The 55513-nt window shown below is 72.2% G+C and carries 52 protein-coding genes and 2 pseudogenes (2 of these 54 only partly in view); 22 read left to right on the forward strand and 32 right to left on the reverse strand.

What is annotated here, in order from left to right:
• Both OHB04_RS05385 and OHB04_RS05390 read right to left on the reverse strand, forming a co-directional pair.
• Positions 1–976, reverse strand: the 5' portion of a protein-coding gene (locus OHB04_RS05385; protein ID WP_326806926.1) for a GlxA family transcriptional regulator. 119 nt of this gene lie to the left of the window's left edge; 976 of the gene's 1095 nt are visible here — the first part of the coding sequence; its start codon is at positions 974–976; its stop codon lies off the left edge, out of view.
• Between the two features lie 190 nt (positions 977–1166).
• The gene (locus tag OHB04_RS05390; RefSeq protein WP_326686529.1) at positions 1167–1382 is read right to left on the reverse strand and encodes a DUF5133 domain-containing protein; all 216 of its coding nucleotides are present in this window, start codon (positions 1380–1382) and stop codon (positions 1167–1169) included.
• 259 nt (positions 1383–1641) lie between these two features.
• Between OHB04_RS05390 and OHB04_RS05395 the strand changes: the two genes are divergently transcribed.
• Positions 1642–2403: a VOC family protein gene (locus OHB04_RS05395; protein ID WP_326686530.1), complete on the forward strand. Its 762-nt coding sequence runs from the start codon at positions 1642–1644 to the stop codon at positions 2401–2403.
• Positions 2404–2681: 278 nt separating this feature from the next.
• Here the strand turns inward: OHB04_RS05395 and OHB04_RS05400 are convergent, their stop codons facing one another.
• The 4 genes from OHB04_RS05400 to OHB04_RS05415 all read right to left on the reverse strand — a co-directional run bounded on the left by OHB04_RS05400 (position 2682) and on the right by OHB04_RS05415 (position 5079).
• Positions 2682–2897, reverse strand: coding sequence for a DUF2180 family protein (locus OHB04_RS05400; RefSeq protein ID WP_326686531.1), 216 nt, complete (start codon positions 2895–2897; stop codon positions 2682–2684).
• A 175-nt stretch (positions 2898–3072) separates the two neighbouring features.
• Positions 3073–3678: a hypothetical protein gene (locus tag OHB04_RS05405; protein ID WP_326806927.1), complete on the reverse strand. Its 606-nt coding sequence runs from the start codon at positions 3676–3678 to the stop codon at positions 3073–3075.
• A gap of 5 nt (positions 3679–3683) precedes the next feature.
• Entirely contained in the window at positions 3684–4814 is a 1131-nt protein-coding gene (locus OHB04_RS05410) for an NAD(P)-dependent oxidoreductase (RefSeq protein WP_326806928.1), read from the reverse strand.
• On the reverse strand, positions 4756–5079 hold the full coding sequence (locus OHB04_RS05415) for a hypothetical protein (protein ID WP_326806929.1): 324 nt from the start codon (positions 5077–5079) through the stop codon (positions 4756–4758). Before OHB04_RS05415 ends, OHB04_RS05410 begins: the two co-directional genes overlap by 59 nt.
• A 6-nt stretch (positions 5080–5085) precedes the next feature.
• Between OHB04_RS05415 and OHB04_RS05420 the strand changes: the two genes are divergently transcribed.
• The 3 genes from OHB04_RS05420 to OHB04_RS05430 all read left to right on the forward strand — a co-directional run bounded on the left by OHB04_RS05420 (position 5086) and on the right by OHB04_RS05430 (position 7530).
• Positions 5086–5562, forward strand: coding sequence for a hypothetical protein (locus OHB04_RS05420; protein WP_326686535.1), 477 nt, complete (start codon positions 5086–5088; stop codon positions 5560–5562).
• Between the two features lie 85 nt (positions 5563–5647).
• Positions 5648–6013, forward strand: a complete 366-nt coding sequence (locus OHB04_RS05425; RefSeq protein WP_326686536.1) for a DUF4180 domain-containing protein — start codon at positions 5648–5650, stop codon at positions 6011–6013.
• Positions 6014–6216: 203 nt separating this feature from the next.
• Complete coding sequence (locus OHB04_RS05430) at positions 6217–7530, forward strand: SUKH-4 family immunity protein (protein WP_326809404.1); 1314 nt, start codon at positions 6217–6219, stop codon at positions 7528–7530.
• 53 nt (positions 7531–7583) lie between these two features.
• On the opposite strand, the gene OHB04_RS05435 is transcribed toward OHB04_RS05430, so the two are convergent.
• Positions 7584–8024, reverse strand: coding sequence for an ester cyclase (locus OHB04_RS05435; RefSeq protein ID WP_326686537.1), 441 nt, complete (start codon positions 8022–8024; stop codon positions 7584–7586).
• An 89-nt stretch (positions 8025–8113) separates the two neighbouring features.
• Here OHB04_RS05435 and OHB04_RS05440 point away from each other — a divergent pair, with 89 nt between their 5' ends.
• Positions 8114–8734 carry a TetR/AcrR family transcriptional regulator gene (locus tag OHB04_RS05440; protein ID WP_326686538.1) on the forward strand — a complete coding sequence of 207 codons (621 nt, stop codon included), beginning with the start codon at positions 8114–8116 and terminating at the stop codon, positions 8732–8734.
• 178 nt (positions 8735–8912) lie between these two features.
• On the opposite strand, the gene OHB04_RS05445 is transcribed toward OHB04_RS05440, so the two are convergent.
• The 3 genes from OHB04_RS05445 to OHB04_RS05455 form a co-directional block, all read right to left on the reverse strand.
• On the reverse strand, positions 8913–10355 hold the full coding sequence (locus OHB04_RS05445; protein WP_326806930.1) for a CoA transferase: 1443 nt from the start codon (positions 10353–10355) through the stop codon (positions 8913–8915).
• A gap of 106 nt (positions 10356–10461) precedes the next feature.
• A complete protein-coding gene (locus OHB04_RS05450) occupies positions 10462–11475 on the reverse strand; it encodes an MDR family oxidoreductase (protein WP_326686540.1) in 1014 nt (337 codons plus the stop codon).
• A 283-nt stretch (positions 11476–11758) separates the two neighbouring features.
• Positions 11759–12610: a LysR family transcriptional regulator gene (locus OHB04_RS05455; protein ID WP_326686541.1), complete on the reverse strand. Its 852-nt coding sequence runs from the start codon at positions 12608–12610 to the stop codon at positions 11759–11761.
• Positions 12611–12862: 252 nt separating this feature from the next.
• Here OHB04_RS05455 and OHB04_RS05460 point away from each other — a divergent pair, with 252 nt between their 5' ends.
• From OHB04_RS05460 to OHB04_RS05470, 3 genes are all read left to right on the forward strand, one after another.
• Positions 12863–13969, forward strand: a complete 1107-nt coding sequence (locus OHB04_RS05460) for a YbfB/YjiJ family MFS transporter (RefSeq protein ID WP_326692597.1) — start codon at positions 12863–12865, stop codon at positions 13967–13969.
• A 22-nt stretch (positions 13970–13991) separates the two neighbouring features.
• Positions 13992–15023, forward strand: coding sequence for a nitronate monooxygenase (locus tag OHB04_RS05465; RefSeq protein ID WP_326686542.1), 1032 nt, complete (start codon positions 13992–13994; stop codon positions 15021–15023).
• A gap of 97 nt (positions 15024–15120) precedes the next feature.
• On the forward strand, positions 15121–15405 hold the full coding sequence (locus OHB04_RS05470; protein WP_326692598.1) for an acylphosphatase: 285 nt from the start codon (positions 15121–15123) through the stop codon (positions 15403–15405).
• 179 nt (positions 15406–15584) lie between these two features.
• Here the strand turns inward: OHB04_RS05470 and OHB04_RS05475 are convergent, their stop codons facing one another.
• Positions 15585–15770 (reverse strand): hypothetical protein, encoded by a 186-nt coding sequence (locus OHB04_RS05475; RefSeq protein ID WP_326686543.1) that lies wholly within the window; start codon positions 15768–15770, stop codon positions 15585–15587.
• Positions 15771–16081: 311 nt separating this feature from the next.
• Between OHB04_RS05475 and OHB04_RS05480 the strand changes: the two genes are divergently transcribed.
• Positions 16082–16756: an AIM24 family protein gene (locus OHB04_RS05480; protein WP_326686544.1), complete on the forward strand. Its 675-nt coding sequence runs from the start codon at positions 16082–16084 to the stop codon at positions 16754–16756.
• 390 nt (positions 16757–17146) lie between these two features.
• Here OHB04_RS05480 and OHB04_RS05485 read toward each other — a convergent pair whose 3' ends face one another.
• Together OHB04_RS05485 and OHB04_RS05490 are read right to left on the reverse strand one after the other, a co-directional pair.
• Positions 17147–18313, reverse strand: a complete 1167-nt coding sequence (locus OHB04_RS05485) for an NAD(P)/FAD-dependent oxidoreductase (RefSeq protein WP_326686545.1) — start codon at positions 18311–18313, stop codon at positions 17147–17149.
• Positions 18310–18657, reverse strand: a complete 348-nt coding sequence (locus OHB04_RS05490; RefSeq protein ID WP_326806931.1) for a bifunctional 3-phenylpropionate/cinnamic acid dioxygenase ferredoxin subunit — start codon at positions 18655–18657, stop codon at positions 18310–18312. Before OHB04_RS05490 ends, OHB04_RS05485 begins: the two co-directional genes overlap by 4 nt.
• Positions 18658–18911: 254 nt before the next feature.
• Here OHB04_RS05490 and OHB04_RS05495 point away from each other — a divergent pair, with 254 nt between their 5' ends.
• The 5 genes from OHB04_RS05495 to OHB04_RS05515 all read left to right on the forward strand — a co-directional run bounded on the left by OHB04_RS05495 (position 18912) and on the right by OHB04_RS05515 (position 26053).
• Entirely contained in the window at positions 18912–19715 is an 804-nt protein-coding gene (locus OHB04_RS05495; protein ID WP_326686547.1) for an IclR family transcriptional regulator, read from the forward strand.
• A gap of 211 nt (positions 19716–19926) precedes the next feature.
• The gene (locus OHB04_RS05500) at positions 19927–21012 is read left to right on the forward strand and encodes an S-(hydroxymethyl)mycothiol dehydrogenase (protein WP_326686548.1); all 1086 of its coding nucleotides are present in this window, start codon (positions 19927–19929) and stop codon (positions 21010–21012) included.
• Positions 21009–23537, forward strand: a complete 2529-nt coding sequence (locus tag OHB04_RS05505; RefSeq protein ID WP_442814783.1) for a GcvT family protein — start codon at positions 21009–21011, stop codon at positions 23535–23537. The genes OHB04_RS05500 and OHB04_RS05505 overlap by 4 nt, the downstream gene beginning before the upstream one ends.
• Positions 23538–23723: 186 nt before the next feature.
• Positions 23724–24935: an N-methyl-L-tryptophan oxidase gene (gene solA, locus OHB04_RS05510; RefSeq protein WP_326686549.1), complete on the forward strand. Its 1212-nt coding sequence runs from the start codon at positions 23724–23726 to the stop codon at positions 24933–24935.
• Positions 24932–26053 (forward strand): aromatic ring-hydroxylating oxygenase subunit alpha, encoded by a 1122-nt coding sequence (locus tag OHB04_RS05515; RefSeq protein WP_326806932.1) that lies wholly within the window; start codon positions 24932–24934, stop codon positions 26051–26053. The genes solA and OHB04_RS05515 overlap by 4 nt, the downstream gene beginning before the upstream one ends.
• Before the next feature lie 143 nt (positions 26054–26196).
• Here OHB04_RS05515 and OHB04_RS05520 read toward each other — a convergent pair whose 3' ends face one another.
• From OHB04_RS05520 to OHB04_RS05550, 6 genes and pseudogenes are all read right to left on the reverse strand, one after another.
• Positions 26197–27798: a beta-N-acetylhexosaminidase gene (locus OHB04_RS05520; RefSeq protein ID WP_326806933.1), complete on the reverse strand. Its 1602-nt coding sequence runs from the start codon at positions 27796–27798 to the stop codon at positions 26197–26199.
• 47 nt (positions 27799–27845) lie between these two features.
• A complete protein-coding gene (locus OHB04_RS05525) occupies positions 27846–28739 on the reverse strand; it encodes a carbohydrate ABC transporter permease (RefSeq protein ID WP_405806603.1) in 894 nt (297 codons plus the stop codon).
• Positions 28736–29617, reverse strand: coding sequence for a carbohydrate ABC transporter permease (locus OHB04_RS05530; protein WP_405807605.1), 882 nt, complete (start codon positions 29615–29617; stop codon positions 28736–28738). Before OHB04_RS05530 ends, OHB04_RS05525 begins: the two co-directional genes overlap by 4 nt.
• A gap of 99 nt (positions 29618–29716) precedes the next feature.
• Positions 29717–31027, reverse strand: a complete 1311-nt coding sequence (locus tag OHB04_RS05535; protein ID WP_326686552.1) for an extracellular solute-binding protein — start codon at positions 31025–31027, stop codon at positions 29717–29719.
• 432 nt (positions 31028–31459) lie between these two features.
• Positions 31460–31822: pseudogene (locus OHB04_RS05545) on the reverse strand (hypothetical protein); the annotation flags it as partial.
• A gap of 76 nt (positions 31823–31898) precedes the next feature.
• Entirely contained in the window at positions 31899–32573 is a 675-nt protein-coding gene (locus OHB04_RS05550) for a nucleoside/nucleotide kinase family protein (protein ID WP_326686553.1), read from the reverse strand.
• A gap of 162 nt (positions 32574–32735) precedes the next feature.
• Between OHB04_RS05550 and OHB04_RS05555 the strand changes: the two genes are divergently transcribed.
• Positions 32736–33419 carry an HAD family hydrolase gene (locus OHB04_RS05555; RefSeq protein ID WP_326806934.1) on the forward strand — a complete coding sequence of 228 codons (684 nt, stop codon included), beginning with the start codon at positions 32736–32738 and terminating at the stop codon, positions 33417–33419.
• A gap of 31 nt (positions 33420–33450) precedes the next feature.
• Here the strand turns inward: OHB04_RS05555 and OHB04_RS05560 are convergent, their stop codons facing one another.
• Positions 33451–34002, reverse strand: coding sequence for a MarR family winged helix-turn-helix transcriptional regulator (locus OHB04_RS05560; protein WP_326806935.1), 552 nt, complete (start codon positions 34000–34002; stop codon positions 33451–33453).
• A 68-nt stretch (positions 34003–34070) separates the two neighbouring features.
• On the opposite strand from OHB04_RS05560, the gene OHB04_RS05565 reads away from it, so the two are divergent.
• Positions 34071–34691, forward strand: coding sequence for a TIGR03086 family metal-binding protein (locus OHB04_RS05565; protein ID WP_326806936.1), 621 nt, complete (start codon positions 34071–34073; stop codon positions 34689–34691).
• A 105-nt stretch (positions 34692–34796) separates the two neighbouring features.
• Positions 34797–37148: a penicillin acylase family protein gene (locus OHB04_RS05570; RefSeq protein WP_326686557.1), complete on the forward strand. Its 2352-nt coding sequence runs from the start codon at positions 34797–34799 to the stop codon at positions 37146–37148.
• A gap of 56 nt (positions 37149–37204) precedes the next feature.
• Here OHB04_RS05570 and OHB04_RS05575 read toward each other — a convergent pair whose 3' ends face one another.
• The 5 genes from OHB04_RS05575 to OHB04_RS05595 form a co-directional block, all read right to left on the reverse strand.
• On the reverse strand, positions 37205–37849 hold the full coding sequence (locus OHB04_RS05575) for a DoxX family membrane protein (protein WP_326686558.1): 645 nt from the start codon (positions 37847–37849) through the stop codon (positions 37205–37207).
• 136 nt (positions 37850–37985) lie between these two features.
• A complete protein-coding gene (locus OHB04_RS05580) occupies positions 37986–39179 on the reverse strand; it encodes a damage-control phosphatase ARMT1 family protein (RefSeq protein ID WP_326806937.1) in 1194 nt (397 codons plus the stop codon).
• A gap of 137 nt (positions 39180–39316) precedes the next feature.
• Positions 39317–40810, reverse strand: a complete 1494-nt coding sequence (locus OHB04_RS05585; protein WP_326806938.1) for a M28 family metallopeptidase — start codon at positions 40808–40810, stop codon at positions 39317–39319.
• 102 nt (positions 40811–40912) lie between these two features.
• Positions 40913–41653, reverse strand: coding sequence for an ATP-binding cassette domain-containing protein (locus OHB04_RS05590; RefSeq protein WP_326806939.1), 741 nt, complete (start codon positions 41651–41653; stop codon positions 40913–40915).
• Positions 41654–41681: 28 nt separating this feature from the next.
• Entirely contained in the window at positions 41682–42323 is a 642-nt protein-coding gene (locus OHB04_RS05595; RefSeq protein ID WP_326686562.1) for a hypothetical protein, read from the reverse strand.
• A 233-nt stretch (positions 42324–42556) separates the two neighbouring features.
• On the opposite strand from OHB04_RS05595, the gene OHB04_RS05600 reads away from it, so the two are divergent.
• Positions 42557–43309 carry an SDR family NAD(P)-dependent oxidoreductase gene (locus OHB04_RS05600; RefSeq protein ID WP_326686563.1) on the forward strand — a complete coding sequence of 251 codons (753 nt, stop codon included), beginning with the start codon at positions 42557–42559 and terminating at the stop codon, positions 43307–43309.
• A gap of 22 nt (positions 43310–43331) precedes the next feature.
• Here the strand turns inward: OHB04_RS05600 and OHB04_RS05605 are convergent, their stop codons facing one another.
• Together OHB04_RS05605 and OHB04_RS05610 are read right to left on the reverse strand one after the other, a co-directional pair.
• On the reverse strand, positions 43332–44324 hold the full coding sequence (locus tag OHB04_RS05605; protein WP_326686564.1) for a dihydrodipicolinate synthase family protein: 993 nt from the start codon (positions 44322–44324) through the stop codon (positions 43332–43334).
• Between the two features lie 4 nt (positions 44325–44328).
• On the reverse strand, positions 44329–45879 hold the full coding sequence (locus tag OHB04_RS05610; RefSeq protein WP_326806940.1) for an MFS transporter: 1551 nt from the start codon (positions 45877–45879) through the stop codon (positions 44329–44331).
• 209 nt (positions 45880–46088) lie between these two features.
• On the opposite strand from OHB04_RS05610, the gene OHB04_RS05615 reads away from it, so the two are divergent.
• A complete protein-coding gene (locus OHB04_RS05615; protein ID WP_326686566.1) occupies positions 46089–46796 on the forward strand; it encodes a FadR/GntR family transcriptional regulator in 708 nt (235 codons plus the stop codon).
• 63 nt (positions 46797–46859) lie between these two features.
• On the opposite strand, the gene OHB04_RS05620 is transcribed toward OHB04_RS05615, so the two are convergent.
• The 3 genes from OHB04_RS05620 to OHB04_RS05630 all read right to left on the reverse strand — a co-directional run bounded on the left by OHB04_RS05620 (position 46860) and on the right by OHB04_RS05630 (position 50698).
• Complete coding sequence (locus OHB04_RS05620) at positions 46860–47993, reverse strand: MFS transporter (protein WP_326809406.1); 1134 nt, start codon at positions 47991–47993, stop codon at positions 46860–46862.
• Between the two features lie 498 nt (positions 47994–48491).
• Complete coding sequence (locus OHB04_RS05625) at positions 48492–49277, reverse strand: DUF4232 domain-containing protein (protein WP_326686567.1); 786 nt, start codon at positions 49275–49277, stop codon at positions 48492–48494.
• A gap of 422 nt (positions 49278–49699) precedes the next feature.
• Positions 49700–50698: a baeRF3 domain-containing protein gene (locus OHB04_RS05630; protein WP_326806941.1), complete on the reverse strand. Its 999-nt coding sequence runs from the start codon at positions 50696–50698 to the stop codon at positions 49700–49702.
• 370 nt (positions 50699–51068) lie between these two features.
• On the opposite strand from OHB04_RS05630, the pseudogene OHB04_RS05635 reads away from it, so the two are divergent.
• Positions 51069–51302: pseudogene (locus OHB04_RS05635) on the forward strand (type B 50S ribosomal protein L31); the annotation flags it as partial.
• Between the two features lie 292 nt (positions 51303–51594).
• Here OHB04_RS05635 and OHB04_RS05640 read toward each other — a convergent pair.
• The gene (locus OHB04_RS05640) at positions 51595–52251 is read right to left on the reverse strand and encodes an NAD(P)-dependent oxidoreductase (RefSeq protein WP_326686569.1); all 657 of its coding nucleotides are present in this window, start codon (positions 52249–52251) and stop codon (positions 51595–51597) included.
• A 146-nt stretch (positions 52252–52397) separates the two neighbouring features.
• Between OHB04_RS05640 and OHB04_RS05645 the strand changes: the two genes are divergently transcribed.
• Entirely contained in the window at positions 52398–53372 is a 975-nt protein-coding gene (locus OHB04_RS05645; RefSeq protein WP_326806942.1) for an AraC family transcriptional regulator, read from the forward strand.
• Positions 53373–53455: 83 nt separating this feature from the next.
• The gene (locus OHB04_RS05650; protein WP_326686571.1) at positions 53456–53941 is read left to right on the forward strand and encodes a hypothetical protein; all 486 of its coding nucleotides are present in this window, start codon (positions 53456–53458) and stop codon (positions 53939–53941) included.
• 19 nt (positions 53942–53960) lie between these two features.
• Here OHB04_RS05650 and OHB04_RS05655 read toward each other — a convergent pair whose 3' ends face one another.
• A protein-coding gene (locus OHB04_RS05655; RefSeq protein ID WP_326806943.1) for a beta-glucosidase family protein crosses the window boundary here: on the reverse strand, positions 53961–55513 show its 3' portion. 1090 nt of this gene lie beyond the right edge of the window; only the last 1553 of its 2643 coding nucleotides appear in the window; its start codon lies beyond the right edge, outside the window — the gene reads right to left on this strand; it ends in the stop codon at positions 53961–53963.

Raw genomic sequence — 55513 nt, forward strand, 5'->3', positions numbered from 1 at the left:
GCTCCTGGCGATCCTCCCCGCGCCCGAAGCGCAGGCGGTAGGCGGAGGGGCTCAGGCCCGTCTCGCGGCGCAGGCGGGAGCGGAGGTTGGCGGCCGTGCCGAGTCCGCTGCGGCGGGCCACCACCTCCAGGCGTTCCTCACCGCGTTCGATGAGACGGCACGCGAGGGCGACCCGCTCGCCGGAGAGCCAGGCCAGCGGGGTGGTGTCCAGCTGGGCGCGGAAGCGGCGGTGGAGCGTGGCGGAGCTGACTCCCGCGCGGGCGGCGAGGTCGCCGACCGTGAGGGGTTCGCCGAGCCGCTCCTGGGCCCAGGCTATGACGGGCGCCAGGGACTCGTCCGGGACGGCGGGCAGCGGGCGTTCGACGAACTGCCGCTGGCCGCCGTCCCGGTGCGCGGCGAAGACCAGCCGCCTGCTGACCGCGTTGGCGGCCTCGGCGCCGTGGTCACGGCGCACCAGGTGCAGACCGAGGTCGAGGGCCGCGGAACTGCCCGCGGCGGTGAGGATGTCCCCGTCGTCCACGAACAGCGCGTCGGGCTCCAGCTGCACCCGGGGGAAGCGCTCGCGGAACAGGTGGGCCCACTGCCAGTGGGCCGTCGCCCTGCGCCCGTCCAGCACTCCGGCCTCGGCGAGGGTGAACGCACCGCTGCAAAAGCCGACCAGGCGGGCCCCTCGGGCGTGCGCGCGGCGGACGGCCGCCAGCACCCCGGGGCGGTGCGGGACCTCGGTGTCGGGCCGGTTGGGGACGATGAGGGTGTCGGCGTGCTCGGCGGCGTGCAGTCCCGCGACGCCGGTGAGGGTGAAGAACCCGTCGCGCATCAGCGTGCGCGGCTCGGGGGAGCACAGCGCGAAGTCGTACAGCTCACGGCCGAGTTCGGGCCTGCGCAGGCCGAAAATCTCGGTCGCGCAGCCCAGCTCGAAGGGGTTGGAGTTCTCGTCCACGATCACGACGACCCGGTGCGAGGAATCTTGCGCCATATGCGCTTTCTAGCACCCACTCGCCCCACACGCCACAGTTGAGGATGCATGCATCAGCGGCACCTGAGAACCCCGTCGCCGCGCGACGACGGGGCACAGGACGACGGGACACAGGCTGACGCCGCAGCCGCCTCGGCACCCACTGGGGCACCGAGGCATCCGGGCTGGTCGCGCGTGAGGTACGTACAGCTCAGGCGGCTGTCCGCGCGCCGCCCGCCGGGGCCGCGTACGCCTCCTCCTCGATGTGCGCACGGGCCGCCACGAGGGCCTCCCCGATGTCACGCGTGGCGGTGGAGACACACAGCGTGTACGAGACGTCGTCCAGCTTCTGGCGCTCGGCCGGGCGGCCGTGCAGCTCCTCGTAGCGCGTGAGCAGCTCTCGCAGGGTGTCGGGGTGGGCCATCATGGCGACTCCTCGGTGGCGCACAGCGGCGCGCGACGTGGAACGGTCGGAGGCAACGGCGAGTACTGCGCCGGACTCGGTGCCACCCGGCAAGTACCCGCCCTGGATTCCCGCAAAACTCTTAAAACCGTACATTTCCGTCTTCGTTTCGCATCATCCGCCCCAGGGCACCCCGGCGCGCGGGACCGGAAACGGAAGCTCAGAAGCAGGCAAGGACGAAGACGAGAGAGAGCGTGAAACGCAGGAGGCTAGAGGTGAAGTGATGGATTCCGTACCCGGAATGCCCTGCTGGGTCAGTCTCACGATCCGCGACCGGCAGGTCACCGAGGAGTTCTACGGAGCCGTACTGGGCTGGTCCTTCGAGGACAGCACGCTGGGTCCCGGATTCCGCGTGGCGAAGCGGGAGGGCGAGCCGGTGGCGGGCTTCAACGAGGGCGCCGTCTCATGGCAGCTGCCCGTGCGCTGGACCGTCTTCTTCTCCGTCGAGGACGCTGGGCGGGCGGCTGAGCGCATCAGCGAGCGCGGGGCCACCGTCGCCGTCGGCCCGATCCGGCTGGGCATGGGCCGCGCCGCGATGGCCGCCGACCCCTATGGCGCCCCCTTCGGTGTGTGGCAGGGCGCACTGCCACGCGGCTGGGCCCTCGGCGCGGGTCACTCGCCCGCCTGGCTGGAACTGCACACGCAGGACGCCTTCGCCGCGGCGCTCTTCTACGGCGAGGTCCTCGAGTGGACCAAGAACCCCAGCCACGGCGTGAGCTACGAGGAGCAGGACGACGAGGTGCACATCCTGACCGACGGGGAGACGGTCGCGGGGCTGCGCGGCGGCGGCATCGAGGCCGCGCCCGACCCGCAGGCGCGCACCCGCTGGGAGGTGTACTTCCGGGCCCTCGACCTCGACGGGGCGCTCGCCGCCGCCGAGAAGGCGGGCGGCGAGATCCTCACATCCCCGGAGCGGGTGACACACGGCCACGTGGCCTCGCTCCGCGACCCGGACGGCGGCCTGTTCTCCCTGCTCGGGCCATGACAGCCGGCATGTGAGGGCGGGCGGGCACGTGAGGGCCGGCACGTGCCGCTCAGTTCCTGACACTCAGGTGGGACGGGCCACGGCCCGCGCCTTCAGAGCATGGGCCGTGGCCCGGCCGATCGCGTGCGGCGAGCGCGTGCGGCGAGGAGGGCCGAACGGGTGAGCGGAACGTGACGCCGGAGCGGAACCTGACCCCCGAGCGGAACCTGACGCCGGAGCGCCGGGAAGGGCCCGAGCGTGGGGAAGGGGCGGCGCGGGGCGCGGCAAGGGCCGGGGGTTCACCCTTTGCTTTCGCCCATGGCCGTGCGGTGGCACACGAGGCAGACCAGACGGCGCGAGTCGCGCTGCGACCACGTCCGCCCCGTGCCACCGCCGCTGCGCAGGGGTTCGGGGTCGTCGTGCAGATGGCGCGTGCACGCGCCCGCCCCGCAGTCGACGCAGGTGGCGACGGCCGGGGTGGTGGTGCCCTCGTTGTGGCAGTCGTAGCAGTTCATGCCGGCCCCATCTCCTCGTGTGCGCAGGTCGGGCCGTCCCCGGGTTCCCCCACGCCGGGCCCGGCACGCGTTCAGGCCACCTTCTCGCGTTCCGCCGCCGCCCGCCTTCCGGACCGAGCTGTCCGGCGCCACCGTGGCCGCCGTCGGCAGGCCGGGACCTCGGCAGGCCCGGCCCTCACCGCGCCCGGGAAAAGGGCGCGCTGAGGTGGAAGGCCTCGTCCAGCTTCTGCCGCAGCGCGGCGCCGGTGCCGGGTACCTGCCGCTCGCTCCACTCCCCCGCGAGCCACATGAAGCCGGTCAGGTCGCTTCGTACCTTCTCCAGCAGTCCGCGCAGCCGTGTGAAGGGGACGACGGCGGGCGCTGTCCGCCGTCCCTCGTCGGGCCAGAGGCTCACGGTCGTCGCGCCGAACTCCCCGTCGGGGTCCGGGTCGTGGCCCATCCAGGGCATCTCCCGTTCCCCGAGGCGCGCCCACTCGCGCCACTCCTCCAGACCGCAGCAGCAGCCGGGGACGATCGTGGTCCCGCTCCGCGCGTCGTGCAGCCGCAGCCCGCCGGGCGCGACCAGGCACTCTTCGGCGGCCAGCCGTGGCAGCAGCTCCGCCGCGCTGTGGGCCTCCACGCGGTTGTACTGGACGAGGACGGCGAGCGCGGTGCCGACCTGCGGAAGGGACAGCTCCCCCGAGAGCGCCAGCAGCCGGTCCGAGGGAGGCTCCTGGCCGACCTCCCACAGCGCGAACTCCCTGGCCCGGTACACCTCCAGTACGGCATCCATGGTCAGCATGCGCCTCAGTATCCGGCCCCCGGATCGACCGCCAGCGCCGGGGGTTCGCCCTGGGACAGGGAGCGCCAGGCCGCGCGGAAGTCGGTGAGGACGTCCTCGTCGGTGGTGACACCGGCCGAGTGCGAGGTGAGGACCGTACGGGGCAGGTCCCACAGCTCGGACGTGGCCGGGACGGGCTCGTCCGGGAGGACGTCGAGCACCGCGCCGCGCAGCCGGTCGGCCCTCAGTGCCTCGCCGAGCGCCACGGTGTCGACGGACTCTCCCCGTCCGACGTTCATGAAGAGCGCGCCCTCCATGGCGGCGAACAGCCGGGGGCCGAAGAGCCCGGTCGTGGCGGGGGTGAGCGGGAGGGCGTTGATCACGAAGCGGGCCCGCGCGAGGGCCTCGGCCACGGGTCCGTCGTCCGCCGCCTCGCCGTCCGCCGCCGCACCGTCCTCCGGAGCGTCCGCGGCTTTCATGCCGCCCATCCCGCCCGTTTCACCCATGGAGTCCATGGCGATCACGCGGTCGAAGCCGGGGCGCGTACGCGTGCTGCGGGCGACGCCGACCGTGTTCATGCCGCAGCACTGGAGCGCGGCGGCGACAGCGGCGCCGACGGCCCCGGTGCCGAAGATCACCGCCGTCGTCCCCTCGGCCGATTCGGTGGGGAGCCGGTGCCAGACGCGGCCCTGGTGCTGGCGGAGGAAGCCGGCGATGTTCTGGCAGTCGGCCAGGGCCCAGCCCAGGACGTACTGCCCGATCCGCTCCCCCATGCGCCCGACCGTCCGGGTCAGCAGCACCTCCCGGGGCCAGGGCGAACGGGATCCGAGCAGCCCGTCCACGCCCGCCCAGGTGCTGTGCATCCACAACAGCCTTTCGCCCTCGGCGAGTTCGGGAAGGCCGGGTCCGATGTGGACGCGTGCCCCGTCCCCCGTGCCCAGCGGGCGCCCGGTCACCTCCGCCAGGCCTCGCACGACCTCGTCGGACAGCGCGGGGTCGGCGGTGACGACGGCCCTCCCCAGCTCCCCGCCGACGTGCCGCGCGTCCGCTGCGGTGACCGCCTCCCGGCCGGCGCCGGGCAGCGCCTCCGTGCCCGCGTCAGCGTCCGGGGGCCCGCTCGCGTCCGCGCGGCGCCGCGCCCCTCGCCGCGTCGACATCCATGCCCTCCTCGTCGTCGGATTCCGCCCGCCGTCCGGCGGCCCGCTCCTCATCGGCGGGCCCGCTCGTCGGCCTCTCCGCGTAGTGGATCACAGCGCACCCGTCCCCCGCGCCCCCGCTTCCTCCGGGGGTCCACTGGTGCGCGACGCCGCTGACCGGCGAGACTTCCCCCATGCCGCCGCCGCCCACCGCCCCGCCGCCCACCGGGCCGCTGTGCCCGCCTGCCGACGCCGTCGCCCACACCGCGAGCCGGCTGAAGGGCATACGGCGATGAGGCGCGGCACCGAGTTGCGCCCCGAGCTGCTGCCCCCGCCCGTCGACGAGGAGCGCCTCGCCGAGCTCGGCCGGGAGATCGAGCGCGTCGCCGGGCTGGTGGCTCGGGACGGGCCGGCGGACGCGGCGGCCGAGGAGGCCGTCGCCGCCTTCAACGCGCGTACGGGGCACGCTTATTCGGCCGCCGACTTCGCCTCGTACGCCGGCTGGCGCAGCCTGGCGGACTTCGCCCGGGAGGCGGCACGCGCCCACCGGCCGCACGTGGAGGGGATCACCCGGTCCGAACTCGCGGAGATCATCCGCAGGATCCAGGCCGCGGATCCGGAGACGGACCACTACCTGCGCCTGCTGGATGCCTGCGTCCCCCATCCGAACCCGAGCGACCTGATCTTCCACCCGCCTCCCGAGCTGCGGGACGCCCCGCCCGAAGCGCTGGCCGACGCGGCACTCGCCCACCGCGCGATCGCACTGTGACAGCGCGGCGTCACCGCTCCGGCCCTCCCCGGCGGTCCCGGAAAACGCCGTCGCCCCCGGCGATTCGCGCGGCTAGCCTCCCCGCATGAGCTCCCCGCAGACGATCCATGACGTGCCCGTGCTGATGTGCGCCGCCGAGGGCGAGGCCATCGGGGGCGAACGTGAGGCCCTGGATCTCATCGGCAACGCGTCCTACCAGGGTGCCCAGTGGGTCGTCATCCCCGCCGGGCGGTTCGACGACGCGTTCTTCCAGCTGAGCACCCGCGTGGCCGGGGACATCATCCAGAAGTTCGTCCAATACCGCGTGGGACTCGTCGTGCTCGGCGACATATCCCGCCACACGGCGGTCAGTTCGGCGCTGCGGGACTTCGTCCGCGAGGCCAACCGCGGGCGGCAGACATGGTTCGTCTCCGACGACGAAGAGCTGCGGGAGCGGCTGAAGGGCCAGTAGGGAGGCTGCCACCGGCAGCAGGCCGGTGCCCGGGGCCCCGTGGTCCTGTCGGCACGCCGACGGTACTCTCACGTCGCACACCACCTGAAACATCTGTCCCAGGAGCCACACGCGTCCCGCAGCACCTCGCAGGCCACGGCAGCGCCCGGTCCGTGCTCGTACGCCCGCCCTGAAGACCTCCGAGGAGTTTCGTCTTGATCACCATGGCCCAGGCCGTCGCCACTGCCGACCGCTGGCTCAATCCCCAGGGCAACCAGGCACCACAACGGCAGGTGGCGACCCACGAGTTCGACCTGGGGTGGGTGGTGTGGGCCGTGCCGCCGCCGCCCGAGGTGGACCCGGTCACCGGGCAGCGGCGCCCTCCGGCCGAGTTCGGGAGCGCCTGCGGTGTCGTCGACCGCCGCACCGGAGAGCTGACCGCCTGGCCGTCCGTGCCCGTCGAGGAAGTCGTGCGGATGTACCAGCACAAGCACGGCGGCGGGGGCGCCGGGGCCGCCACGGAGCCCCCCGTCACCGGCCCGGGCAACACCACCGTCATCACGTATGTCGATCCGTCGAACGGTGAAGAGACCAACCTGTTCCGCAACTCGGCTCCGGGTCTGCCGCACTCCGAATACCAGGCGATGGCCGAGATCCAGCGCATCGGCGTCCCGCCGCGGAACGTGGTGGCCGTCCACACGGATCTCAGCTCAAGTGTGCTGCCCGGCGGCTACCCGGGCGAGATGCTGCGGGGCGCCTTCCCCAACGCGCAGTTCTCCTGCGCCCAGAACTACGGCATGAGCCCCGAGGAGCGGGCCGAGGGCATAGCCGGGCTCCTCCAGCACGTCGAGATGATGCATCAGATCGCCGGACAGCAGCCCCCGCCCCGGCCCCGTCGCCTCGCGGTGCCCTCGAACGTGGCGCCGGCCGAGCCGATGCGGGACATCGCGCTGGGCCGCCACCTCGCCGAGGAGTTCGGCCCGGACGGCGTACGGCGCTACGACGCGGACGACGTGGCACACACCCAGCTGCCGGAGGCGGCCAAGGCGACTCTCACCTGGGCCGGGCTCCCCGCCGACATCCCGTTCTTCTTCTCCGCCGACCGGGCCGACGCTCCCCCGCCGGGCGGGCTGTTCACGGACGCGACGACCTTCATGCGCGAGGTCGGGACCCAAGCCAACCAGCGGACCCTTCAGGTGCTCTCCGAGCATGTCCGGATCGGCTCGGACGGGGTGGCCGCCATGACCGTGCAGTGCACCCCGCAGCCGCACATGTCGACGCCGGTCGGCCAGGTCTGGGCGGTCCCGCCGCTGTACGCCATGGGTGTTCCCGTGAACGTCTCGGTGTCCGCGTTCGTCCGCTCACTGGCCCTGCTGTCCACGACGCGCCGGCGGATGCCCGGGATGGACCCGGTCGCCGCTGGCGCGGCGGTCGCCGCCTTCCAGGAGCAGTTGACGGCCATCGACGCGACGGCGCTGAGTGATCCGAAGAGCTGGTGGTCCTTGATCGTCGAGCAGATGTGGCACGGGCTGTTCTGAGACCGGGCCGCCCCGGCGCCCCCGGGTCCGTGGAGCCCGGGGGCTCCTGTCGATCAGGCTGCCGGGCCCTCGTCCTGGAGCTGCCGGAGCAGGCCGAGGCGGTCGATGACGGCGTGCCGTTCGCTGACGCGGTCGCCGGTGAACCGGAACAGCGCGAACGCCTCCATGCTGATCTGCCGCCCGGTGGGGGGTACTCCCATCAGCTCTCCGGTGTGGGTCGCCCGCATGCGCCAGCGGAGAGTCACCGCGTCGCCCTCGGCCACCATGTCCAGGATCTCGAACGTGGGGTCGGTGTAGGCGCTGTGCACCCCCCGGATGGCGTCCTTGAACCCCTGCGGACCCCGGACGTTCTGGTGCCGGCCCTCGCTGGTGACGAAGTCGTCGGTGAACAGCTCGTCGGCCACGTCGACGTCCCCGGCCTCAAGTGCCTTGTAGAGGCGCCGGATCGCGTCCTTGTGGGCCTCGGTCCTCGCGTGCGCGCCGGTGTCCGGCATGGGGGTCCCCTCTCCCTCTGATTTACTGAGCGAACAATCAGTAAGTTACCCTCTTCCTGAGTGTCCGCTCAATAAAACGAGGAGAAAAAGTGGCGGAGACGCGGCGCGGGCGCCCCTCGACGGGCGTACGGGAAGCGGTACTGAAGGCCACCGAAGAGGTGCTGGGCGAGGCGGGGCTGGCCCTGTCCACCAAGGAGATCGCCCGCCGGGCCGGGGTCGCGGAATCCAGCGTCTTCTACCACTTCGGCGACCGGCTCGGCCTGCTCCAGGCCGTCATCGGCCTGCACCTGCCGGTCTTCTCCGACGCCACCGCCGTCCTGGGCGACCGCACACCCAGCGGCGACCCGGCCGACGATCTCACGGCACTGGTCGCCGGACTGGAGAGGTTCTACCTCGGCATTCTGCCGATCCTCGGCGCCCTCCAGTCCGACAGCCAGCTGCGCGACCTGCTCGCGGAGCGGGACGGGGAGATCGGCCCCCACCTGGCCCTCGGCCCGGTGACGGACTGGCTGCGCACCGAGCGGGCGGCCGGGCGCATGCCCGAGGCGGCCGACCCGAGGGCGGGCGCCCTGCTGCTGATCGGCGCCGCACACCAACGGGCCCTGCACACCTATCTGCTCGGCCCGGCCGCCGCCCGCTTCCTGCCACCGGTGGAAGCCGTGGTCCGCACTCTGCTCCCGGCCTTCGTCGGCGGCGCGTCCGGCACGTAGCCGCCGGCGCCTGACCTCGCGCTTTCATGAAGCGTGGTGTCCGACGGGTGGTCGGACACTGATCCGGACCGACTCCGGCGGCGGCACCCACGAGTTCGTGGCCCGGGTGGCCGGACACGGCCGGTGGCTGTCGTACTCGGTCGGGCATGACCCGGCAAGCCGTCACGAAGGACCGAGGCTAACGCGGCAGCCACTCCGGCCGCGAACTGCCCAGCCGCGGCGTCGTCCCCGACCAGCGGGGAGCCGTCTCCGACATGCGGATGACGGGGCCGAGGCTCTTCAGATCGCCGTACGCGGTGGCGTCGTCGGCCACCGCGTAGCGCTCGAACTCCGCGGGCTCCAGCCGGCCCGCCGCGTCGTCGAAGCCGCCGATCAGCCCCTGCCGCTGGAGAAGCATCGCGGACTGGCAGAGAGAGACGCTGACGCGGTACGTACCGCCTTCGCGGGCGCGGCGCGCGAGGGCGAGCATCGCGCCGTAGCTGCCCAGGAAGCCCGTGAGGAAGTCGCAGAGGAAGACCGGCGTGAGCTGCGGGCGGCCCGCCCCCGTCGCGCGTCCCTGGATGTCGCAGACGCCGGTCACGGCCTGCGCCACTTGGTCCCATCCGGCGCGGCCCCCGAACGGGCCGCCCGAGCCGAAGCAGTTGACGCTGACGTACACCATTCCCGGCCGTACGGCCGCGAGGTCGGCGGGGCCGAAGCCGTGCGCCTCCAGCCGGTGCGGACGGTAGCCCTCGATGAACACGTCCGCTTCGGAGGCGAGTTCGCGCAGGCGGGCGGCCTGGTCGGGGCGGGTGAAGTCCAGGTAGGCGCTGCGCTTGCCATGGCTGGTGTCGCGGACGAACGGCGGCACCTGGGGGAGGTGCGGCGCGGTGGCCATGAGGACGTCGGCCCCGTGCTCGGCCATGCTGAGGGCGGCGGTGGGCCCCGCGAGAATGCGGGTGAGATCGAGTACGCGGAGGCCAGCGAGCGGTTCGGCGCCGGCGGGCAGGGGCTCGGGGGCGCTGTCACCGATCTTGGTGATCTCCACGACCGGGCGCCCGGCGAGATAGGCGCCCTGCGGGTGATCCAGCCACTCCCCCGCGGTACGGACGACTCCGCCGCACGCGTCGGCGGCGGCGATCGCTTCTTCCAGGTCGTCCGCCTTCCACTTGCGGACCGCGGCCTCCACCGAGGCGGGCGTGGCCTCGCAGCCCAGCACGTCCAGCACGCGCTGTTCGAGGTGCGGAAGGTTGAAGTGCGGTACGAACCAGCGGTCATCGGCGGTCCGCCAGGGCTGGGTGAGCGACGCCATGTGCTCGACGTCGGACGATACCGGGATGGGCCGGTACGTGCCCGCCGCGTCGCGGACGAGAGTCATGTCCTCGCCGCCGAGGGCCGTGGCGGCTGCGGCCCGTACGTCGACCTCGATCCGCTGCCGGCGGCCGGTCCGCATCTCCCACAGGTCGTTCGCGGCGACGGCACGGGCCGCGAGGGCGTCGGCGAGGGTCCGGCCGACGCGGAAGGGCGAGGCGAACAGCGGGTCGGACCCCGTCGTCCTCACCTCGCCGGGCGCCGGCCGCTCGCCGCCCCGGAGCGCCATGAGTTCGTCGAAGGCGCGCGGCCCTTCCTCTGTGGTGGCCATGATGTTCTCCTTTGTACGGTCCCTGCCTCGTCCGCCACGCGCGGTACCCCGTGGTGGTGTGCGGCAGGGGGCTGGTGCTTGAGTCGTCGGTTCCCGCGCGGCCGGGTCAGCGCGCGCGGACGTCGACGACGATGCGGCCCGTTCCCTGACCGGCGAGCATGTCGGCGGCGGCGTCCTGAACGGCCGCGAGGGGGATGGTCCGGGTCACGCTGTCGAGCAGGGCCGGGTCGAGGTGGTGTGCGAGGAGCTGCCAGGCGGCCTCGCGACGCCCGCGCGGGGTGCGCACGGAGTCGATGCCGATCAGGCCGACGCCGCGCAGGATGAACGGCAGGACGTTCCCCGGGAATTCGGCGCTCGCGGCGAGTCCGCAGGTGGTGGCGGTGCCGGAGTGCCGCAGCCCGGCCAGCGCGCCCGCCAGGACGGGGCCGCCGACCGCGTCGACCACGCCCGCCCAGCGCTGCTTGGCGAGCGGCCTCCCCTCGGGGTCGAGTTCCGCGCGGTCGACGATGTGGGCCGCGCCGATCGCGGTGAGCCGGTCGTGCAGGATCTCCGGACGGCCGGTCGCGGCGATCACCTCGTAGCCGGCGTGGGCCAGCAGCGCGACGGCGATCGAGCCGACGCCGCCGCCCGCCCCGGTGACCAGGACCGGCCCGTGTTCGGGGGCCAGCCCTTGCCGTTCGAGGGCGAGGAGGCTGAGCGCGGCGGTGAATCCGGCGGTGCCGATGGCCGCCGCCTGGGCCGGGGTGAAGGGGGCGGGCACGGGCACGAGGTCCCCGCCGTCGACGGCCGCGAGCCCGGCGAGGCCGCCGTGCCGGTCCTCACCGAGCCCGGCGCCGTTCAGCGTGACCAGGTCGCCCTGGCGCCAGCGGTGGTGCCTGCTGGTGAGGACCTCGCCGGTGACGTCGATGCCCGGCACCAGGGGATGGCGGCGGACCACGCCGGGACGGCCCTGGAGGGCGAGGGCGTCTTTGTAGTTGACGCTCGAACAGTGCACACGCAGGGTGGTGTCGCGGTCCTCCAGCACGCCGCTGTCGAGCTCTTCGAGCGTGGCGCGGTGCCCGTCCGGGAGTTCGCGGGTGATCCAGCCGGTGAATCCGGTGAATCCGGTGAATGCAGTCATGGGGCGGCTCTTCTGTCGCGGGTGCGGCGGGTGGCGGCCGGCCGGCCCCGGCCTCGTACGAGACCGGCCCGACGTACGGCAGCCCCGGCGCGGAGCCTCCGGCAGCCCTGTGGAGAACTCCCGGCAGCCCTACGGAGAGTGGGCCCAGCCGTCGTCAGGGGCCGGTGCCGCGCTGACCGCCAGTTGCACCCTCGACGCTAAAGACGGGCCGGGCCGGGGGGAAATGCCTGCCGCGACACATCCATGCGCGGCGGGCATGGCCGCTGGTGACCGGCCGGGCACGTCACTCGGACGCGCTCCGCAGGGCGGCGTCCAGGAAACGCCGGATCAGCGTCCGCTGGGCGTCGGGCAGATGGACGAGACGCACCGGGCTCGGGGGCGCGTTGGTGAGAGGGATGAAGCGCAGGGCCGGATGCTGCGTACGGCGCTCCGCGACCTCGGGGACGATGCCGATGCCCCGGCCCGCGGCCACCGTCTCCAGCCATTCGTCGTAGTTCGCCGTCTCGATGACCTGGGCCGGGCGCCGGCCGTCGGGCCACGACCCGGGGCCGGTGGTCCCACTGACGGTGTTGACGACCAGGGCCCAGTGCGGGACGTCGGCCCACTCCAGATGGGTGAAACGGGTCAGGTCGCTCTCGCGCGAGCAGACGGCGACCCGCGGCTCGTCGTACAGGCGCACCGTCCGCATCCCCGCGGGCACCTCGGCGTCCCCCCGGACGAGGGCGATGTCGACGGTGCGCTGCCGCAGGGCCTGGACCGGGTCGTCGGTGCGGCTCAGGCTGACCGAGGCGCCGGTGTCCTCCTCGAAGCGGCTGAACGTCCGCTGCGCCCAGGGGTCGGGCAGCAGCCAGCTGAAGCCGAACCGGAGGGCGCCGCGGTGCTGGACCACCTCCAGGGCGTCGTCCAGGGCGGCGAGGACCCGCTCGGCGTGGTCCAGGAACCGCGCGCCGGTCTCGGTCAGCTCGACGTGCCGGGAGGACCGGTCCAGGAGCAGGACGCTCAGTCTGTTCTCCAGCTGCGCGATCGTGCGGCTGAGCGCCGGCTGCGTGATCAGGAGTTCCTCGGCGGCCCGTGAGAAGGAGCGGTGGCGGGCGACGGAGCTGAAGGCCCGCAGATGGCGCAGTTCGATGTCCATGCCCGTAGCGGCCCTCACCGGCGTCCATGCGCGTCATGCATAGCGGCAGCCTAACGGGCATTTCTCAGGCGCGTACGGGCTGCCTAGCGTCGAAGGCGGCCACTGAACACCACCAGGAAGGTGACCACAGCCGTGCACGCGTCAGCCACGCCCCCGCCGCGTACGACATCTCCGAGGCCGATCACGCCCCCGCCGCGTACGACATCTCCGTGGCCGATCGTCGTCCACGGAGCGGCGGCGCTCGCCGCGAGCATGGGGGTCGGCAGGTTCGTCTACACCCCCATCCTGCCGCTGATGCGCGATCAGGCCGGGCTCTCCTCGGCGCTCGGGGCGAACCTGGCCACGGCCAACTTCATCGGCTACCTCCTCGGCGCCCTCATCGGGATCGCCGCCCCCGCCGTCGTACGGTCGGCGGCGGCGCTGCGCGGATCGCTCCTCGTGCTGGTCGGCACGCTGGCGCTGATGCCGGCCACGCACGACGGCGCCCTGTGGTTCGCACTGCGCCTCGTGGCGGGCGCGGCCAGCGCGCTGACCTTCGTGATCGCCGTCAGCGCCATGCTCACCGGCCTACGGGCACACGCCCACCACCTGGTCGGCTGGGCCTTCGGCGGGGTCGGCGCCGGCATCGCCCTGTCCGGCCTGCTGGTCGTCGCCGTGCAGGCGGCGTACACCTGGCAGGCGGCCTGGCTGACGTGCGCCGCCCTCGCCGCGGTGCTCGCCGCCCTCGCCTGGCCGATGGCCCCGCACCGGCATGCGAGCGAACACTCCGAAACGGACCGGCCGACCGACCGGCCGCGCACCCACCGCTGGTTCATCGCCCTGCTGGCCAGCTACACCTTCGAGGGGATCGGCTACATCATCGCCGGCACCTTCCTCGTCGCGGCCATCCAGGAAGGCGTTCCGGGCCGGCTCGGCGGCGGGGCGTGGATCGTCGTCGGCCTCGCCGCCCTGCCCTCCTGCGCCGTATGGACCCGACTGGCCCGCCGCTGGTCCCGGCCCGCCCTCCTGTTGACCGCGCTGAGCATCCAGGCCGTCGGCATCGCGCTGCCGGCCGTCGTCGGCGGCGCGATGCCCGCACTCGTCTCCGCTGTGCTGTTCGGCGCCACCTTCATGGGCGTCAGCACGATCGCCCTGTCGATCGGCACCCACCTGCGCGTGCCGCGCGCCGTGGCCCTGCTGACGGCCGGGTACAGCGCGGGCCAGATCCTCGGCCCGCTGCTCGCCGCGCCGCTGCTGAACCATGGCTACAACCAGGCCCTGCTGCTGGGCAGCGTCATGGTCGCCCTGGCCGGGGCCGCGGCGGCGGCCGTCTGCGTCCGCTTCCCGCACCACCTCGCCCCGGCGGCCCCGGCCGCCTGACCTCGCACCTCAAGGAGCGCTCATGAGCACACTGCTGACCGGTCTCGGCATCGACCGTCCGATCCTCGCCGCGCCGATGGCCGGCGGACCGAGCACGCCCGCCCTGGTCGCCGCCGCAGCCCGCGCGGGCGGACTGGGCTTCCTGGCCGGAGGGTACAAAAGCGCGCAGGCGCTGGCCGGGCAGATCCACGCCGTCGAAGCCGAGGGAGCCTCGTTCGGCGTCAATCTCTTCGTACGCAACCCCGTGCCCATCTCTCCCGAGGAGTACGGCCGTTACGCGCGTGAGCTGGGGGAAGAGGCCGGCCGCTACGGGCTGACCCTGCCCGACGCCGCACCGCTGGACGACGACGACCACTGGTCGGAGAAGATCGAACTGCTGAAGGCCCACCCCGTCCCCTGGGTGTCCTTCACCTTCGGCATCCCCGACGGCGACGTCATCACGAGCCTGCGCCGAGCCGGAACCACGGTCCTACAGTGCGTCACCACGGCGGACGAGGCACGGCGGGCCGCCGATGCCGGGGCCGACGCGCTGATCGTGCAGGCGCCGGCCGCCGGGGGCCACTCGGCCACGCTCACCCCCGACCGGCCGCTCGCCCCCGCCGCCCTGCCCGACCTAATCGCCGCGGTACGCCGCGCCACCGCCCTGCCGACCGTCGCCACCGGCGGGATCGCGGCCCCCACCGACGTGGCCGACGTCCTACGGGCCGGGGCGGACGCCGCCATGGTCGGCACCGCGCTGCTGCGCACCGACGAGAGCGGGGCCTCCGCACCCCACAAGGCGGCGCTGGCGGACCCCGCCTTCGACTCCACCGTCCTCACCCGCGCCTTCACGGGACGGCCGGCCCGTGCCTTGCGCAACCACTTCACCGACCGGTACTCCGATCGCGCCCCGGCCGGCTACCCGGCGCTGCACCACCTCACCAGCGGGCTCCGCAAGGCCGCCACCGCGGCGGGCGACACGCGCCTGATCCACCTGTGGGCCGGAACCGGCTACCGAGAGGCCAGGATCGAACCCGTATTCCGCACCGTCGAGCGGCTGACCAGCCGACTCTGACAAGCACGGTCCATACGGCCCACCCGGCGTGTCCGCCCCGCCGGGTGCGTCCTACGGGCCTGCTCCACCACCGTTCTCCTTCGAAGGGCTCCCCGTGCTGATCCGACGAAACGTCCACGTCCGCGGCCTCGTACAGGGCGTGTACTACCGCGACACCTGCCGCCGGCTGGCCCGCGAGGCGGGCGTGAACGGATGGGTCCGCAACCTTGACAACGGCGACGTGGAAGCCGTCTTCGAGGGCTCACCGGACGGCGTACAGCGCCTGGTGAGCTGGGCCGCCGAGGGGCCGGGCGCCGCCGAGGTGACCGAGTGCGCCGTGGCCGCCGAGGACCCCGAAGGCGATCGCGATTTCCGCGTCCTGGACGACGCTCCGGCCGCGTAGCGCGCATTGCTCGCTCGGCGCGAACCGGCACCGTCAGGACGTGTAGCGCCGTTCCAGCTCCTCGTACTCGGCGCGGCGGACCGGCCCACTGGTCAGCTCATCGCGCGGCAGCAGCGGCGGGGCTTCGTCGAGCCGAACGGCCCGCCGGACAACCGGCGGACCGTCACGGGAGATCGAGGCTAGGAAGCGATCTTCCAGTTGCCGACCTCGCGGTGGGCGGAGTCGTGGACGGCGGAGCCGTCGCCGGGCTTCAGGTCGTAGTGGTGGAGGTTGCCGCCCCAGTAGCGCAGGATGCGGCCGAGTTCGGTGACGGTCCGGTCTTTGTCCTGCGGGGTCTCGATGTCGACTTCGAGTACGAACTTCACTTCGGTCGCCTCCGGCGTGCGCGGGAAAGGGGATCGGTACACGGGAAAGGAGCGGCTGGTGGCGCTCCCCCCGACCAGTACCTTCTATCGTTTCATTGAACTTGCTGTGGAGACTTCGACGCCGACTTTGCGAGCACGGCGGGCAGTTGTGCGGTGAAAGCCTCAAACAGCTCTGCCGTCAACCGCGAGGCTCGACCGGGGTGGGGCAGGGCGGGGGCGGAGTGGGGGTGTGTCCGGAAGGCGGGCTGGATAGGGTGCCGTGAAGGCAGGTTTGGCCTTGTTGACGACCGAAGAAGACCGGGGGAGCACACATGCAGAGTGAACTTTTCGCCTCGAAGAACATGGCTCAGCCCAGCACCGCGCCGGGGATGGTGCTGCAGAACGACAAGTGCGTGAAGTACGCGGTGAACGGAGAGTGTTACGCGCGGCAGGGCGCGATGGTCGCCTTCCGCGGCGACCTGCGGTTCGAGAAGAAGGGCCAGGGGGTCGGCAACTTCCTCAAGCGGCAGGTGACCGGCGAGGGGCTCTCCCTCATGACGGTCAGCGGCCAGGGCGAGGCGTGGTTCGCGCACGAGGCGGCCAACTGCTTCATCGTGGACATCGCCCCTGGAGACTCCCTGACCATCAACGGCCGCAACGTCCTGTGCTTCGACGCGGGCCTCCACTACGACATCGGCGTCGTCAAGGGCGCGGGAATGAGCGGCGGCGGGCTGTTCAACAGCGTCTTCACCGGCCAGGGCCGGCTCGCGGTGATCTGCGAGGGCACGCCCATCGTCATCCCCGTCTCGGCGCAGGCCCCGGTGTTCGTGGACACGGACGCGGTGGTGGGCTGGAGCGCGCAGTTGCAGACCTCGCTGCACCGCTCCCAGAGCATCGGCTCGATGATCCGGGGCGGCTCCGGCGAGGCCGTGCAGCTGCGGCTGGACGGGGAGGGCTTCGTGATCATCCGCCCGAGCGAGGCCCAGCCGACGCCCGTCAGCAACTAGTGCCGTGACCGGCAATGTTTGCCCGGAAGGAGCGTCGTCCGGTGCGTGCGATCGCAAGGCGGCCGGAAGTCCTTGATTGGGGTCTCCCCTGCTCGAACGAAGTTGAGAGCTTGGGGAAGGAGCTACCAGGGCTTTTGGCCAACGCGGCTGGGGGCACCCCCTGCTCGGAGAGCTTGGGGGAGTGCGTGCCGGGCGGCGCGACGGGGCAAAGCTTGCCGGGAGGGGCACTAGCGAACAGACAGCGACCGGCAGGCAGGGGGCGGGCCCGGGGAGCCCGCCTCCTCATGGTGTCGTCACTCCCAACCCGGCCTGCCGCGCCAGGCCCCACACCCGGTACGGCTTCGGCGGGGTGCGGGGGGCGGCGGGGGCGGTGTCGCGGGGCCCGGTACGTCAGACCGTGGCCAGACCTCCGGTGCGGGACAGTTCGCGGCGCAGGCGCATGAAGGGGCGGGGGCGGTTGGCGGCGAGAACGGCGGTGGTGACGCCGTCGCGCTCGTAGACGGCGAGGAAGCTGCGGTCCTCGGGCGCGCCCTCGACCAGCCGTACGGTGTCGTCCGGCTCCCGGTGTCCGGCGAGCTGAAGGCGGATGCCGTACTGGTCGGACCAGAAGTACGGCAGGGCCGTGTAGGTCTCCACGGTGGACCCGGCCAGCAGGTTTCTCGCGGCGACGGCGGGCTGTTCCATGGCGCTGGTCCAGTGCTCGGCGCGGCGTCCCGCGCTGCGGGCGACGTCGCCGACGGCCACGACGCCGGGCACCGAGGTCATACCGCCCGCGTCGCAGACCACGCCGTCGTCCAGCGGGATGCCGGAGCCTTCCAGCCAGCCGGTGGCGGGGCGTACGCCGATTCCCACGACGACCACGTCGGCGGGCAGATGTCTGCCGTCGGCGAGTTCGACCCAGGCGACCCTGCCCTGTCCGTCGCCGTGCAGCCCGCGCACCCCGGTGCCGGTGAGCAGGGTGACGCCGTGGTCGGTGTGCAGGTCGGCGCAGAACGCGGCCATCCGGTCGCCGAGTTGGGGCAGCAGCGGTTGTTCGGCGGCCTCGACGACGGTGACGTGGTGACCGAGCGTGGCGCAGGAAGAGGCCACTTCGGCGCCGATGAAGCCGGCGCCGATGACCACGACCCGCACCTGTCCCCGGCTCAGCTCCTCGCGGAGCGCGGCGGCGTCGTCGAGGGTGCGCAGGGTGTGCACCCCGTCGAGCGGCTCGCCCGGCAGCGTGCGGGGCACCGCGCCGGTGGCCAGGACCACGCCGTCCGCGGACAGCCTGCGGCCGTCCGAGAGCAGCACGGTGCGCTCGGGTGGGTCGAGCCCCTCGGCCCGGGTGCCCAGCAGCCAGTCGGCGTCCAGCTCGCCGATCTCCTCCGCGTCGGCGAGCGCGAGCCGTTCGGCGGTGAGGGCGCCGGTGAGGAATTCCTTGGACAGGGGCGGGCGGTCGTAGGGGCGATGGTGCTCCTCCCCTACGATCACCAGCCTGCCGTCGTATCCCTGCGAGCGCAGCGACATGGCGGCGTACAGTCCGGCGAGGGAGGCGCCGATCACGGTGATGGTCCTCATGCGGCTGTCCCCTGTCCGGCCTCGGCGGCCTGTGCGGTTTCTTCGGAGGCGACGTGTACCCACACGGTGCCGTCGAGCACGCTCACCGGGTGGGTACGAAGTGCGCGGCGGGCCGGGAGGCAGGTGGGGCTGCCGTTGCGCAGGTCGAATGAAGCCGCGTGCAGCGGGCATTCGATCAAACAGCCTTCGAGCCAGCCCTCGGAGAGCGAAGCGTCCTGGTGGGTGCAGGTGTCATCGACGGCGTACAGCTCACCGTCGGCGTTGAAGATTGCGATGGGAGGGTCGAGGTCGAGACGGACGGACTCACCAGCGGGCAGGTCCTCAAGGCGGCAGACGGGTATCACTGTGAATCACCTCGCGAGCGGGTTCTGCTGGAACCCCGGCCCGTCGTGGCCGGAGTATGCCGGGAAGCACTTCGCTACCATCCGAGTTCCGTATCGCGCACGATGGAGCGTGATGCGCAACAGAATCCAAGCGGGGAGGCTTCACGTCAAGCACTCGCCGATGACCTCCATCGATACTCCGGGGAGGGCGACGCACAGCCGCGCACCACGAACCGGGAACCACGACCAGGCCAGCAGGCGGTGACGTTGAGCAGATGAGCGAAAAGACGGAGGACACGGGATCGGTAAAGCAGCCGAGAGCCGCGGCCGGATCGGTCCAATCGGTGGACAGGGCCGTCAGCGTGCTGGAGATTCTCGCCCGGCACGGCGAGGCCGGAGTGACCGACATCGCCGAGGAGTTGGGCGTCCACAAGTCGACGGCGTTCCGCCTGCTGGGCGTGCTGGAGTCCAGGGGGCTGGTCTCCCAGGAGCAGGACCGCGGGAAGTACTACCTGGGTCCCGGCGTGCTGCGGCTGGCGGGCGCCGCGGCCTCGCGGCTGGACATCTCACAGGAGGGCGCGCCCGTCTGCCGTGAGCTGGCCGAGGACGTGGGCGAGACGGCGAACATCGCCATCCTCGACGACGACGCGGCCGTCAACATCATGCAGGCGCGCGGCGCCTCGTCGGTGACGGCGCAGAACTGGCTGGGCCGGCGTACCCCGCTGCACGCCACCTCCAGCGGCAAGACGCTGCTGGCGCACCAGCCCAAGTCGTTGCAGGAGAGCGTGCTGTCGCGCAAGCTGCCGCGGCTGACCGACCACACCGTCACCTCACCCGCCGAGCTGCGCGAGGAGCTGAAGGGCGTGGCCAGGACCGGGTTCGCGGTGGCCAGGGACGAGCTGGAGATCGGGCTGCACGCGGTCGCGGCTCCGGTGCGCGCCCACGACGGCAAGGTGATCGGGGCGATCAGCGTCTCGGGGCCGTCCTACCGGCTGGAGGAGGAGCGCCTCCAGGAGGTCGCCAAGCGCACGATGGCGGCTGCGCAGGACCTCTCGCGCCGCATGGGCTACGCCTATTGACACCTGCGGCATCACTTCCTGACGGGGCGTCAATCGTGCTCCGACCACCGACAAGTGCGGGTCCGGCCACGGCCGGACCCGCACTTCGCATTTCTGACGCCCCGTCATGAATCGCTGATCCACAACTCTTGACGCGGCCCGTCCGGCATTCTCAATATGTTCCTCATAGCGCAACCAGTCGTGCACTACGCAACAACTGCGAGGTCTGGGAATGCCACACGAGGTCCGCGCTGTCGTCACGATGAAGAAGGACGCCCCCGCTGAGGTGCAGACGGTCCTGGTACCGGACCCCGGCCCCGGCGAAGTCCTCGTATCCGTCCAGGCATGCGGCGTATGCCATACCGATCTGCACTACCGGGAAGGCGCTGTCAGCGACGAATTCCCGTTCCTGCTCGGCCACGAGGCCGCGGGCACCGTGGAGTCCACGGGCCCCGGCGTCACGGATCTGCGTCCCGGCGACCTCGTCGTGCTCGCCTGGCGCTCCCCCTGCGGCAGGTGCCGCGCCTGCCGCAAGGGCCGGCCGTGGTACTGCTTCGACTCCCGCAACGCCCGCCAGCCCATGACCCTGCTGGACGGCACCCCGCTGACCCCCGCGCTCGGCATCGGCGCCTTCGCCGAGAAGACGCTGGTCGACGCGGGCCAGGCCATCAAGATCGATCCCGCGGCGCGGCCCGAGGCCGCCGGGCTCATCGGCTGCGGCGTCATGGCCGGGTGGGGGGCCGCCGTGCACACCGGCGGCGTCTCCAACGGCGACACCGTCGCGGTCATCGGCTGCGGGGGTGTCGGCAACGCCGCCATCGCCGCCGCGTCACTCGCCGGAGCCCGCCGGGTGATCGCCGTGGACATCGACGACTCCAAGCTCGACACCGCAAGCCGCTTCGGCGCCACGCACAGCGTCAACTCGCGCGGCACCGACCCCGTCGAGGCCGTACGCCAGCTCACCGGCGGCCACGGCGCCGACCTGGTCATCGAGGCGGTCGGCCGCCCCGAGACCTACCTCCAGGGCTTCGCCATGCGCGACCTGGCGGGCGTCCTCGTGCAGGCCGGCGTGCCCGCACCCGGCGTCCGGATCGAGCTTCCGCTCCAGGAGCTGTTCTCCCGGGGCGGAGCCCTCAAGTCCTCCTGGTACGGGGACTGTCTGCCCAGCCGTGACTTCCCCGTACTGATCGACCTGTATCTCAGCGGCAAGCTCGACCTGGGCGCCTTCGTCACCGAGACGATCGCGCTGGACGAGGTCGAGATCGCCTTCGAGCGGATGCTGCGCGGCAAGGTCCTGCGATCGGTGGTGGTCCTGTGAACACTGTCCCTGCCGGTTCCGCGACCGGGGAGATCCCGTCCGCGGAACGGCGTACCGAGCGCGTCGTGATCATCGGCGCGGGAATCGTCGGCTGTGCGCTGGCCGACGAACTCACAGCGCGTGGCTGGAGCGACGTCACCGTCCTCGAACAGGGCCCGCTCGCCTCCCCCGGCGGGTCCACCTCCCACGCGCCGGGGCTGGTCTTCCGCACCAGCCCCTCCAAGACACTGACGGCCTACGCGGCCTACACCGTCGAGAAGTTCAGCTCGCTGCGGGTCGACGGGCGCTCCTGCTTCCTGCCGGTGGGCGGCCTGGAGGTCGCCGCGAGCGAGGAGCGCTGGCTGGACCTGCACCGCAAGGCCGGACTCGCCGCCTCCTGGGGCGTCCAGGGTGAACTGGTCGGCCCTGCTCGGTGCGCGGAGCTGTTCCCGATGCTCGACCCCGAGCGGGTGCTGGGCGGCTTCCACACCCCCGGCGACGGGCTGGCCCGTGCCGTACTGGCCTGCCACGCGCAGACAGCCCGCGCCCAGCGGCGCGGCGCCCGCTTCCTGGACCGGCACACCGTCACCGGCATCGAACGCGACGGCGGCCGGGTCACCGGCGTCGTCACCGACCGGGGCACCTTCCCCGCCGACCACGTCGTCTCGGCGGCCGGTTTCTGGGGCCCGGTCATCGGTGCCATGGCGGGCGTGGACGTCCCCCTGCTGCCCCTGGCCCACCAGTACGCGAAGACCGCACCGCTGCCGTCCCTGGCCGGATCCGGTGCGCGGGGCGGCGGCGGCCCGCACGGCGCCGAGGCCGTCCGGCCCATACTCCGCCACCAGGACCACGACCTCTACTACCGCGAACACCTCGACCCCTCGGGCGGCGCGGGCCGTATCGGCATCGGCACCTACGCGCACCGTCCCCTGCCGGTGGACCCCTACGCCGTGCCCGCCTACGACGAGGCACCCGTGATGCCCTCCTCGCTGCCCTTCACCGAGGAGGACTTCGCCCCCAGCTGGGCGGAGACCGGCCGCATGCTGCCCCAGCTGGCCGCCTCCCGGGTGGGCGAGGGCTTCAACGGCGTCTTCTCCTTCACCCCCGACGGCATGCCGCTGCTGGGTGAGTCCCGTGCGCTGCGGGGCTTCTGGCTCGCAGAGGCCGTGTGGGTCACCCACTCCGCCGGTGCCGCGCGCGCCGTGGCGGAGTGGATGACCGACGGCCGCACCAGCGTCGACGCGCACGAGTGCGACCTGCACCGCTTCGAGAAGGCCCAGCGCTCCCCCGCGTATGTGCGCGACCGCGGCGAGCGCGGCTTCGTCGAGGTCTACGACGTCATCCACCCCCTCCAGCCCCCCGAGCGGCCCCGGCCGCTGCGCACCAGCCCCTTCTACCCGCGCGAGCGCGAACTGGGCGCCTACTTCCTGGAGTCCGGCGGCTGGGAGCGCCCGCACTGGTACGAGGCGAACGCGCCCCTCGTACGGGACCTGGGCATTCAGGTGCCCGAGCGGGACGCCTGGACCGCACAGCACTGGTCGCCGATCGCCGCCGCCGAGGCGAAGGTCACCCGCGAGAAGGTCGCGCTCTACGACATGACACCGCTGCGCAGGCTGGAGGTCACCGGCCCCGGGTCGCTCGACTTCCTCCAGCGCATGACCAGCAACAACCTCAACAAGCGGGTCGGCGCCGTCACCTACACCCTGCTCCTGGACGAGACCGGCGGCATCCGCAGCGATCTGACGGCTGCCCGGCTCGGCCCCGACCGCTGGCAGCTCGGCGCCAACACCCCCGCCGACCTCGACTGGCTCATCCGCCGCGCTCCCGAGGGCGTACAGGTACGGGACATCACCTCCGGCACCTGCTGCGTCGGCGTCTGGGGCCCGCTCGCCCGCGAGCTCGTCCAGCCGCTGACACCCGCCGACTTCTCCCACGGGGCCTTCGGCTACTTCAAGGCCCGCGAGACCTACATCGGCCACGTCCCCGTCACCGCGCTGCGCCTGAGCTATGTGGGCGAGCTGGGCTGGGAGCTGTACGCCGACGCCGATGTGGGGCTGCGGCTGTGGGACACCCTGTGGGAGGCCGGGCAGCGGCTCGGGGTCATCGCGGCCGGGCGCTCCGCCTTCAACAGCCTCCGGCTGGAGAAGGGGTATCGCGCCTGGGGTACCGACATGAGCGCCGAACACACCCCGGAAGAGGCGGGAGTCGGCTTCGCCGTACGGCCCGCCAAGGGCGACTTCACCGGGCGCGAAGCGCTCGCCGCGCTCGACGCTCCCGCGCGGCGGCTGGTGTGCCTCACCCTCGACGACCCGGCGGCGGTCGTCATGGGCAGCGAACCCGTCCATGTCGACGGCGTCCCCGCCGGGTATGTGACCAGTGCGTCCTACGGGTACAGCGTGGGGCGGTGTGTGGCCTACGCGTGGGTCCCCGCGGGGGCGGCTTCCCCCGGGACACCGGTGCATGTGGAGTACTTCGGCGAGAAGGTCTCCGCGACGGTTGCGGCTGAGCCGCTTTTTGATCCTGAGATGGCCCGGATCCGCTGCTGAGCGCTCCGCGGGAAGTGCTGGGCGCTCCGCGGGAAGTGCCGGGCGCTCCGCGGGAAGTGCCGGGGGTCGTCGTTCGGCTGCGACCGGGTCGAGGCTGGTCGCTCCCACGCGGCGGAGCCGCATATGGCACAGCCCCGCGCCCCTTCGGGGCACGAAGGGTCCGGGGCCGGAAACAGGGAGGCTCGCATGAAGACGAACCGCGACATCATCGTCATCGGCCTCGGCGGCATGGGAAGTGCCGCCGCCTACCACCTCGCGGCCCGCGGCCACCGCGTGCTCGGCCTGGAGCGCTTCGGGCCCGCCCACAACCGGGGTTCGAGCCACGGCGGCTCCCGCATCACCCGCCAGTCCTACTTCGAAGATCCCGCCTACGTTCCTCTCCTCCTGCGTTCCTACGAGCTGTTCGAGAAGCTGGAGCGCGACACCGGCCGCGACATCGCCACCCTGTGCGGCGGCGTCATGCTGGGCCGCCCCGACAGCCGTACCGTCGCGGGCAGCCTGCGCTCGGCCCGGCAGTGGGGGCTCCCCCACGAACTGCTGGATGCCAAGGAGGTGCGCCGCCGCTTCCCGACGCTGACGCCGGGCGACGACGAGGTCGCGCTGTATGAGGAGCGGGCCGGCTTCGTACGGCCCGAGGCGACGGTCACGGCGCATGTGCGGCTCGCGCTCCAGGCGGGCGCCGAGCTGCGGTTCGAGGAGCCGGTGACCCGATGGGAGGTGCTGCCCGGCGGCAAGGGCGTACGCGTACACACGGCCGACGACGTCTACACGGCCGGGCATCTGGTGGTGTGCCCGGGTGCCTGGGCACCGCGGCTGCTGGCGGATCTCGGCGTCAGCTTCACCATCGAGCGGCAGATCATGTACTGGTTCCATCCGCGCGGCGGCACCGTGCCGTTCGAGCCGGGGCGGCATCCCATCTACATCTGGGAGGACGCCGAGGGCGTCCAGATCTACGGCTTTCCCGCCATCGAGGGCCCGGACGGCGGCGCGAAGGCCGCCTTCTTCCGCAAGGCCGGCGACTGCGATCCCGAGACCATCGACCGCACCGTCCACGACGAGGAGACCGCCGCGATGGCCGCGCAGTTGGCACCCCGGCTGCCCCAGCTTCCCGGCAGCCTGCGCAAGGCTGTGACCTGCATGTATACGACGACACCCGACGAACACTTCGTGCTGGCCCGGCACCCGGGGCACCCGGAGGCGGTGACCGTGGCGTGCGGGTTCTCCGGGCACGGCTTCAAGTTCGTCCCCGTGATCGGCGAGATCGTCGCCGACCTGGCGCTCAACGGCACCACCGAGCACCCCATCGCCCTGTTCGACCCGCTCAGGCGGTTCGGCACACCCGGTCAGTCCGACCCGCTCAGCCAGTCCGCGACTCCCGAGGGAGATACCACGACATGACGACCGCCGTCGGCAGTCTGCTGGCGACCCTGCCAGGACACCGCTACACCGATCCGGAGACCTTCCGGCGAGAGCAGGAGCGCATCTTCGAGACCGACTGGTACTGCGCCGTCCGCGCGGCCGACCTGGACAAGCCGGGCGCCTACCGCACCGTCCAGGTGGGCCGGGAGAGCGTGCTGGTGACCCGCAACCGGCGAGGCGAGCTGCGGGCCTTCTTGAACGTGTGCCGGCACCGGGGCGCCCGGCTGTGCACGGCGGAGTCGGGCGAGGTGCGGCGCAGCCTCCAGTGTCCGTACCACGCCTGGACGTACGACCTGGACGGCAAGCTGACGGCAGCGCCGAACCTGACGCGGATGCCGGATGTGGACCGCGCCCAGTACGGGCTGCACACCGTGCACCTGCGCGAGTGGCTGGGCTACGCCTGGGTGTGCCTGGCCGGTGAGCCGCCCTCGTTCGAGGAGACGGTGATGGGCGACGTGGCCGACCGGCTGGGCGGCACGGACGTCATCGGGCACTACGGCATCGAGGCGCTGGCGCTGGGCAAGCGGCACGTCTACGACGTCGCGGCCAACTGGAAGCTGATCATCGAGAACTTCATGGAGTGCTATCACTGCGCCACCATCCATCCCGAACTGACCGAGGTGCTGCCGGAGTTCGCCGACGGGTTCGCCGCCCAGTACTACGTCGGGCACGGGCCGGAGTTCGCCACCGAGGCGGAGGGCTTCACCGTCGACGGCAGCGCGGGCTTCGAGCGGCTGCCGGGCGTGCCCGACACACACGACCGCCGCTACTACGCCATCACCATCCGCCCGCAGGTCTTCGTCAATCTGGTGCCCGACCATGTGATCGTGCACCGGATGTTCCCGATGGCCGAGGACCGTACGGTCGTGGAGTGCGACTGGCTCTACGCGCCGGAGGTCGTCGCGGCGGGCGCCGATGTCTCACATTCGGTGGAGCTGTTCCACCGCGTCAACCTCCAGGACTTCGACGCCTGTGAGCGCACCCAGCCGGCCATGGCCTCCCGCGCCTACCGGGACGGCGGGGTGCTGGTGCCCAGCGAGCACCACATCGGCGAGTTCCACGAGTGGGTCACGGCCCGGCTCACCGAGGAGAGCTGAGCCGGGCCCGATGCCGGCCCCCGGCAACAGCCACCACCTGGCTCCCGCCTTTCCCGGCCGTGCCCCCTGGGGCACGGCCGGCATGTCGCGGGCCTGGCAGCGGGGTCGAGCGCGACCACGTCCCCGGCTACTTGCGCTACGGGTCAGCGCGGGCGGCCGGGGATGCCGGGGCGGCGCTGCCAGGGGCGAGGGCCGGAGGGTGGGCGGTAGTCGACGCCCATGGCATCCAGGCGGGCGTAGTGGGCCTCTTCGAGACGGCGCTCGAAGTCGGCGAAGTCCCGCTCCGCGGCGGGTTCCAGCTGCGACCACGCCACCTCGGCGACCGCGGCCAGCCGGGGAAAGACCTGGTAGTCCACGCGCTGCGGGCTCTCGGTGCACTCGCTCCACAGGTTGGCCTGGATACCGAGGACGTGCCGCGCCTGGGGCGTGTCCGCCAACTCGGGCGGCAGCGGCTCGAAGTGGTAGACGTCCCGCAGGGTCTGGACGTACCCGAGCGGCATCGGCTCGTCCTCGCCCCCGTCCTGACGGCGGTCCAGATACAGCTCGTGTTCGGGACACATCACCACGTCGTGGCCGGCGCGAGCCGCGGTGACCCCACCGTCGTAGCCGCGCCAGGACGAGACGGCGGCGCCCTCGGTGAGGCTGCCGCCCGGAAAGCCGTCCTCCAGTACACCGCCCTCCAGGATCTCGTCCCAGCCGATGAGCCGCCGCCCGCGCGCGGCGAGCCAGCGGTCGAAGTGCCGTGTGAACCAGCCCTGTAGGGCGTCCTCACCGGACAGCCCCTCGGCGGTGATACGGGCCTGCGCCGTGGCCGATTCGCGCCACTGGTCCTTCTTGCACTCGTCCCCGCCGACGTGGATGAACGGTGCGGGGAACAGGTCGAGGACTTCCTCCAGCACCTCCTCGTAGAAGCGGAGGGTGGCATCGGACGGCGACAGCAGATGGAGGTTCATTCCCCAGTGGCCCGGCACCTCCAGCTCTGTCGTATCCGCCACATCGGTGCAGCCCAGCTCGGGGTAGGCGGCGAGAGCGGCCGACGAATGGCCCGGGACATCGATCTCGGGTACGACGGTGATGTGCCGCTCGGCGGCGTAGTCGACGATCTCGCGGATGTCGTCGTGGGTGTAGTAGCCCCCGTGCGGACGGGCGTCCCAGAGCGTGGAGGCACGGTGTCCGATCTGTGTACCGGTGCGCCACGCGCCGACCTCGGTCAGCCGGGGGTGACGCGCGATCTCCAGACGCCAGCCCTGGTCGTCCGTCAGGTGGAAGTGCAGCACGTTCAGCTTGTGCGCGGCGAGCTGGTCGATGACGCGCAGCACGCCGTCCTTGGGCATGAAGTGCCGGGCGACATCCAGCATGAAGCCCCGCCAGGCGAAGCGGGGTTCATCGCCGATGTGGGTGGGGGCGAGGCGCCAGGGGCCCCAGGCTCCGGCCCGCCGGTAGGCGCGGGGCGGCAGCAGTTGGCGCAGGGTCTGGGCTGCCCAGAAGACCCCGGCCGCGCTGCCGCCCGTGAGGTGAATACGGTCGGCGGTGACGTCGAGCCGGTACGCCTCGGGGGCCAGGCCGTCGTCAAGGCTCAGCTCAACGGCGCCCCCGCCGCCTTCTTCCCGTGGCGCCCAGCCCTGGAGCCAGTCGGCGACTCCTTCGGTGCCGGGAGCGGCCCGCAGCACAGTGCCGCTCCCCCATACGAACTCCTCGCCGTCCTCGCTCACTTCGCTGACGACACGCGGAATCACCGCACTCATACCCCGCCCCTGCCTTCCGTTTCCACCGGCACTCGCCCTTCGGCCCTTCAGTCCTTGACCGCTCCGCCGAGCCCCGACACCAGCCTGCGGTGCACGGCGATGAAGAAGATCAGCACCGGCAGCGTCATCACCGTCGAGGCCGCCATCACGCCGCCCCAGTCGGGGGTTTCCTCGTCGAAGAAGACCAGGAGTGCCATCGGCAGCGTCTGGTTCTCGGTCGCGCTGATGATGAAGGTCTGCGCGAACAGGAAGTCGTTCCAGGTCGCGATGAACGAGAAGACGCTCGTGGCGACGAGCCCAGGCAGTACCAGGGGGAAGAGGATCTGCCACAGGAAGCGCTTCCTGCTCGCGCCGTCGAGGTACGCCTGCTCCTCCAGCGAGTCCGGCACCGCGCGTACGAACCCCCGCAGCATCCAGATGGCGAAGGGCAGCGAGAAGGCGATGTGCGGCAGGATCAGCGAGCCCAGGGAATTGAGCGTGCCGAAGTCCCGCATCAGGAAGAACATCGGGATGGTCAGCGCCTCGATCGGCACCATCTGGGCGGCCAGGAAGAGGATCAGCAGCGTCGTGCGCAGGCGGAAGCGGAACCGCGTCACAGCTGTCGCGGCGAGAAAGGCGATCAGCGCGGAGGCGACGACCACGCACAGCGCCACGATCACACTGTTGGCGAAGTACCGCCCCAGCTCCTCCTGTTCGAAGACCCGCCGGAAGGAGTCCAGCGTGGGCTTCAGCGTCCACGGCATCGGCCGTTCGGACTGCACCTCGTCCGAGGGCTTGAAGGCGGACAAGATCATCCAATACAGCGGAAAGGCCACCAGCAGCCCGATCAGTACGGCTGCGCACTCCGCCACCAGTCGCCAGGGCTTCCGCACCCGGCGCCGCCGAGCGGGTGCGGCCCGCCGCGCGCCCCGCTGTTCCACACTGCTCACGACGGTGCTCACAGCTCCTCTCCCTTCCGGCGCAGCAGCCACAGATAAACAAGTGTGAACACGAAGAGGAGCAGCAGCATCACCACTCCGATCGCGGATCCGAGGCTGTACTCGGAAGAAGCAAAGGCCTTTTGATATGCGTACACGTTCAGCACCATGTTCTGGCCCGCGATGCCGCCGCCGCCCGTCATCACATAGATCTGGGTGAAGACCTTGAAGTCCCAGATGATCGACTGAATGGTGACCACGATGAGAATCGGCCGCAGCAGCGGAGCCATCACGCTGCGCCAGATCCGCCAGGTGCCGGCGCCGTCCAGCGAGGCGGCCTCCAGCAGCTCCTGCGGAATGGCTCGGATTCCCGCGTAGACGGTCACCATCACCAGCGGGAAGGAGCACCAGACCACTTCGAAGAGGACGAGTGCGAACGAGCTGTAGCGGCCATAGGTCCAGGCGAAGTCACCCAGCCCCAGCACCTTGTTGACGGGCCCGAAGTCGGGATCGAAGAGGAAGACCCACACCGTGGACCCGGTGATTCCCGGGGTGGCCCAGGCGCCGATCGCGGCCACCATCAGCACCAGCCGGGGGAAGGCCCGTATCCGGCTGAGCAGTACGGCCAGGGAGCAGCCCATCAGCACCGTGCCCAGCACGCAGGCCGCGGCGAAGAGGACGGTGGCCACCAGGACATCCCAGAACTCGCCGTCGGCGAACAGCTCGGCGTAATTCGCGAATCCCTGCCAGGTGGCGGGCTCGCCGCCGCTCACCTGGGCCTGCCTGTACTCCATCATGGAGATCAGGCCGAGCTGGTAAATGGGATAGACGAGCAGCCCCGCCAGCACCACCAGGGCCGGGGCGAGGTAGATCCAGGGCGTCCTGCGGGGGTAGCGGCGCAGCGGTGGCCGCCGCCGGTTCGCCCGTTTCCCGGGCGGAACCCCGGGCTGGTGGTCCACGGCCGGAACGGCGGCGGTCACTTGACTCACTTGCGCTTTACCTCACTGGTTCTTGCTGAATATCTTGTTCATCTTTTTCTCTGCGTCGCCCGCGGCTGCCCCCACCTTCTTCTTGTTGGTGATGACTTCCTGGAACATCGTGGGAAGCACCAGCGAGGCGTCGATCTCATTCCAGCCGGGGCTGACGGGAACAAAGCGCGTCTTGGCATCCAGAGTCTTCGCGAAGGGCTCGAAGAAGGGCTTTCCCCTGGTGGCCTTGTCCCGGACATCGGAGAAGGTCGGCAGGAAGCCCATGGCCTTGTGCATCTCTCCCTGGGTGCGCTTCCCCGCAAATTCCTTCATCAGGCCGACGGACAGAGTCCGGTGCGAACTGGACTTCATCACACCGATGTTGTTGCCCCCGGCGAAGGCGGGCGCGATCGATCCCTTTTTCTTGCCGGGCAGCGGAACGACCCCGTACTTGCCCTTTACCTTGCCGTCGTCCATCACCTGACGGCTGAAGTCACCGCCGACGACCATCCCGGCCTTGCCGTTCGCGAACGCGTCGGTGGCCTCGGTCCCGTCCCACTTGGCGCACTTACGGGCGGGGCAGTTGTCGTCCTTGAAGAGGGAGCTGTACTCCTCGATTCCCTTGCGCGCCGCCTCGCTGTTGATGGTCGAGTCGTAGGTCTTCGCGCCCACTCTCGCCATATCGCCGCCGTTCGCCCAGACATACGGCATCGCGACGAACGTATTGGCACCACCCACGGCCATCCCGTACATGTCGGGCTTGGCGGACCTGACCTTCTTCGCGGTCTCGCGGACCTCTGCGAGTGTCTTGGGCGGCTTGAGGCCCAGCTCCTTGAAGACGTCGGTGCGGTAGTAGAGCGCCCTGACACCGACGTAGAACGGGGCGCCGTACAGCTTGTCGTCCACCGTCACGGACTCCTTGGCCGTGGCGTCGGTGTCGACGATGGAGGTCCAGCGCTCAACCTCCCAACTCACGTCCTCAAGCGCGCCGTCCTTGACATATCCGGCCGTGTCCGTATTGCCGTACTCGATCACATCGGGCGCCGACTCGGGGTCGTTGAGAGCGCCTTTCAGCTTCGCGGCGCGGGTCTCCGCCGCGATATACCGCACGTCGACCTTGACGTCGTCGTGCTTCTTCTCGAAGCGGTCGACGGCGCGGGCGATGACCTTTTGCTTGGGTTTGTTGTTGAGCTCCTTGAAGAGCCAGACACGCACCGTACCGGTCTTCTCGTCCTTCCCCGACCCACCGTCCGAGGACTTCGGGGCGCAGCCGACAGCCAGCAGACTCGCCAGCCCCAATGCCGCAGTTAAGGCAGACAGCCGCCGCCACACAGGCGCGTTCATGATGTGACCTCCTGCCTCGTATGCCGCGAAGTGCGCAACATAAGTATCGTGTTGAACAAGGTGTGCAGGAGGCTACGAGAGCAACTCCGCCGCCCACAATAGCCGTTGACCATTCCGTGACCCCACTCCCCGAGGTCCTGTGCCAAAACTCCGGGGAGCGTCACGTTCGCCCGATCGGATCGCGTAGGACGTGGGCGGATGCCGGAATTGGGGGGCTGTGCGGGGCCGACTGCCTGCCGAGCAGCCCTTATTCGCCCTCGGCCGTGAATCGGCGTATCCATTTGTGCGCCGTGGTGTGCGATATGCCTATCTCGGCCGGAACCTGTGCGACTGTCCGGCCGGAACAGAGAGTGGTCGGCCAGTGGCTGTCCGCCTTGATCGGCCAGTCGGGCATTACGGGTGCCTCTATGGCTTTCATCAAGACGGAGTGGGTCATGCCGAGGCGGGTTCGAAAGCCCGGATCTTGTGGAAAGTGCCGTCGCGGAACATCGCGAACAGCACGCTGCCGCGGTGGCGGGCAAGGCGGCGGAGAGCTTGCGTATGAATCTTTCTGTGGTCTCTACCTTTGTCGTAATAGGTACGGGAGGAAGAATCGTGCAGGGCGGCGAACGCGGACAGGATCACGGCCCGTTAATCTGTCTGTTTCCGCCTCGGGGCGCGGTGTTCACCATGGATCAAGGTGCCGGGGATTTCGTCGTCGAGGATGCCCGTGCCCGGGGCCGCGACGGTCTGTTCTTCGAGCGCGCCGAAGACGTCGCCGGCCAGCCGCGCCGCCATGCGCGGGGCGGAGTGTCTTGGGGAGTGTCTTGACTTGGGCCCCGGGCCCCGCTGACCCGTCCGCAGCCCGCGCGGATGCGGGAGCGGGCTCGGGTCAGCGGTCGGTCTCGTGCGGCCGGACGAGCAGGTCGGCTTGGGCACGAGTGCGGGCGATGCGGACGGCGTTGGCCTGGTCGGGACCGTGGGCCCAGGCGCGGGCGCGCTCCGGCGGCTTGCCGTAGGCGATGTGGCGCTCGACCAGGCGGCTGAGCCGCACGTCCTCCCCGGGCTCGACGTACCAGACCTCGTCCAGGAGCGGACGCACCCGCGACCAGGGCCCCTCGTCCAGCAGCAGGTAGTTGCCCTCGGTGATCACCAGGGAGGTGTCCGGGCCGAGGGCGATCTCGGCGGCCAGCGACTCCTCGAACTCGCGGTGGAAGCGCGGCGCGTACACCGTCTCGCCGGTGGCCGCCGCCTCGTGGAGGCGGGCCAGCAGCGCCGCGTAGCCCGCGGCGTCGAAGGTGTCGGGGGCACCCTTGCGGTCGCGGCGGCCCAGCGCGGTCAATACCTCGTTGGACAGGTGGAAGCCGTCCATGGGCAGCAGGCCCGTACCGGGGCCCAGCTCGCTCACCAGTGCGTGGGCCAGCGTGCTCTTGCCGGCGCCGGGGGCTCCCGTGATGCCGAGGACCGCGCGGCCCGGCCGGTCCCGCAGGGCGCGGGCCCGGCCGAGGAGCGCGCCCGGCGCGGCCTCGGCGGGTGGTTCGGGTGGTTCAGGTGCGTGGTCGGGCATCGGTGCAGGTTAGCCGTCCTGCCGCTCGCGCACTTCGCTGCGGAGGTTCGCGGTCGAGTGGGACCGGGGGCTCGTGGCCGGCCGGTGCGGGGGCGTGGTTGAGTGGCGGGCGTCAGCACGCCAACGGCGGCAGCACGCCCCGCACCATCCGGAGTCACCCCCATGAGCAGCACACCTCGCCCGGCCCCGGCCCAGGCCCTCGCCGAGGCGAAGCTGGTGGTCTTCGACTGTGACGGGGTGCTGGTCGACACCGAGCGGATCGGACCCGAGGTGGTCGCGGCGATGACGACCGAGGTGGGCTGGCCCCTCACCCCGGACGACGTACGCGAGCTGTTCCTCGGCACCCCCGAGCCGTATCTGCTCGCGGAGGTACGGGCGCACTCCACGGTGCCCGTCGACGAGAGCTGGCTGGCCGACTACCGCGCGCGGGTCGCCGCCGCGTTCGACGCCGCGCCGCACACGATGCCCGGTGTCCCCGCGCTGCTGGACGCGCTCGACGCACGCGGCCTGCCGTACTGCGTCGCCTCCAGCGGCAGCCACAGCCGCATCCGCCACTCCTTGACGGCCACCGGCTTGTGGGAGCGCTTCGCGGGGCGGGTCTTCAGTGCCGAGGACGTGGCGCACGGGAAGCCCGCTCCCGATCTGTTCCTGTACGCGGCGGCCGAGTGCGGCACCGCACCGTCGCGCTGCCTGGTCATCGAGGACAGCCCGGCCGGGGTGCGGGCCGCGCTGGCAGCCGGCATGCCCGCTCTCGGCTACACGGGCGGGCCCACCCCCGCCGACTGGCTGGCCGACGCCACCCACGGCGTCACCGACGATCTGCGCGCCCTGATTCCGCAGGGCTGACCCTCCGGCCCGCTCCTTCGGGCGCCCCGGCTCAGGAGGACGCTTCGGATTCCTCGGCCCCGGCCCCGGCCCCGCTCTCGGCCCCGGCCCCCGCCTCGCTCTCGGTCTCGGGGACCAGCACGTCGCGGGGCAGGGCGTGCAGCGTGCGCAGTGCGCGGAGGAAGCCCTCCCGGTCCGCCGGGGTCAGCCGCTCCAGCAGGCGCTCCTCGCGCTGCTGGATGTCGCGCCGGGCCGCGTCGCGCAGCCGCCGTCCGGCAGGGGTCATGGAGAGCAGCCGTACCCTGCGGTCGTCCGGGTCGGCGCGGCGTTCGATCAGTCCGCGCTCCTGGAGGCCGTCGAGCACACCGATGATGCGGGTCTTGTCCGCGCCGACGGCCCGTGCCAACGCGTTCTGGCTGCGCACCGGGTCCTCGTCCAGCCGGGAGAGCACCACATACGCCCACATCGTCAACCCGTGCTCGCGCAGCACCGGTTGTTCGGCCGCCATCAGGGCGCGCCCCAACGGCACCATCATCGCCGCGAGGTCCGGCCGCCGCTCACCGTCGTGTGCCGCGCCCTCCCGCGCGATCCTCTCCTCCGTCATGGCCTCAAGGTACGCCGGATCAGAAAATACGCGTGGACTTACGATAGGCACACGCTTACTGTTTCGTCATGACGCTACCCCGGTCCACCGACCCTGTGGACTCCGAAATCGTGGAACTCGACAGACGCGCGGTGACCGCCGCCGCCCGGCTCGTCGCCCGGGTCTCCAGTGCCGACCTCGGGCGGGCCACGCCCTGCGCCGGGTGGACGCTGGATGACCTGCTCGCCCATATGACCGCCCAGCACCACGGGTTCGCCGCCGCCGCGCGGGGCGAGGGCCGGGATCCGGCGGTGTGGCGGCCCGTACCCACCGACGATCCCGTGGGGGCGCACGCCGCCGCCACCGACGCCGTTTTGGAGGCGTTCGCGGCGGAGGGGGTGCTCACCCGGTCCTTCGACCTTCCCGAATTCGGCCCCGGCGCACGCTTTCCCGGCGCGCGGGCGGTCGGCTTCCACCTCGTCGACTACGTGGTGCACGGCTGGGACGTCGCGCGCGCCCTCGCTCTCCCCGACGAAGTCGATGCCGAGGTCGCCGCCGCCGCGCTGCGGGTGGCCGAAGCCGTGCCCGACGGGCCCGCACGCCTCGAAGAGGGCGCCGCCTTCCGGCCGGGGCTGCCCGTCACCGGCGAAATGGGCCCGCTGGACCGGACGCTGGCCCTCCTCGGACGCTCACCCGGCTGGCCCGGATGAAGTTGGCGGCGATCAGGTCTTGACCGAGGTCGGCCACCCCCGACCGGTACTGATGTTGTGGGGTAGCACAATGACCCGTACTACGACGTCGGGGGAAGGAGATTGATGACCACGCGCTTCGAGGTGCCCGGCCTCAGAGAGCCCGTCGAGATACTCGTCGACCGCTGGGGCGTGCCCCATCTGTACGCCGGCTCGCGCGCCGACCTCTTCCTGGCGCAGGGCTTCAACGCGGCCCGCGACCGCCTCTTCCAGCTGGACCTGTGGCGCCGCCGGGGCCTGGGGCTGCTCGCCGAGGTGCTGGGCGAGCGCTACGTCGAACACGACCGCGCCGCACGGCTGTTCCTCTACCGGGGCGACATGGCGCTGGAGTGGTCCGCGTACGGACCGGGCACCGAGGAGATGGCCCGCTCGTTCGTCGCGGGCATCAACGCGTATGTGACCCTGTGCCGCGACACCTCCGGCGCTGGGGCGGATCTCACGCCCCCCGAGTTCGCGCTGCTGGGGTACGGGCCCGCCCTGTGGGACCCGGCGGACGTGGCCCGGATCCGCAGCCACGGCCTCTTCTACAACCTGCACGACGAGGTGCGGCGCGCCCTGACGCTCCGCGACTTCGGGCCCGGGGCCGAGGAACTGCGCAAGGTCCGCGAGCCCCACCGCCCGCTCAACGTCCCCGAGGGGCTGGACCTGGACGTCATCCCGGACGACGTGCTGCGCGTGTACGACATGGCGACGACAGCGCCCTGGTCGCCGAACGCGCCCCGCCAGGGCCTGGACGGCAGCAACAACTGGGTGCTCGGCCCCTCCCGCACCGCGACCGGCCGCCCGCTGCTGGCCAACGACCCGCACCGGCCGGTCACCCTGCCCTCGCTGCGCTACCTCGCGCATCTGTCGGCGCCGGACCTGGAGGTGATCGGCGCGGGCGAACCGGCGCTGCCCGGCGTCTCGATCGGCCACAACGGGCACATCGCGTTCGGCTTCACGATCTTTCCCGTCGACCAGGAGGACCTGTACGTCTACCGCACCCATCCCGACGACCCGCGCTCCTACGCGTACGGGGACGGCTGGGAGCGGATGACCCGGGTGACCGAGCCGATCCCCGTACGGGGCCAGGAACCGGTGGAGGCCGAGCTGTGGTTCACCCGGCACGGGCCCGTCATCCGCGAAAGCCCCGAGCGGCAGGCCGCGTTCGCGGTGCGGGCCGCCTGGCTGGGGCCCGGCATGGCGCCGTACCTGGGCAGCGCGGGCTACATGGACGCGCGGACCCCGGACGCCTTCACCGAGGCGATGCGCGACTGGGGCGCCCCCGGTGAGAACCAGGTGTACGCGGCCCCCGACGGCACCATCGGCTGGCGCCCGGCGGCCCGGGTGCCGGCCCGGCGCGGCTGGGACGGGACGCTGCCGGTGCCGGGCGACGGGCGGTACGAGTGGGACGGCTTCCTCGCCCCGGAGGACCTGCCGCAGGTGCGTGACCCGGAGGACGGCTGGTTCGCCACGGCCAACCAGCTGAACCTGCCGCCGGATTACCCCCACGAGAAGCGCCCGGTCACCTTCGACTGGTACGCGCCGACCCGCTACGAGCGCTGCGCCGAGGTTCTCGCGGAGGGCCGGGAGTGGACGGCACGGGACTGCGTACGGCTCCAGACCGACCACGTCAGCCTCCCGGCCCGCAGGATCCTGCCGCTGCTGGCGGACCTGGAGAGTGCGGAGCCGCGGGTGCGCGTGGGCTTGGGACTGCTGCGCGGCTGGGATGCCACCCTCTCGGCGGACTCGGGGGCCGCGGCCCTGTTCGAGGTGTGGTTCCGCCGTCATCTGCGTCCCGCACTGCTGCGGCGCGCGCTGCGCCCGCTCGTCGGGGCCGATCGGCTGGAGGAGGCGCTGGAGCGGGTGCTGCCCTCTGAGGGCTCGTCGGCCGATCCCCGGGTGGATCTGCTGCTGCTGTCCGCGCCGGATCCGCACGGTGAGCTGGGCCCGCTGCTGCTGGAGAGCCTCGGCGAGGCGGTGGACGCCGTGACCGGGCTGCTGGGTGACGACCCGTCGGACTGGGAGTGGGGCACGCTGCACCGCGCCGAGCTGCGGCATCCGGTGGCCGCGCTGCTGCGCGAGGCCGGTGCCGGAGACGGGGCTCAGGCCGGTGCCGGTGCCGGTGCCGCCGAGGTTCCCGGCTGGTGCGGCCTTGGGCCGCTGGCGCGTGGCGGCAGCGGGGACACGGTGGGCGCCGCGGCGTACCTGCCGGACTTCCGGCAGAACGGAGGTGCGAGCTTCCGGATGGTCGTCGACGTCGGGGAGTGGGACGCCTCGCTGGTGATGAACTCCCCCGGTCAGTCCGGCGATCCGCGCAGCGCGCACTACGCGGACCTTTTCCCGGCCTGGGCGGCCGACGAGGCGTTCCCGCTCGTCTACACCCGCTCCCGGGTACGCGAGGAGACAGCGACGACCATCTGGCTGACGCCGCCCTGACCGGACCGGAGCTGCCCTGACCGGCCCCGGGGCGAACGGGCCGGTCACGGGCGCCGTTACTTCCCGTGGCCGCCACGGGCGAGGGTCTTGGGGCAGTGCGAACCACCGGGGCCGTGCGAGCTGCGGGAACCGTGCGCGGCGTGGGAGCCACGAGAGGTGTGCGAGCTGCGGGAGCCGTGCGAGGCATGTGAGCCGTGGGAAGCGTGGGTGCCGTGCGAGCCGTGGTGGAAGGGGCAGCCGCCCTTGGAGGGCTGCTTCGCGCGGGCCTTACGGGCACGCTCGTGCCAGGCGTGGGCGCGCGCCTCGTGGGTCGCGTCGCTGATGACGGCCATGAGCCCGCCGAGGATGGCGACGTTCTTGCCGAGGTGGATCTGGTGGCTCGCCCGATCACCCTCGTCCTCGTGCTCCCAGAAGGGGTGCCCGGCCAGCGTCGTCGGGATCAGCGAGGCGGCCAGCGCCAGCGCCGAGAGCCGGGGCAGCTTGCCGAGGGTGAGCATCGCGCCCGCCGCGGCCTGCACGCCGGCGTTGATCCGTACGAGCAGCACGTCGTTGTCCGGCAGCGCGGACACCTGAGCACGCAACTTGTCCAGCAGCGGCTTCGAAATCTCGGCGCTGGGCTCGGGGTCGCGCAGCGAGTTGATGCCGGCGCTGACGAAGAAGAGGCCGAGGAGCGGGCGGGAGGCCAGATTGAGGGGTGTCATGGGTGTCCTTGGGGTGCGCGGGTCCGGAGTCCGTCTTCAGCCATGTCACGCGGGTCCGCGCGCGTACGCAACCCCGACCCGCCGTACGGCTCACTCCCGTCAGTTCCGCACGTCCGGTCCGCATCGGAGTGGAGGCTCACTCGCGCACCTGGATGAGTGCGTGGGCGCCGCTGGTGCGCCACTTCTCCCCCGTCGCCTCCAGCGCGGCGACCGTCCCCGGTGCCAGTCCGGCCACGGTGTCGGACTTGAGGGTGCGCAGCGCCGCGACGGGGCCGGGGAAGTAGCCGGTGACCTCCGCGAAGGGGGTGTCCGGCGGCCAGTGCCGGTCGCCGATGAGCCTGCGGTAGTTGAGGTCGCCCTTGAGGAGGGTGAGCGCGGCCGAGGCGAAGTCCTCGCGCAGTGTGTCCGGCATGGCGTCGTAGCCAAGTGGCGCGCAGGAGAAAGGGTGGGTGCGGATCTCCAGCCGCCCCTGGCCCACGGCGTTCCAGAGGCGGTGCCCCGCGCGTCCCGCCGCTCCGGGCGCGGCGGCCATCCGGCGCAGCGCGGCCAGCACATCGGGGGTGACGGCGTCGGAGACGTAGTAGGGGTGCGGTTTGACGTGCAGTGACACCTGCGCGGCGCGCCCGCTCTCCAGCAGGTGGGCCGCCAGCAGCAGGTCGGGGATCAGCTCGCGGCCCGCGTTGTCGGCCACGAGGACGATCCGGCCGCCGCGCTCGCCGGCGCTCCTGAGCAGGGCGCGCAGTTGCTCACGGTCGTCGGCGACGAGGGGGCCCTCGGGGCCGGTGTCCTCGGCGGCCGTGATGAGGAAGCCGAGGTCGGCGCGGTTGCCCCACAGCGCGGAGAGGAGCAGCGCGTCGGTGCGCTCGTCCACCAGGGCGGGCTCCAGGCTGTCCAGCGCGGCGAACTGCGCGTCCACCGCCTCGCCGGCCAGTTCGGCGTCCTTGAACGGCGCGAAGGGGTCGACGCCCCGCCAGGCGGCGCCGGGCCCATCGGGTTCCGCCGCGTAGCCGGTGGCCTCCAGCAGCCTTCGGTAGAAGTAGCTTTCCGCCCACAGGAAGGGTGCCTCGGTCCAGCGCTTGCCGTAGTGGCCGCCGTCCCAGGGGCCGTTCCACAAGGCGGCGTCGTCCGCGTCGCCGGGCAGCGGCGCGAGGGTGCCGTGCAGGGTCTCGTCCAGCAGCGCGTCGAGGGCCTCGGCCTGCGCGGGAGGGTAGGGGAAGGCGTCCTTGAGACGCTGGACGAGGGCGGGATGCCGCTCGTGCCATACGCCGTACGCGAAGGTGCCGGGCTCGCTGCTGACGATGACGGGTGCCGCCTCCCGCGTCTGCCGCATCCGCTCCACGCGTCCTTTCCGCCGGGGGCCGTGTGGCCGTGCCCCGTGCCGTCCGGGAGCGGGGCCGCTCCGCTCCCGACCCTAACGGGAAGGCCGGGCGGACCCCACGGCTGCGGCTGCGGACGCCACGGCTGCGGCTACCGCTGGGGCGCGGGGAAGGAGACGGGCCCGCGGTGCCCGCCCGGCCCCACGGCGCGGACGCCGAAGAACACGTTGTCCTTGGACAGGTCCACGGTGTGCCGCGTCGTGTCGCCCACGTCCCGTACGTGTGTCCACTCCGGCGCGGTCGTCTCGCGCCACACGAGCTCGTAGCCGGCCGGGCGCGGGCCGTGCCCCGGCTCGGGGCGCTCCCACACCAGTTCGGTGTCGTTGGTGAGGGCGCTGGTGAGGATCTTGGCGCCGCGCGGGGCCTCGGGCGCGCGGGCCAGGGACCACAGCGCGGCGGCGTTGACGCGGGCGACGCGGGCGATGTAGGTGAAGTCGCAGAATTCGGGCAGATCGCCGTACCGCTTGCCGTTCTCGACCCGTACGTCCTGGTGCTGGTGCGCGAAGTCCTCGGCGGGCTCGGTGAACCGGGCGGCGGGGAAGCCCCGTTCGAGGAAGGGGATGTGGTCACCGCCGCGCAGATAGCGGTCGCGGCGGTAGATGACACGCACGTGCGCGCCGGTCGCGTCGTTGTCGGCCACGTCGCGCACGAAGCGGGCGAGCTGGCGCGAGGAGGAGTCGTTCTCGCCCCCGACCGAGCGGCGGATCTCGGCCTCCTCCGGGGTCTCGGCACTCGGCACTCCCTCGGCGAACAGCCGTACGGTGCGCGGGTCGCGCGTGCCGTCGTCGGCGGTGGAGCTGCCCACGATGTCGTTGGTGAACATCGCCCGCACCCGCGCTCCCCGCTTCTCCAGGACACCGGCCAGGTGGTCGGCGCCGTACAGCCCTTGCTCCTCGCCCGCGACGGCGGCCAGGACGAGGGTGGCCGCGGGCCGGCGGCGGGCCAGGACGCGGGCCAGCTCCATCACGACGGCGACACCGGAAGCGTCGTCGTCGGCGCCCGGCGCGTCGCTGGTGGCGTCCATGACGTCACTGGCGCGCGAGTCGTAGTGCCCGGAGACGACGTGCACCCGGTCCGGGTCCTGGCTGCCGCGCAGCGTGGCGACCACGTTGGTGATGCGGGTCGGCTCCGGGATGCGGTCGGCGGGCTCCTGCACGTACGACTGGAGCTCCACCGTCATCCGGCCGCCGGATGCCCGCGCGTACTCCGCCATCCGGTCCCGTATCCAGTCCCGTGCGGCGCCGATGCCGCGCTCGGGGTCGTCCTGGGCGGAGAGGGTGTGCCGCGTGCCGAAGGAGACGAGTTTCCGTACGGTCGCCTCGATCCGCTTCGGGTCGATCTCCCGCAGCAGCTCGCGCAGTTCGCGGTCGGGCCGCTGTGCGGTGGCCCCTGTCGCCGCTCCTTCTCCGCGCACCTCCGGGGTGTCTCGCGCCTCGCGTGCGTCTCGCGCCTCGCGTGCGTCTCGCGCCTCGCGTGCGGCCGAGGGCCGCGCTCCGATGCCCGCTCCCGCCGCCGTCGCGGCCCCCACCGCGCCGGCCAGCACGGCTCTGCGACCCGCACCCGCACCCGCACCCGCACCCGCCATGACACCCCTCCCCCGCACCGCGCACGTCACGGACATCTCGCGCGATTGTCATGCTCAGCTCTACGCCTGACAAGGGTGCCCCCGCCGTCGGCTGACGGGTCCTCACAGGTGCGCGCCCGGCTCGCTCAGCTCGGCGTAGGCGGCCTCGGCAGCGCGCCCCGGCGCGGTGCCCGCCGGGGCGTGGGCCAGGAAGTCGCGGGTGGATCCGGTGAAGGTGAGAGCCCCGCCCTCCAGGACGGCGACCTGGTCGGACACCCCGGCCAGGCCGGCGACCGCGTGGGTGGCAAGCAGCACGGGCACCTCCCAGGTGAGGGTGGAGAGCACCTCGCGGAAGACCCGGCGCTGCCGGGAGTCCAGGTCCGCCGTGGGCTCGTCCAGCAGCAGCAGCCGCGCGCCGTGCACCAGCGCCGAGGCCAGGTACACGCGGCGCACCTGCCCGCCCGAGAGGTGTCTGACCTTGGTGTCGGCGCGGTCGGCCAGATCCACCCGCGCCAGCGCCGGAGCGGCGCCGTGCCAGGCGTCGGACCTGCTCATTCCCTTCAGCCAGCCGGTGTAGGCGACCTGCTCACGGGCGGTCAGCCCGGCCATGGCCGTGACCCGGCGCGGCACCCAGGCGACGGCGGCGCGGTAGGCCCTCCGCTGGGAGGGGATGCCCTGGAAGGTGACCGTGCCCCGGCGCGGCCGGCTGACCGCCGCCGCCAGCCGCAGGAGCGTCGTCTTGCCCGCTCCGCCGGGGCCCAGCAGCATCGTCAGGCCAGGGGAGAGCGTGAAGTCGAGGCCGTCGAGAACGGGCGGGCCCCACGGGTGGTATCCGAAAGTGCAGGAGCGCAGTTCGAGCGTCATGGCGTGCCTCCTCCGGTGCCGTTCCCGGTCACGGCCGGGTGCGCGGGCGGACGGTGAGCAGGAGCGCGAGCCCGGCCCCGAGCACCAGGGCCGCCGCCCACAGAGCGAGCGGATCGTCGTTCGGGCGTGGCAGCACACTCCAGGCACGGGGCATGCCCTGGCGGAAGCCCAGCAGCGTCACCGCCAGCAGCCAGCCCACCGGCACCAGGACGGCGAGCGCCCCCATCAGCGGCCGGGCGCACAGCACCAGCCCCGTCAAGAACGCGGTGTTGCGCCCCACCGCGAGCGCCGACGGCGAAGCGGTGACCGCCCCTATCGCCAGCCCCGTCAGCGTGGCGGCCCCGACGAGGGCCAGCGTGAGCCCCGCGTCCAGAGCGCGTACGGGCCGGATTCCGGTCTCCTCGGCGGCGCCGGGCCGGGTCTCCAGCGACAGCAGCAGCGCCGCGCACAGCGGCACGGGCGCCGGCAGCGTCCCCACCACGAGGCCACCGTCCGGGAACGGGAACGGCAGGTCCGCCACGACACCCTGGAGAAGCACCGTCATGACGGCGAAGAGGAAATAGGCCCCCAGCAGCTGGGTGTGCGCCCGCCGCACCTTGAGCCACCACCCCATCAGCGCCCCTCCCCGCAGCGCGGCCCGGGGCGGACCCGCGGGCAACTGCCGCGGCACAGCCGCAGGGTGTCTGTCATCGGTGCCGTCGACACATCGGAACGCTCCCCTTCGTTCGTGCCGCTGCCCAGCCTCGGACGCACTCGTGTTCAGGTCGTGAACGTAGAGGGTGTGGCCGGTGAAGGCAATGACGCCTCATCGGCCGGTGCCCGGCCGCCGGCTCACCCGCTCGGCCCTCACCACCCTGCGCCGGGGGTGCGGGGCCGGAAGGGTGGGGGCGGGAGGTCGAGCTGATGAGCGGTGAGTTCGAGGGCAGGGCGGCGCTGGTGACCGGCGCCGCCTCCGGGATCGGGCTGGCGGTCGCGCGGCGGCTGGCGCGGGCGGGTGCCGCGGTCGTGGTGGGCGACTACGACGAGGACGGCGCCCAGCTCGCGGCGGGCGAGCTGGAGACCGCCGGGGCGCGGGCCGAGCCGGTGGTGGTGGACGTGACCGACCCGGACTCCGTCCAGGGCGCCGTGCGCTTCACCACGGACACCTTCGGCTCGCTCGACCTCGCAGTGAACAACGCGGGCATCGGCGGCCCTTCGCTGCCGACGGGTGAGTACGACATCGCCGCCTGGAACCGCGTCATCGCCACCAATCTCACCGGCGTCTTCCACGGGCTGCGCTTCGAACTTCCCGTGATGGCCGAGGCGGGGGCGGGCGCGATCGTGAACATGTCCTCGATCCTGGGCACCAACGGGTTCGCGGGATCGCCCGCGTATGTCGCCGCCAAGCACGGCATCGTCGGCCTCACCAAGACGGCGGCGCTCGAATACGCCGGCAAGGGCGTACGGATCAACGCCGTGGGCCCCGGCTTCATCGACACTCCCCTGCTGCGCGGGACGGACAGCCCCAAGCGCGACCGCCTCATCTCCCTGCATCCGCAAGGGCGGCTGGGCGAGGCCGGGGAGGTGGCGGAGCTGATCGCCTTCCTCCTCTCCGACCGCGCCTCCTTCATCCAGGGCAGCTACCACCTCGTGGACGGGGGCTACGCGGCGCAGTGACACCGCGCGCCGCCTCCCCGGCTCAGACCGGGCCCAGCCCGGCCTGAGCCAAGAAGCGGGCCACGCGCTCGCGCTCGGCACCGGAGAGCGGACGCATCGGGACCGGCGTGGCGGATGAGGCGATCACTCCGCGCTGGTGGAGCGCCTCCTTGAAGGCCCCGATCGCGGAGGAGTACTCGCCGATCCTGTCCGGGTCGCCCACCCGGATCATGCCGAACAGGCCGCGCAGCCGCTCCTGTTCGGCCGCGGCCTCCTTGAGGTCGCCGCGCCGCGCGGCGCGGTGGAGGGCGAGGAAGCCGTGCGGGTCGACGTTGCCCAGGCCGGGGACGATGCCGTCGGCACCGAGCGCGAGCGCGGTGTCGGCCATCGTCTCGGAGCCGGTGAGGACGGTGAAGCCGCTGCCGCGCGCGCCGTTCGCCTCGGTCAGCTCCAGCAGGGTGCGCAGCCCTTCCACGTCGCCGCTGCTGTCCTTGAGCCCGGCGAGCACGCCCTCGGCGGCGAGTTCGGCCACGACGTGGGGCGGCAGCTTGCGCTGGACGTTGCTGGGGATGTCGTACGCCCACAGCGGCAGATCCACCGCGTGGCCCACCGCGCGGAAGTGGTCGGCCATCTCGCCCGGGTGTGTGGGCGAGTAGAAGGGCACGGTCGCCACGACGCCGTCGGCCCCCGCCGCGCGCGCCGCGCGCGCCTGATCGACAACACGGTTGGTGGTCATGTCCACGGCCCCGGCGAGGACCGGCACGGAGCCGCCGGCGACGGAGCGTACGACGCGCAGCGCCGCCAGCCGTACCTCGTCGGTGTGGTAGGCGAGTTCGCCGGTGGAGCCGTTGACGAAGAGGCCGTCGACGCCGGCGTCCAGCAGGAAGGCGCACAGGCGTTCAAGCGACGCCGTGTCCAGCTCGCGGTCCGCGGTGAGGGGGGTGCACAGCGGCGGGATGACGCCGCCGGACACCAGGGGTCCGGAAGGGGACGCGGAGGGAGACGCGGACGGGGCGGACTCGGGGAGGGTGGGCATTGCTTCAGTTTCTCCTAGTGGTGCTGGGTGGGGTACGGGGCGAACCGGCTCCGGCGGCACCGGAAGAGGGACCGGCGGCGGACGCTTCGCCCGTACGGGCCGTCGGCTGTTCGGTCAGGTCACCCTCGGGAGCGGCCTCGCGGTCCCCGGTCAGCCGCTGGACGCGCAGCGGGGCGTTGACGGCGATCAGGATGATGACCACGAAGGTGAGCGCGAACGTCAGCCACGCCAGCGAGGGCCCGAGGCTGTGCCCGCCGGCCAGCGAGGCGCCCAGGACCGGTGCCACGGCACCGCCGAGCGAGCCGACGTTGTAGGTGAAGCCGAGACCGGCCGCGCGCTCGGAGGTCGGGAAGTAGCCGCCGATGAGCTTGGGCAGCAGCCCGGAGATGCCCTGCGCGAACATCTGCTGGAAGAACAGCAGCAGCGCGAGCCACACGGTCTGGCCGCTGTCCATGGCGAAGACCGGCAGGACGAAGACGACGGAGACGCACAGGGAGAGCACGTAGGTGCGCTGGGTGCCCCAGCGGTCGCCGAGGAAGCCGACCAGGACGCAGCCCAGGACGTTGCCGAACCCGGCGAAGAACAGCACGTCGCTCACCGTGCCGGGCGAGAAGTGCAGGTCCGCCTTGAGATAGGTGGGCAACAGCGCCTGGATGGGCCAGGAGTAGAGGAAGGCGCAGAAGACCGTGACCATGAGCGTCACCATCATCGGCGTACGCCGCCCCGCGAACTGCGCGGTGAACAGCACGAATCCGGCCGCCGTCAGCGCCACCAGCGGCCAGACGAAGCCTCCGGCGCGCTCGGTGAACAGCAGGAACAAGCTCGCGGCCACGACGACGGTAGCGGCCAGGTTGAGCACGGCGTAACGGCCCCGGTAGAGGATGGTGATGAAGTCCCGCCGGGGCTCCACGCCGCCCTTCGCTTCCCCCTCCACCCCGCCCTCCGCAGCGCGCGCCGCACCGCTCCGCCCGCCGGTCGCGCGCTGCCAGTCGTCGGACTCCTTGAGCCCGCGCCGCATCCACAGCGCCAGCGCGATCGGGATGACGCCGAGGAAGAACATCGCCCGCCAGCCCCAGGCGGGCACCACGAACCGGTACAGCTGGCCGGCGATGATGGAGCCCACCGCATAGCCGGAGATGAGCAGGGCGCTGGCGCGGTTGCGCGCCCTGGCGGGCCAGCTCTCGATCACATAGGTGGCGCTGGCGGAGTACTCCCCCGCCATGCCCAGGCCCAGCAGCAGCCGGGCGGCGAACATCGTCCAGTATCCCCAGGACAGTCCGCAGGCCAGCGAGCCGACCGAGTAGAGCACGATGCTGAGGATCATCGCGGGCTTGCGGCCGAAGCGGTCGCCCACCGCGCCGATGGCCAGCCCGCCGAACCAGCGCGAGATGAACGCGGCCGAGACCAGCGTCGCGGCCGTCACCATCGACAGGTCGAAGTCGTCGGCGACCTCGGTCAGCACCAAAGTGATCAGGACGAAGTCGAACCCGTCCATCAGATATCCGAGCCAGGCGGCGAACAGCGCCTTCCAGTCCCGTCTCGTCAGCATCGCCATCGTTGCTCAACGCCCCTATCGCATGTGTCCCACGGCGCGCAGACGTCCCACGAGCGCGCGGGTGTCCCACGGCGGTCCGTCACGGAAGGCTGGGCGGTCCGCCATAGATGGGAGATGGGACATGGGATCTCTTACCCGCCAGACGGTACACTCGGCCCCGCAGACGAACAAGAGGTCGGCACCACCACCGACGCGAGGCGAGGGGCGACGTGGCACCAGGGATCCGCGAGCAGCTTGAGGACCGCATCACCGAGCTGATCTTCGAGCTGGACCTCGCGCCGGGTGCGGCGATGCCCCCCGAGGCACAGCTGATCGAGCGCCTGGGCGCGGGCCGCAACAGCGTCCGCGAGGCCCTGCGCGCCCTGCACACCCGCGGCATCGTGGACATCCGCCACGGCTACGGCACCTTCGTCGGCAGCGCCCCCCTGGCCACGATGGCGCCCGGCCTCCTCTACCGCACCCGCCAGTCCGTACGGACGGACCCCGGCGCCCTCCGCGACCTGGTGGCCGTGCGCCGCGCGATCGAGTCCGGGCTCATCACCGATGTGGTGGAGCAGGCCGACGAGGAGCTCTTCGACCGCCTCGACACCGAGATCAAGGCCATGTCCGACCCGAAGGAGCACGACACCGCCGACGCGGACCGGCACTTCCATCTCATGCTCTTCGAGCCGCTGGGCAACAACCTGGCCACCCAGCTGATCGAGCTGTTCTGGGACGCCTTCCAGCGCGTACGCGCCGATCTGGGACCCGACAGCGACCCGGGCGACATCGCGCACTGGCACGGCGACATCGTCACCGCGCTCCGCGCCCGCGACGCGGACGCGGCCCGCCGCGCCGTCATCGACCACTTCGACGACGTGGAGTCCCGTATCGCCGCGCTCCCCCGCCCCGGCGACGACGCTCCGGCAGCCGACTGAGGACGAGCCGTCACCCGCGCCGGGCCGTCACCTGCCGCCTGGGCCGTCACCCGCGCCGGGCCGTCACGCGCGCTCGCGCAGTGCTGCCGCGTCCGCATCCCGGGTGCGCCACAGGTGGGCTCCGACCCCGGCGGCCAGCACGATCACGCAGACCGAGAAGACCAGCCCCGCGCCGCGCAGCCCCAAGGCCGTGCTCAGCGCGCCGACGCCGACGACCGGCAGCGAGATGCCGAGATAGGCGACGACGAAGAGCGCCGAGATGGTGCCGCCCCTGTGGTTCCCGGGCGCGCGCCGGCTGACCGCCGACATGGCCGAGCGAAAGGCGAGCCCCTGCCCGATGCCGCCCGTCACGGCCCCGGTCACCAGCAGCGGCAACGAGGTGAGCAACAGCGAGAGCCCGACCTGCGCCATGCCCGCCACCAGACCGAGGCAGCCCAGCGGCAGCGCCAGGACGACGCCCGCCTTGCCCATCAGCAACTGCCCGCCCAGCGAGGCGCAGAAGACCGAGAAGACGATGGCACCGGACGCGGCCAGGTCGTCGATGTGCAGCGTCTCGGCCATGAAGCCGGGTGAGACGGCGGTGAACAGGCCGAAGACGGCGAAGCCCGTGAAGCAGGCCAGCGCCGCCGGGACGAACACCGGCCGCACCTCACGCGGCACTTCCATGCCGCGCGGGCGCAGCGGCGGCCGGGGCGAGGCGCGGCGTACGGTCTCCGGCAGTGCGAGGGTCAACGCGCAGGCCACGGCCAGCAGCGCCAGGTGCACCAGGAAGGGCAGCTTCAGCGGCGAGGGCGCGAACTGCGCGAGGATCCCCGCCAGCAGCGGGCCGCAGCCGAGGCCACCCATGTTGGCGGCGGTGGCGGCGAACCCCCCGCCGCGCGGGGCGAGTTCCAATACCGCCGCCGTGGCGGCTCCGCTGAAGAGCCCGGCGGCGAAGCCGGACAGCAGCCGCCCGGCGAACAGCAGCGGCAGCCCGCCCTCCAGGAGGAAACAGACGGCGCTGGCGGCCGAGAGCCCCAGTGCGACGAACAGCACCGGGCGCCGTCCCAGCACGTCGGAGAAGTCCCCCGCGACCAGGAGGGCGATGATGACGCCTACGGCGTAGACGGCGAAGACGACCGTCACCATCAGCTCGGAGAAGCCGATCTCCTGGCGGTAGAGACCGTAGAGCGGGGTGGGCAAGGTGGTGCCCGCCATGCCGACGGCGAACACGTAGGTGGCGGCGGCGTACCAGAGGCGCCGTCCCCCGGGCGCCGCCTCCGGTGTGCCCCCGCCTTCGCCGTCACTCCCCTCTATGCCCTCGCCTTCGCGATTCCCCTCGCTCCCGGTGCCGCGCTCGTCGCTCACGCTGCCCTTCCCACGCTCCGGCCGCCTGCCCCCGCTCTGCCGTACTTTGCCGTACCGCCTGGTCGGGCCCTGTCAGGCCGGGCTGTCTGCGTGTTGTCGTTCGCGCGGGCCGGGCGGCGGGCGTCCGCAGGTGGTGTCCGGCAGCCGAGAGGCCGTCGGCCGAATCGGCTTGCGCCGCCCGCCCAGCATCGGACCCCGCGGATTCCACGCACCCCTGCCGCCGCTGATTTCGCCGCGCCGGCGAACCAAACGCATCAGCACCGACTCCGCCCGCTCGCCTCGGAGCTGTTCCGCCACGATCAGCACTGCCCCGTGGCGTCGTCAGAATCCGGGCGCCGACGGGTGCGGTCACTGGCCGGCACCGACGGGGCCGACCGCGATCCCGGGGCCGGCGCTGTCGGAGACGGGCAGGTTGATACTGACCGGCAGGGTCTGCGAGTGGGTCTCGTTGGGCGGGGTGACCACGAGACTGGTCATGTTCACACCGCTGCCACCGGAGTCGTTCGCCGGATAGTTGAGGGTGAAGTGGGTGGCCTCGCCGGAATCGACGCTGACCATCGGAGCCGCGGCGTTCCTGCGGGCGGCGGGGAGGGAGCCCCCCTCGCCCTTGAGGTCGGCCCCGGGGAAGCCCTTGAGGGTGCAGGTAGCGGTGCCGGTGTTCTTGAGGTTCACCACGAGCGTGCCCTCGGCCATGCCGTTCGAGGTGCTGAATGCGAGCTGAGAGGTCTTGCAGGGGCCGGCGTTGCCCGCTCCCGGCCCGGAGCCCCCCTCCGACCCGGAGCCTCCCCCCGCCCCGGAGGTACCCGCGTCGTTGTTCCCCGAGCCATCAGGCGACCCCTTGCCGTCCTCGGCATCAGCGCCCGGGGATCGCGACGACGAGGGGGAGGCACTCGCCTTCTTCGACCTGTCCTTGGAGGAGTCACCGGGCGCGGGTGCCGCTCCCCCTGCCAGCTTCTTGGGCCCGGACGCCCCCTCCTCCTTGCCGCATCCAGTCAGCAGGACTGCTGCCAGCCCCACCGAGACGGCCGCTGCGAGGCCCGCGCTCCTGTCAATGCGCCGTCGGGCGGACCCGGCATCTTCGGACCATCCGGTTGTCCGCGCCATGTACGGCCGCTGTTCTCTCACTACCGACATTTTCCGATCATCCCCCTGTGAACATATGTCCGATTGCGGAGGGCCGAGCCTCGGGCTCGACGCTCCTGCGCCCCACACAGTCCGATGACCGGCTCGGCGGAAAGGTTCACGATAAGCCTGCGTTCTTCGGAGCACGGGGCAAGGTCTTACCAGCCATCTCATGTGACGGCTTCAACGGCGCTCGGGGTCGGTGAGGACAGGACCCGCCGGCAGAGCACGACGGCGTGGGCCCCGTGCGTTCACACGGCGGCCCCTGGGACCGGCATGCGGCCCTTGCGAGGTGCTTCCGGACCCGGCCTGGGTGTGCTGTCCCGGCACGTTGGTGACGGGCGGCATGCCTAGTGCCGTGACCGGCAATGTTTGCCCGTCACGGAGCGTGCGTGCCGGGCGGCGCGACGGGGCAAAGCTTGCCGGGAGGGGCACTAGGCCCCGGACCAGGCGTAACGGACGACGCCCGCGATCCTGCCGTGCTCCTCGAGTGTGCCGTCGGGCACGAAGACCACCTCCGCCTCGGTGGACAGCGCGGACTCCACCGTCTCGTCCACGATGTCGTCGCGCACCTCGCCCGCGTCGGCGACACCCACCGCCTCCCCGGCCGCCCCGGGTCCCCCGGTCTCCTCGGGCTCGTCGGGCAACGGCGCCAGGTGGCCGCCGGTCAGCCGCACCTTCTGGCGGAACGGTTCCTCGACCACCAGCAGCGCCAGCCGGCCCTCCTGAGCCGCCTGCCACACTTCGTCGAGCCCGGCCGCGAACTCCTTGCGGCTGCGCGCCTGTCCGAGGCGTTCGAGGGCGCCGTCGGTGCGCGCCTTGAGGAGTTCGGCGCGCGCGGGCGCGATCGCGTCGAAGACGACGGAGGCCCGCGCCTCGGTCAGGCCGCCCTTGGGCACGGCGGCGAGCGCGGAGCGCGCCGTGTGGGTGCCGACGTCCTCCAGCGCGCTCAGCCCCTGCGACAGCCCGGCGATGATCAGCGGCCTGGGCTCGTGCTCCAGCAGCTTGGCCAGGTCCGCGTCCACGGCGCGCAGGTGCTGGAGGGCCGCCTCGTCGCGGTATCCGGTCGGGAAGTCTCCGGTGCGCGGGACGCGTTCGCGCTCGGGCAGGTTCTTGTCCTGCTCGATGGGGAAGCCCTCGCGCCGCTCCTCGACCAGTTGTTCCCCCGAGCCGCTCCACAGCCTGGCCCGGTCCTCGGAGAAGGTCAGCACCCAATACGGCCTGTTCTGGGCCTTGGCGGCGACGAGGTTGCGGGTGAGGAAGGTGTCGCTGATGACGATGCGCTCCACCGGGGAGGACCGGGGCAGGTGCCAGAACTGGTGCTCCCCCTGGGCGGCGAACAGCACGAGGGTGTCCAGCGTGTACACCAGGTCGACCTCGTCCTCGGCCTGCTCCAGCTGCCCGACGATCTCGGCGCGCACCCGCTCGGACACGGGGGGGGTCCTCGTGGAGGCGCCGGCTCGCCTCGGCGATGAGGTTGCGCAGCCGCACCGGGTCCTGCGTCTTCGCGGGGCGGGTGCGGTGGGTGGGCAGGACGAGGGTGACGGCGGGGTAGGGGCGCGGTTCGCGCAGCCCGGCGAGCACCTCGTTGGTCAGGTCGTTGGTGCGCATCCGTACCTCGTTCCGGAAGGGGATGACGAGAGCACCCTCCAGCATCACGCGCGGCGCGTGGCTCCGCACGTCGGGACGGGCGGGCCGGCCGCGAGGGGCCCGTGGGACGCGCTCCGGGAGCGCGCGGGATGCCGTCCCGGGCGGCCGGACGTAGCCTGGGCAGGGCCCTGTACCTCGGGGAAGGAGCGACGCGTGAAGTCCGAGACCCACCCCGACTACCACCAGGTGGTCTTCCGTGACCAGGCCGCCGGATACGCGTTCCTGACGCGTTCGACGGCCACCAGCGACACCACGATCGAGTGGGACGACGGGCAGCTGTATCCGGTCATCGACGTGGAGATCTCCTCCGAGAGCCACCCCTTCCACACCGGCAAGGCGCGGGTCGTGGACTCGGAGGGCCAGGTCGCCAAGTTCCGCCGCCGCTACGAGAGTCCGACGCCGGACAGCGTGCTGCACGCGGCACCCGACGGCGAGCCCACTCCCGAGGACATCGTCCTCGCCTCGGGCCGTGACCTGACGGAGGAGAACCTGGCGTGGGCCCGTCGCCGCATCGCGACGGAGGGCCGCTCGGCGCTGGACAGGGAGCTCCCGTAACGGCTGAGGGCTGAGAGCCGCCGGCTGTCAGCAGCGGAGGGGCCGATGTGGCCCCTCCGCTGCTGTGCCGCTTCAGACCGCAACCGTGCTGTGCCCCTTCAGTCAGCAACCGTGCTGTGCCCCTTCAGTCAGCAACCGTGAAGCGCTCCCCGACATGCCGGGGGTGCTCGGCCTCGTCGAGCAGCGCGACGGCGTAATCCTCCATCGAGATACGGCTGTTGCCGTCCTCGTCCACCACGAGGTCGTCCTTGCCGACCCGGTACGTCCCGGTGCGGGCACCGGCCTCGATGGTGGCGGCGGGGCTGAGGTTGGTCCAGCGCACGTCGTCGACGGTGCGCAGGAAGTCGAGGGCGTCGCCATGCGCGTGCATGATCTGAAGCACCGCCTCCGGGAGCCCGACCGTGTCCCAGACCTGCTTGCCGCCGGGCGTACGCAGTGAGCCGGCACCGCCGACGAAGATCAGCAGCGGGGCCTCGCCGCCCCCGAGCGAGCGCAGCCCGGCGACCAGGGACTCGGCCGCCGGCCGGATGGTGGCAAGGTGACCGGGCCCGTCACCGCCGCCGACAGCGCTGACGACGATGTCCGCGCCCTTGGCCAAGGCGGCCACCGACTCGGGCGAGAGCGCGTCACCGACGGTGACGGTGAGCTTGCCGTGCTCCTCGGCGACGAACTTGGCCGGATCGCGCACGACGGCGATGGTCTCATGGCCCCGGTCCAGCGCCTCGCGGACGACCCTGCTGCCGATGTGGCCGTTGGCTCCGAATACGGCGATCTTCGCCATGGTTGCTCTCCTCTTGCGCGTGCACGTGTGCGGTGCGGATTGTGGGGGGGGTGGCATATTCGGCCATCGTCGCCCCTGCTGAGGGGGCGACACCTTCGAAGCTAACCGGGCACGGGTGATCCCGCGAGGTAAGGTCATGACCAACCATGGTGAAAAACGGACACGCACACGAATCCGCCGCCACGATCCCCGAACTCCCCTACGCGCCCGGTCCTGGCGCGCCCGCCGCCGGCATGGAGATCATGACGCTGAGTGATCTGCGCTCCCGCGCCGAGGCGCACGGGCAGCGGCTGGCGAGCCCGCAGCGTCCCGGCTTTCACCAGCTGTTCGCGGTCGAGACGGGAACGTTGCGCCAGTCCGTGGACTTCACCGAGCACGCGACGCCGGCCGGCGCCTGGCTGTGGGTACGGCCGGGCCAGGTGCAGCAGTACGGCGGCCTTGAGGGCACCGAGGGGACGCTCGTCCTCTTCCAGCCGGCCTTCCCCGACCCGGCCACCGCGGCGGCCGTAGGACTGGATGAGGCTTCCGGCGCCCTGATGCACCATCCGGTGGGCGAGCGGGCGCGCGCGGCGCGACTGGCGCTGGACCATTTGCGCTTCGAGTTCGCCGCCGCGCACTCCGCTCACGCGGACCGCCCGCCGGCTCCGCACGTCGAGGTGCTGCGCCATCTGCTGGCCGCACTGCTGCTGCGGCTCGTCCGGCTGGCGGGGCCGGACGGGATGGACGGGGCGGACGGGACAGGCAGGGCGGACGGTGGGGGCGGGAGGGGCAGCGCGGAGCGGGGTGCCGAGGGCGGGCCGGCCGAGACCTTCCGGCGCTTCCGGGCCGCCGTGGAGCGGGACTTCACCCGCACCCGCCGGGTGTCCTACTACGCCCGCGTGCTCGGCTACTCCCCGCGCACCCTCTCCCGGGCCACCCGCGCCGTGGCGGGCCTGGGCGCCAAGGAGTTCGTCGACCGCCGGGTCATCCTGGAGGCCAAGCGGCTGCTGGCCCACACCGACAGCCCCTCGGCCCTGATCGCCACCCAGCTCGGCTTCGCCGACGCGACCAACTTCACCAAGTTCTTCCATCAGCGCGCCGGCACGGCCCCCGGCGCCTTCCGTACCTCGGTGCGGAGCTGACCTCATCAGGAGCCGGGCGCGACGGCCCGGGTGACCGGCCTTACCCGAAGACAAGCCTGCGTCCGTTGTGATCACCTGATGCCGTGGAAGCCATATGGACCAGTGTCGTAGCGGTGGGAGGCACGCTCCTGGGTGCCGTGATCACGCACGTCTTCCAGCGCCTCGCGACCCTGCGCAGCGAGCAGTTCGCGCGCTCCGAAGCGCTCCGGCAGGAGCGGATCGCCACCTACAGTTCGTTCGCCGCGGCGGTCGAGGACTACCGCCACGGCCAGGCGGCCCGCTGGCACCGCAAGCGGGAGCACCCGGGCGGACATGAGTACCCGGGCGGAGAAGCCTTCATCGCCGCACGGGACGAGGCCCACCGCCTCCGGACAGTGACCCGGCAGGTGCTCTACCGCGTCAAACTGCTCACCGACGACCGGGCGGTGGTTCTCGCCGCCGAGCGGGCCTACGCGTGCACGCGCGACGTGTCGAACGCCCAGGACCGTACGGAGCACGACGCCCTGAACGACCAGGCGAGGCAGGCCATCGAGGCGTTCATCTCCGACGCCTCCCCCTTGACCCGTTGAGACAGCCCGGCCCCTTGGATCAAGGGGCCAGGGCCAGTTGGGCCGTGAGGCGGAAGTCGGACGCGCTGCGGGCGGCTGTGAAGGTGTGGGGGGCGGGGAGCGGCTGCCACACCTCGTGGGTCTCGTCCCAGGTTTGCAGCGCGCGCAGCGGGACGGAGAGGCGGGCCTCGGCGGAGGCTCCGGGGCCGGCCTCCACGACGGCGAAGGCCACCAGCTTGCGTTCCGCGCCCTCGGGGCCGAGGTAGAGCTGGACGACCTCGCGGCCCGCGCGCGGGCCGCTGTTGCGTACCCGGACGGTGACCTCGGCGACCGGGGCGTACGGGTCGGCGGAGGATCCGGCGGGGGCGGCCGGGGTGATGTTGAGCGCCTCGTAGTCCCACTCCGTGTAGCCCAGCCCGTGCCCGAACCAGTAGGCGGGCTCGGCGCCCGCGCGGCGCCAGGCGCGGTATCCGATGTACGGGCCCTCGGCGTACGGCAGCTGGCCGTCGCCGTCCGGGACGACCTGGCGGACCGGGAGGTCGTCCTCCGTGTCCGGCCATGTCGTGGGGAGCCGTCCGCCGGGCTCGGCGTGGCCGAGCAGGACATCGGCGAGCGCGTCGCCGCCCGCCTCGCCGGGGAACCAGCTCAGCAGCACCGCCGCGACCTCCTCGCGCCACGGCATCAGCACCGGGGCGCCCGCGTTGACCACCACGACGGTCCGGGCGTTGACCGCGGCGATCCGGGAGACCAGCTCGTCCTGGCGGCCGGGCAGGGCCAGGGTGTCGCGGTCGACCCCCTCGCTCTCGGAGTCGTCGGTCGTGCCGACGAACACCAGGGCGCTGTCCGCCTCTTCCGCCGCGAACACCGCCCGCTGGATCAGCTCCTCATCGGGCACGGCGGGGGCGCCGTAGCCCAGTTCGAAGGAGACGAGGCCGAACAGGGCGCCCAGGCCCTGGACCGCCACGGAGTGGACGAGGCGGACGGCCACGGTCTGCCCGGCCTCGGCGTCGAACAGGAAGATCCGCTGCGGCGGGTTGAGGAAGGCCGCGGCCGGGTCCTCGCTCTCGGGCGTGAGCTCCGCGTCGTACAGGACGCGCTCGCCCGCCTCCAGGCGGAAGTGGCCGACGCCGCGCACCGCGAGCCGGTGGGCGCCGCTCTCGAGGGGGGTGAACTCCCCGGTCAGCTCGACGCGCCCGAGGTCGGCGAACGAGGCCCCGCCGGGCAGGCTGCCCATCCAGCGCACGCTGCCGTCGGCCTGCTCGACGCGCGCCAGTTCGGCGTCGTCGAGCCCGTGCAGTACGGCCGTGAGCGCGAAGCCGTCGCCGGAGGTGGCCGCGGCGAGCCGCGAGCGCGGGTCGGGCCCCGGCTCGTAGGACAGCCCGGCGCCGACGGGCAGCGCCTCGCGCAGCGCGGCCAACGGGGTGCTGACGGACTTGGGGAAGACCTGCGCGCTGCCTCCGCCGCCGAAGCGCGGCGCCGAGGCGGGCAGTCCGGATACGGCGACGCGGCGGACCGTGCCCGCACCGGGTGCCTCGCCCCCGCCGTGCGGGAGGTCGAGGGGCAGGGCGGAGCGCTCGTTGCGCAGCAGCACGC

This window comes from Streptomyces sp. NBC_01775 (assembly GCF_035917675.1).
Classification (GTDB): Bacteria; Actinomycetota; Actinomycetes; order Streptomycetales; family Streptomycetaceae; genus Streptomyces.

Coding starts and splice junctions, on each gene's coding strand:
- OHB04_RS05565 (WP_326806936.1), top strand. CDS start 34,071: ATGACGCTACCCCGGTCCACCGACCCTGTGGACTCCGAAATCGTGGAA.
- solA (WP_326686549.1), top strand. CDS start 23,724: ATGAAGACGAACCGCGACATCATCGTCATCGGCCTCGGCGGCATGGGA.
- OHB04_RS05445 (WP_326806930.1), bottom strand. CDS start 10,355: ATGGCCACCACAGAGGAAGGGCCGCGCGCCTTCGACGAACTCATGGCG.
- OHB04_RS05465 (WP_326686542.1), top strand. CDS start 13,992: ATGAGCACACTGCTGACCGGTCTCGGCATCGACCGTCCGATCCTCGCC.
- OHB04_RS05460 (WP_326692597.1), top strand. CDS start 12,863: ATGGGGGTCGGCAGGTTCGTCTACACCCCCATCCTGCCGCTGATGCGC.
- OHB04_RS05395 (WP_326686530.1), top strand. CDS start 1,642: ATGGATTCCGTACCCGGAATGCCCTGCTGGGTCAGTCTCACGATCCGC.
- OHB04_RS05645 (WP_326806942.1), top strand. CDS start 52,398: ATGGTGAAAAACGGACACGCACACGAATCCGCCGCCACGATCCCCGAA.
- OHB04_RS05425 (WP_326686536.1), top strand. CDS start 5,648: ATGAGCTCCCCGCAGACGATCCATGACGTGCCCGTGCTGATGTGCGCC.
- OHB04_RS05450 (WP_326686540.1), bottom strand. CDS start 11,475: ATGACTGCATTCACCGGATTCACCGGATTCACCGGCTGGATCACCCGC.
- OHB04_RS05400 (WP_326686531.1), bottom strand. CDS start 2,897: ATGAACTGCTACGACTGCCACAACGAGGGCACCACCACCCCGGCCGTC.
- OHB04_RS05390 (WP_326686529.1), bottom strand. CDS start 1,382: ATGATGGCCCACCCCGACACCCTGCGAGAGCTGCTCACGCGCTACGAG.
- OHB04_RS05520 (WP_326806933.1), bottom strand. CDS start 27,798: ATGAGTGCGGTGATTCCGCGTGTCGTCAGCGAAGTGAGCGAGGACGGC.
- OHB04_RS05420 (WP_326686535.1), top strand. CDS start 5,086: ATGAGGCGCGGCACCGAGTTGCGCCCCGAGCTGCTGCCCCCGCCCGTC.
- OHB04_RS05480 (WP_326686544.1), top strand. CDS start 16,082: ATGCAGAGTGAACTTTTCGCCTCGAAGAACATGGCTCAGCCCAGCACC.
- OHB04_RS05515 (WP_326806932.1), top strand. CDS start 24,932: ATGACGACCGCCGTCGGCAGTCTGCTGGCGACCCTGCCAGGACACCGC.
- OHB04_RS05415 (WP_326806929.1), bottom strand. CDS start 5,079: ATGCCCTTCAGCCGGCTCGCGGTGTGGGCGACGGCGTCGGCAGGCGGG.
- OHB04_RS05610 (WP_326806940.1), bottom strand. CDS start 45,879: ATGGCGATGCTGACGAGACGGGACTGGAAGGCGCTGTTCGCCGCCTGG.
- OHB04_RS05560 (WP_326806935.1), bottom strand. CDS start 34,002: ATGACGGAGGAGAGGATCGCGCGGGAGGGCGCGGCACACGACGGTGAG.
- OHB04_RS05430 (WP_326809404.1), top strand. CDS start 6,217: ATGGCCCAGGCCGTCGCCACTGCCGACCGCTGGCTCAATCCCCAGGGC.
- OHB04_RS05500 (WP_326686548.1), top strand. CDS start 19,927: ATGCCACACGAGGTCCGCGCTGTCGTCACGATGAAGAAGGACGCCCCC.
- OHB04_RS05455 (WP_326686541.1), bottom strand. CDS start 12,610: ATGGACATCGAACTGCGCCATCTGCGGGCCTTCAGCTCCGTCGCCCGC.
- OHB04_RS05435 (WP_326686537.1), bottom strand. CDS start 8,024: ATGCCGGACACCGGCGCGCACGCGAGGACCGAGGCCCACAAGGACGCG.
- OHB04_RS05620 (WP_326809406.1), bottom strand. CDS start 47,993: ATGGCGGGCACCACCTTGCCCACCCCGCTCTACGGTCTCTACCGCCAG.
- OHB04_RS05585 (WP_326806938.1), bottom strand. CDS start 40,810: ATGGCGGGTGCGGGTGCGGGTGCGGGTGCGGGTCGCAGAGCCGTGCTG.
- OHB04_RS05495 (WP_326686547.1), top strand. CDS start 18,912: ATGAGCGAAAAGACGGAGGACACGGGATCGGTAAAGCAGCCGAGAGCC.
- OHB04_RS05600 (WP_326686563.1), top strand. CDS start 42,557: ATGAGCGGTGAGTTCGAGGGCAGGGCGGCGCTGGTGACCGGCGCCGCC.
- OHB04_RS05570 (WP_326686557.1), top strand. CDS start 34,797: ATGACCACGCGCTTCGAGGTGCCCGGCCTCAGAGAGCCCGTCGAGATA.
- OHB04_RS05580 (WP_326806937.1), bottom strand. CDS start 39,179: ATGCGGCAGACGCGGGAGGCGGCACCCGTCATCGTCAGCAGCGAGCCC.
- OHB04_RS05625 (WP_326686567.1), bottom strand. CDS start 49,277: ATGTCGGTAGTGAGAGAACAGCGGCCGTACATGGCGCGGACAACCGGA.
- OHB04_RS05535 (WP_326686552.1), bottom strand. CDS start 31,027: ATGAACGCGCCTGTGTGGCGGCGGCTGTCTGCCTTAACTGCGGCATTG.
- OHB04_RS05410 (WP_326806928.1), bottom strand. CDS start 4,814: ATGTCGACGCGGCGAGGGGCGCGGCGCCGCGCGGACGCGAGCGGGCCC.
- OHB04_RS05485 (WP_326686545.1), bottom strand. CDS start 18,313: ATGAGGACCATCACCGTGATCGGCGCCTCCCTCGCCGGACTGTACGCC.
- OHB04_RS05590 (WP_326806939.1), bottom strand. CDS start 41,653: ATGACGCTCGAACTGCGCTCCTGCACTTTCGGATACCACCCGTGGGGC.
- OHB04_RS05640 (WP_326686569.1), bottom strand. CDS start 52,251: ATGGCGAAGATCGCCGTATTCGGAGCCAACGGCCACATCGGCAGCAGG.
- OHB04_RS05605 (WP_326686564.1), bottom strand. CDS start 44,324: ATGCCCACCCTCCCCGAGTCCGCCCCGTCCGCGTCTCCCTCCGCGTCC.
- OHB04_RS05575 (WP_326686558.1), bottom strand. CDS start 37,849: ATGACACCCCTCAATCTGGCCTCCCGCCCGCTCCTCGGCCTCTTCTTC.
- OHB04_RS05550 (WP_326686553.1), bottom strand. CDS start 32,573: ATGCCCGACCACGCACCTGAACCACCCGAACCACCCGCCGAGGCCGCG.
- OHB04_RS05555 (WP_326806934.1), top strand. CDS start 32,736: ATGAGCAGCACACCTCGCCCGGCCCCGGCCCAGGCCCTCGCCGAGGCG.
- OHB04_RS05405 (WP_326806927.1), bottom strand. CDS start 3,678: ATGCTGACCATGGATGCCGTACTGGAGGTGTACCGGGCCAGGGAGTTC.